The sequence below is a fragment of the Streptococcus sp. HMSC061E03 genome, assembly GCF_001813505.1.
Taxonomy (GTDB): Bacteria; Bacillota; Bacilli; order Lactobacillales; family Streptococcaceae; genus Streptococcus.
The window spans coordinates 772,142-827,725 of sequence record NZ_KV812784.1; the positions used below are offsets into that span (position 1 = coordinate 772,142).

The 55,584-nt window shown below is 42.5% G+C and carries 54 protein-coding genes and 3 tRNA genes; 18 read left to right on the top strand and 39 right to left on the bottom strand.

Annotation, left to right across the window (positions count from 1 at the left end; translation table 11 throughout):
• Positions 1 to 343: 343 nt before the first annotated feature.
• The 7 genes from HMPREF2917_RS03865 to nox all read right to left on the bottom strand — a co-directional run bounded on the left by HMPREF2917_RS03865 (position 344) and on the right by nox (position 8,141).
• Positions 344 to 541: a Sec-independent protein translocase subunit TatA/TatB gene (locus HMPREF2917_RS03865; RefSeq protein ID WP_070589014.1), complete on the bottom strand. Its 198-nt coding sequence runs from the start codon at positions 539 to 541 to the stop codon at positions 344 to 346.
• Positions 541 to 1,260, bottom strand: coding sequence for a twin-arginine translocase subunit TatC (gene tatC / locus HMPREF2917_RS03870; protein ID WP_070589015.1), 720 nt, complete (start codon positions 1,258 to 1,260; stop codon positions 541 to 543). The genes HMPREF2917_RS03865 and tatC overlap by 1 nt, the downstream gene beginning before the upstream one ends.
• Positions 1,247 to 2,932, bottom strand: coding sequence for an FTR1 family iron permease (locus tag HMPREF2917_RS03875; RefSeq protein ID WP_070589017.1), 1,686 nt, complete (start codon positions 2,930 to 2,932; stop codon positions 1,247 to 1,249). Before HMPREF2917_RS03875 ends, tatC begins: the two co-directional genes overlap by 14 nt.
• Positions 2,910 to 4,115: an iron uptake transporter deferrochelatase/peroxidase subunit gene (gene efeB, locus HMPREF2917_RS03880; protein WP_049488783.1), complete on the bottom strand. Its 1,206-nt coding sequence runs from the start codon at positions 4,113 to 4,115 to the stop codon at positions 2,910 to 2,912. Before efeB ends, HMPREF2917_RS03875 begins: the two co-directional genes overlap by 23 nt.
• A gap of 5 nt (positions 4,116 to 4,120) precedes the next feature.
• A complete protein-coding gene (gene efeO, locus HMPREF2917_RS03885) occupies positions 4,121 to 4,993 on the bottom strand; it encodes an iron uptake system protein EfeO (RefSeq protein WP_031576242.1) in 873 nt (290 codons plus the stop codon).
• A gap of 110 nt (positions 4,994 to 5,103) precedes the next feature.
• Entirely contained in the window at positions 5,104 to 6,648 is a 1,545-nt protein-coding gene (locus HMPREF2917_RS03890; RefSeq protein WP_070589019.1) for a ClC family H(+)/Cl(-) exchange transporter, read from the bottom strand.
• 116 nt (positions 6,649 to 6,764) lie between these two features.
• Complete coding sequence (gene nox / locus HMPREF2917_RS03895; protein WP_070589021.1) at positions 6,765 to 8,141, bottom strand: H2O-forming NADH oxidase; 1,377 nt, start codon at positions 8,139 to 8,141, stop codon at positions 6,765 to 6,767.
• A 225-nt stretch (positions 8,142 to 8,366) separates the two neighbouring features.
• Between nox and HMPREF2917_RS03900 the strand changes: the two genes are divergently transcribed.
• From HMPREF2917_RS03900 to HMPREF2917_RS03910, 3 genes are read left to right on the top strand one after another with little or no spacing between them, the layout of a single operon-like run.
• On the top strand, positions 8,367 to 9,290 hold the full coding sequence (locus tag HMPREF2917_RS03900; RefSeq protein WP_305366781.1) for an FAD:protein FMN transferase: 924 nt from the start codon (positions 8,367 to 8,369) through the stop codon (positions 9,288 to 9,290).
• A 25-nt stretch (positions 9,291 to 9,315) separates the two neighbouring features.
• Positions 9,316 to 9,921 carry an NADPH-dependent FMN reductase gene (locus HMPREF2917_RS03905; protein ID WP_070589029.1) on the top strand — a complete coding sequence of 202 codons (606 nt, stop codon included), beginning with the start codon at positions 9,316 to 9,318 and terminating at the stop codon, positions 9,919 to 9,921.
• 17 nt (positions 9,922 to 9,938) lie between these two features.
• A complete protein-coding gene (locus HMPREF2917_RS03910; RefSeq protein ID WP_070589032.1) occupies positions 9,939 to 11,183 on the top strand; it encodes an NAD(P)H-dependent oxidoreductase in 1,245 nt (414 codons plus the stop codon).
• A gap of 36 nt (positions 11,184 to 11,219) precedes the next feature.
• Here HMPREF2917_RS03910 and HMPREF2917_RS03915 read toward each other — a convergent pair whose 3' ends face one another.
• The 3 genes from HMPREF2917_RS03915 to brnQ form a co-directional block, all read right to left on the bottom strand.
• On the bottom strand, positions 11,220 to 11,783 hold the full coding sequence (locus HMPREF2917_RS03915) for a TlpA family protein disulfide reductase (RefSeq protein WP_083307668.1): 564 nt from the start codon (positions 11,781 to 11,783) through the stop codon (positions 11,220 to 11,222).
• Between the two features lie 21 nt (positions 11,784 to 11,804).
• On the bottom strand, positions 11,805 to 12,512 hold the full coding sequence (gene ccdA2 / locus HMPREF2917_RS03920; RefSeq protein ID WP_045759415.1) for a thiol-disulfide oxidoreductase-associated membrane protein CcdA2: 708 nt from the start codon (positions 12,510 to 12,512) through the stop codon (positions 11,805 to 11,807).
• A gap of 154 nt (positions 12,513 to 12,666) precedes the next feature.
• The gene (gene brnQ, locus HMPREF2917_RS03925) at positions 12,667 to 13,983 is read right to left on the bottom strand and encodes a branched-chain amino acid transport system II carrier protein (RefSeq protein ID WP_070589034.1); all 1,317 of its coding nucleotides are present in this window, start codon (positions 13,981 to 13,983) and stop codon (positions 12,667 to 12,669) included.
• A gap of 135 nt (positions 13,984 to 14,118) precedes the next feature.
• On the opposite strand from brnQ, the gene HMPREF2917_RS03930 reads away from it, so the two are divergent.
• Positions 14,119 to 15,147 (top strand): YdcF family protein, encoded by a 1,029-nt coding sequence (locus HMPREF2917_RS03930; RefSeq protein ID WP_070589036.1) that lies wholly within the window; start codon positions 14,119 to 14,121, stop codon positions 15,145 to 15,147.
• Between the two features lie 185 nt (positions 15,148 to 15,332).
• On the opposite strand, the gene HMPREF2917_RS03935 is transcribed toward HMPREF2917_RS03930, so the two are convergent.
• Positions 15,333 to 15,887, bottom strand: a complete 555-nt coding sequence (locus HMPREF2917_RS03935; RefSeq protein ID WP_070589038.1) for a GNAT family N-acetyltransferase — start codon at positions 15,885 to 15,887, stop codon at positions 15,333 to 15,335.
• A 96-nt stretch (positions 15,888 to 15,983) separates the two neighbouring features.
• On the opposite strand from HMPREF2917_RS03935, the gene HMPREF2917_RS03940 reads away from it, so the two are divergent.
• Positions 15,984 to 17,327 carry an MATE family efflux transporter gene (locus tag HMPREF2917_RS03940; RefSeq protein ID WP_070589040.1) on the top strand — a complete coding sequence of 448 codons (1,344 nt, stop codon included), beginning with the start codon at positions 15,984 to 15,986 and terminating at the stop codon, positions 17,325 to 17,327.
• A 68-nt stretch (positions 17,328 to 17,395) separates the two neighbouring features.
• On the opposite strand, the gene HMPREF2917_RS03945 is transcribed toward HMPREF2917_RS03940, so the two are convergent.
• On the bottom strand, positions 17,396 to 19,066 hold the full coding sequence (locus tag HMPREF2917_RS03945; protein WP_070589043.1) for a formate--tetrahydrofolate ligase: 1,671 nt from the start codon (positions 19,064 to 19,066) through the stop codon (positions 17,396 to 17,398).
• A gap of 175 nt (positions 19,067 to 19,241) precedes the next feature.
• Here HMPREF2917_RS03945 and HMPREF2917_RS03950 point away from each other — a divergent pair, with 175 nt between their 5' ends.
• The 5 genes from HMPREF2917_RS03950 to HMPREF2917_RS03970 all read left to right on the top strand — a co-directional run bounded on the left by HMPREF2917_RS03950 (position 19,242) and on the right by HMPREF2917_RS03970 (position 23,496).
• The gene (locus HMPREF2917_RS03950) at positions 19,242 to 19,919 is read left to right on the top strand and encodes a phosphopantothenate--cysteine ligase (RefSeq protein WP_049488762.1); all 678 of its coding nucleotides are present in this window, start codon (positions 19,242 to 19,244) and stop codon (positions 19,917 to 19,919) included.
• A 10-nt stretch (positions 19,920 to 19,929) separates the two neighbouring features.
• The gene (coaC, locus tag HMPREF2917_RS03955) at positions 19,930 to 20,469 is read left to right on the top strand and encodes a phosphopantothenoylcysteine decarboxylase (protein WP_070589045.1); all 540 of its coding nucleotides are present in this window, start codon (positions 19,930 to 19,932) and stop codon (positions 20,467 to 20,469) included.
• Positions 20,466 to 21,026 carry an ECF transporter S component gene (locus tag HMPREF2917_RS03960; RefSeq protein ID WP_070589047.1) on the top strand — a complete coding sequence of 187 codons (561 nt, stop codon included), beginning with the start codon at positions 20,466 to 20,468 and terminating at the stop codon, positions 21,024 to 21,026. The genes coaC and HMPREF2917_RS03960 overlap by 4 nt, the downstream gene beginning before the upstream one ends.
• Before the next feature lie 149 nt (positions 21,027 to 21,175).
• On the top strand, positions 21,176 to 22,891 hold the full coding sequence (locus HMPREF2917_RS03965) for a phospho-sugar mutase (RefSeq protein ID WP_070589048.1): 1,716 nt from the start codon (positions 21,176 to 21,178) through the stop codon (positions 22,889 to 22,891).
• 257 nt (positions 22,892 to 23,148) lie between these two features.
• On the top strand, positions 23,149 to 23,496 hold the full coding sequence (locus tag HMPREF2917_RS03970) for a DUF6568 family protein (RefSeq protein ID WP_070589050.1): 348 nt from the start codon (positions 23,149 to 23,151) through the stop codon (positions 23,494 to 23,496).
• 28 nt (positions 23,497 to 23,524) lie between these two features.
• Here HMPREF2917_RS03970 and mutY read toward each other — a convergent pair whose 3' ends face one another.
• From mutY to HMPREF2917_RS03995, 5 genes are all read right to left on the bottom strand, one after another.
• The gene (gene mutY / locus HMPREF2917_RS03975) at positions 23,525 to 24,679 is read right to left on the bottom strand and encodes an A/G-specific adenine glycosylase (protein WP_070589051.1); all 1,155 of its coding nucleotides are present in this window, start codon (positions 24,677 to 24,679) and stop codon (positions 23,525 to 23,527) included.
• A 246-nt stretch (positions 24,680 to 24,925) separates the two neighbouring features.
• Entirely contained in the window at positions 24,926 to 25,900 is a 975-nt protein-coding gene (gene pta / locus HMPREF2917_RS03980) for a phosphate acetyltransferase (protein ID WP_021153149.1), read from the bottom strand.
• 21 nt (positions 25,901 to 25,921) lie between these two features.
• On the bottom strand, positions 25,922 to 26,815 hold the full coding sequence (locus tag HMPREF2917_RS03985; protein WP_003007192.1) for an RluA family pseudouridine synthase: 894 nt from the start codon (positions 26,813 to 26,815) through the stop codon (positions 25,922 to 25,924).
• Entirely contained in the window at positions 26,812 to 27,630 is an 819-nt protein-coding gene (locus HMPREF2917_RS03990) for an NAD kinase (protein ID WP_305366783.1), read from the bottom strand. Before HMPREF2917_RS03990 ends, HMPREF2917_RS03985 begins: the two co-directional genes overlap by 4 nt.
• Positions 27,614 to 28,285 (bottom strand): GTP diphosphokinase, encoded by a 672-nt coding sequence (locus HMPREF2917_RS03995; RefSeq protein WP_003003504.1) that lies wholly within the window; start codon positions 28,283 to 28,285, stop codon positions 27,614 to 27,616. Before HMPREF2917_RS03995 ends, HMPREF2917_RS03990 begins: the two co-directional genes overlap by 17 nt.
• Positions 28,286 to 28,380: 95 nt before the next feature.
• Here HMPREF2917_RS03995 and HMPREF2917_RS04000 point away from each other — a divergent pair, with 95 nt between their 5' ends.
• From HMPREF2917_RS04000 to HMPREF2917_RS04025, 6 genes are all read left to right on the top strand, one after another.
• A complete protein-coding gene (locus tag HMPREF2917_RS04000) occupies positions 28,381 to 28,938 on the top strand; it encodes a CYTH domain-containing protein (protein ID WP_049472499.1) in 558 nt (185 codons plus the stop codon).
• A 72-nt stretch (positions 28,939 to 29,010) separates the two neighbouring features.
• Positions 29,011 to 29,967, top strand: a complete 957-nt coding sequence (locus tag HMPREF2917_RS04005; protein WP_003007186.1) for a ribose-phosphate diphosphokinase — start codon at positions 29,011 to 29,013, stop codon at positions 29,965 to 29,967.
• Positions 29,968 to 29,976: 9 nt separating this feature from the next.
• Positions 29,977 to 31,089 carry a cysteine desulfurase family protein gene (locus HMPREF2917_RS04010; RefSeq protein ID WP_070589056.1) on the top strand — a complete coding sequence of 371 codons (1,113 nt, stop codon included), beginning with the start codon at positions 29,977 to 29,979 and terminating at the stop codon, positions 31,087 to 31,089.
• Between the two features lie 9 nt (positions 31,090 to 31,098).
• The gene (locus tag HMPREF2917_RS04015; RefSeq protein ID WP_003015156.1) at positions 31,099 to 31,446 is read left to right on the top strand and encodes a DUF1831 domain-containing protein; all 348 of its coding nucleotides are present in this window, start codon (positions 31,099 to 31,101) and stop codon (positions 31,444 to 31,446) included.
• Position 31,447: 1 nt separating this feature from the next.
• Positions 31,448 to 31,663, top strand: a complete 216-nt coding sequence (locus tag HMPREF2917_RS04020; RefSeq protein WP_049490891.1) for a DUF4649 family protein — start codon at positions 31,448 to 31,450, stop codon at positions 31,661 to 31,663.
• Between the two features lie 129 nt (positions 31,664 to 31,792).
• Positions 31,793 to 32,440, top strand: coding sequence for a redox-sensing transcriptional repressor Rex (locus HMPREF2917_RS04025; protein ID WP_049515428.1), 648 nt, complete (start codon positions 31,793 to 31,795; stop codon positions 32,438 to 32,440).
• 202 nt (positions 32,441 to 32,642) lie between these two features.
• On the opposite strand, the gene radC is transcribed toward HMPREF2917_RS04025, so the two are convergent.
• From radC to gyrA, 4 genes are all read right to left on the bottom strand, one after another.
• Positions 32,643 to 33,326: a RadC family protein gene (gene radC, locus HMPREF2917_RS04030; protein WP_070589058.1), complete on the bottom strand. Its 684-nt coding sequence runs from the start codon at positions 33,324 to 33,326 to the stop codon at positions 32,643 to 32,645.
• A gap of 54 nt (positions 33,327 to 33,380) precedes the next feature.
• Positions 33,381 to 33,659, bottom strand: a complete 279-nt coding sequence (locus tag HMPREF2917_RS04035; protein WP_070589062.1) for a porphobilinogen deaminase — start codon at positions 33,657 to 33,659, stop codon at positions 33,381 to 33,383.
• A gap of 169 nt (positions 33,660 to 33,828) precedes the next feature.
• Positions 33,829 to 34,572 (bottom strand): class A sortase, encoded by a 744-nt coding sequence (locus HMPREF2917_RS04040; protein WP_014713268.1) that lies wholly within the window; start codon positions 34,570 to 34,572, stop codon positions 33,829 to 33,831.
• A 13-nt stretch (positions 34,573 to 34,585) separates the two neighbouring features.
• Positions 34,586 to 37,042: a DNA gyrase subunit A gene (gene gyrA / locus HMPREF2917_RS04045; RefSeq protein WP_070589064.1), complete on the bottom strand. Its 2,457-nt coding sequence runs from the start codon at positions 37,040 to 37,042 to the stop codon at positions 34,586 to 34,588.
• A 198-nt stretch (positions 37,043 to 37,240) separates the two neighbouring features.
• Here gyrA and HMPREF2917_RS04050 point away from each other — a divergent pair, with 198 nt between their 5' ends.
• Positions 37,241 to 38,227 carry an L-lactate dehydrogenase gene (locus HMPREF2917_RS04050; protein ID WP_021153137.1) on the top strand — a complete coding sequence of 329 codons (987 nt, stop codon included), beginning with the start codon at positions 37,241 to 37,243 and terminating at the stop codon, positions 38,225 to 38,227.
• A 44-nt stretch (positions 38,228 to 38,271) separates the two neighbouring features.
• On the opposite strand, the gene HMPREF2917_RS04055 is transcribed toward HMPREF2917_RS04050, so the two are convergent.
• From HMPREF2917_RS04055 to parE, 10 genes are all read right to left on the bottom strand, one after another.
• Positions 38,272 to 38,688, bottom strand: coding sequence for an NUDIX hydrolase (locus HMPREF2917_RS04055; RefSeq protein ID WP_070589066.1), 417 nt, complete (start codon positions 38,686 to 38,688; stop codon positions 38,272 to 38,274).
• Between the two features lie 56 nt (positions 38,689 to 38,744).
• Positions 38,745 to 38,816: transfer RNA gene (locus tag HMPREF2917_RS04060), tRNA-Arg, on the bottom strand.
• Positions 38,817 to 38,892: 76 nt separating this feature from the next.
• The gene (gene rpsA / locus HMPREF2917_RS04065) at positions 38,893 to 40,092 is read right to left on the bottom strand and encodes a 30S ribosomal protein S1 (RefSeq protein WP_070589068.1); all 1,200 of its coding nucleotides are present in this window, start codon (positions 40,090 to 40,092) and stop codon (positions 38,893 to 38,895) included.
• 168 nt (positions 40,093 to 40,260) lie between these two features.
• Positions 40,261 to 40,332: transfer RNA gene (locus HMPREF2917_RS04070), tRNA-Gln, on the bottom strand.
• Positions 40,333 to 40,381: 49 nt separating this feature from the next.
• Positions 40,382 to 40,462 (bottom strand) — tRNA-Tyr (locus tag HMPREF2917_RS04075).
• A gap of 52 nt (positions 40,463 to 40,514) precedes the next feature.
• The gene (locus HMPREF2917_RS04080) at positions 40,515 to 40,745 is read right to left on the bottom strand and encodes a DUF2969 domain-containing protein (protein ID WP_003003589.1); all 231 of its coding nucleotides are present in this window, start codon (positions 40,743 to 40,745) and stop codon (positions 40,515 to 40,517) included.
• Between the two features lie 235 nt (positions 40,746 to 40,980).
• Positions 40,981 to 42,003, bottom strand: a complete 1,023-nt coding sequence (locus HMPREF2917_RS04085) for a branched-chain amino acid aminotransferase (protein WP_070589070.1) — start codon at positions 42,001 to 42,003, stop codon at positions 40,981 to 40,983.
• 175 nt (positions 42,004 to 42,178) lie between these two features.
• Entirely contained in the window at positions 42,179 to 44,632 is a 2,454-nt protein-coding gene (gene parC, locus HMPREF2917_RS04090; protein ID WP_070589072.1) for a DNA topoisomerase IV subunit A, read from the bottom strand.
• Between the two features lie 169 nt (positions 44,633 to 44,801).
• Positions 44,802 to 45,623 carry an aminoglycoside 6-adenylyltransferase gene (locus tag HMPREF2917_RS04095; RefSeq protein WP_070589073.1) on the bottom strand — a complete coding sequence of 274 codons (822 nt, stop codon included), beginning with the start codon at positions 45,621 to 45,623 and terminating at the stop codon, positions 44,802 to 44,804.
• A gap of 55 nt (positions 45,624 to 45,678) precedes the next feature.
• A complete protein-coding gene (parE, locus tag HMPREF2917_RS04100; RefSeq protein WP_003007156.1) occupies positions 45,679 to 47,628 on the bottom strand; it encodes a DNA topoisomerase IV subunit B in 1,950 nt (649 codons plus the stop codon).
• 187 nt (positions 47,629 to 47,815) lie between these two features.
• Here parE and plsY point away from each other — a divergent pair, with 187 nt between their 5' ends.
• Positions 47,816 to 48,460, top strand: coding sequence for a glycerol-3-phosphate 1-O-acyltransferase PlsY (gene plsY, locus HMPREF2917_RS04105; protein WP_070589075.1), 645 nt, complete (start codon positions 47,816 to 47,818; stop codon positions 48,458 to 48,460).
• Positions 48,461 to 48,517: 57 nt separating this feature from the next.
• Here the strand turns inward: plsY and HMPREF2917_RS04110 are convergent, their stop codons facing one another.
• The 8 genes from HMPREF2917_RS04110 to HMPREF2917_RS04145 all read right to left on the bottom strand — a co-directional run bounded on the left by HMPREF2917_RS04110 (position 48,518) and on the right by HMPREF2917_RS04145 (position 55,234).
• Positions 48,518 to 48,928: a hypothetical protein gene (locus tag HMPREF2917_RS04110; RefSeq protein WP_070589077.1), complete on the bottom strand. Its 411-nt coding sequence runs from the start codon at positions 48,926 to 48,928 to the stop codon at positions 48,518 to 48,520.
• A gap of 56 nt (positions 48,929 to 48,984) precedes the next feature.
• A complete protein-coding gene (locus HMPREF2917_RS04115) occupies positions 48,985 to 49,350 on the bottom strand; it encodes a hypothetical protein (protein WP_070589078.1) in 366 nt (121 codons plus the stop codon).
• Positions 49,351 to 49,448: 98 nt separating this feature from the next.
• A complete protein-coding gene (locus HMPREF2917_RS04120; RefSeq protein ID WP_070589079.1) occupies positions 49,449 to 50,234 on the bottom strand; it encodes an L-threonylcarbamoyladenylate synthase in 786 nt (261 codons plus the stop codon).
• Positions 50,235 to 50,332: 98 nt separating this feature from the next.
• On the bottom strand, positions 50,333 to 50,923 hold the full coding sequence (leuD, locus tag HMPREF2917_RS04125) for a 3-isopropylmalate dehydratase small subunit (RefSeq protein ID WP_070589080.1): 591 nt from the start codon (positions 50,921 to 50,923) through the stop codon (positions 50,333 to 50,335).
• Between the two features lie 11 nt (positions 50,924 to 50,934).
• Positions 50,935 to 52,317, bottom strand: a complete 1,383-nt coding sequence (leuC, locus tag HMPREF2917_RS04130) for a 3-isopropylmalate dehydratase large subunit (protein WP_070589081.1) — start codon at positions 52,315 to 52,317, stop codon at positions 50,935 to 50,937.
• Positions 52,318 to 52,341: 24 nt separating this feature from the next.
• Positions 52,342 to 52,620: a DUF1294 domain-containing protein gene (locus HMPREF2917_RS04135; RefSeq protein WP_042766154.1), complete on the bottom strand. Its 279-nt coding sequence runs from the start codon at positions 52,618 to 52,620 to the stop codon at positions 52,342 to 52,344.
• A gap of 1 nt (position 52,621) precedes the next feature.
• Positions 52,622 to 53,659, bottom strand: a complete 1,038-nt coding sequence (gene leuB / locus HMPREF2917_RS04140) for a 3-isopropylmalate dehydrogenase (RefSeq protein ID WP_070589083.1) — start codon at positions 53,657 to 53,659, stop codon at positions 52,622 to 52,624.
• Positions 53,660 to 53,671: 12 nt separating this feature from the next.
• Entirely contained in the window at positions 53,672 to 55,234 is a 1,563-nt protein-coding gene (locus tag HMPREF2917_RS04145; RefSeq protein WP_070589085.1) for a 2-isopropylmalate synthase, read from the bottom strand.
• Positions 55,235 to 55,584 lie beyond the last annotated feature (350 nt).

Below are 55,584 nucleotides of genomic sequence, written 5' to 3' on the forward strand. Positions count from 1 at the left end.
GCTGACGTCCGTACTCACTTAAGGAAAGTTTTTTATATGACTTTATCTTCAATCTGAGACCGTTAAAACCTCTTTGTTTGAATCTTTCTAACTGAATTGGACACAAAAAAATCCACTCACTCGGGGTGAAATGGATTGTTTCTTTATTAACGGTTCAACAAGAAATTGAACAATTTTTCGACAATTTTTACGACCAACCAGCATAAGAATCCGATATAGCTGAAATAGAAAATGAGTGACAAAATCGTAATAATCATGGTTTCCTCCTTCGTCGATTGCAAGTACTTGTCTTATTATACCTTTTTATGCAATCGAACTCAATAGAATTTTGAAAATTGTCTGATTATTCTTTTTCTTCTTTAGCTTCTTTGGTGTCTTGATCGGCTTCTTCACTGCCTTTATTGACAGCTGACTTAAATTCAGCAAACATTTTGCCGATAGACTGGCCCAACTCAGGCAGGCGTTTTGGTCCAAAAATCAAGAGGGCGCCCAGGATGATGATGATCAAACCTGGTGCTCCAATATCACGTAAAATTCCCATTAGTTTCTCCTTTTTCTTGAATAGATGACTTTACTGATGGCGACACTGACTTCAAACAAGAGGATCAAAGGGAGTGTCATAGCCAAGTCACTGATAAAGTCTGCAGGGGTTAGCACGACGGCTAAGACCAGCAGGACAAAGTAAGCGTATCGTCGGTAGGTTATTAAAAACTGTGGTGTCAAGAGCCCAATCGAGGTCAGAAAAGCGACCAAAACTGGTAACTCGAACAAGACCCCTAAAGGCAAGGTAGTGTGCCATAAGAAGGTTAAATAATTTTGTGCCGTTAATTGGGTATCAAACAGCCCTTCTCCCAAGCGCATCAAGACCTCTAAAATAGCTGGACTGACAAAGAAATAACCAAATGCAAGCCCCAGCACAAAGCAAATAAAGCTAGCTGGAATGTAGGCAAAGACTGCACGCGCCTCCTTCTCCTTCAAAGCCGGCCTTACAAATTGCCAAATCTGGTAGACAATAAAGGGCAAGGTCAGACTAAAGGCTGTGAGATTGGCCAGCGATACATAGATCCAGAGGATATCATTTGGCCCCAGTACCAGCAGTTTTTGATGGAGGCTAGCCGTCAAGGCTTGGTAGAGCTCTCCTCCAAATACAAAGGCTACGATGAAGACGATAATATAACATAAGACCACTGCGATCAATCGTTTTCGAAATTCGACCAAATGTTCAACAATAGTCATTTCATCTGCTTTACTCTTTGCCATGTTGTCTCACCGTAACGAGTGCGATCAAGGCCACAAAGATACCTTGAGGAAGAAGAACTTCCCAGCTTGGATAGATCCCCGCCCAATCGATGGTTGGAAGTCCATTGACCAAATGGCTAGGTAGGATATTGGTCAACTGCAGGGCGTGAATGCTGACACCGAGCATTTTGAAGGCCAAGGCGTAAATCAACCACGTCAGAATGAAAAAGATTCGATGAGGTTGGATAGCTTGACTGGCCTTGGTCATGGCCACTGCAATGATGATGAGAACGGCTATGGCAAACCCTATTCCCAGTAAGAAATTCGCGGTTGTAATCCGCGGAATGATCCCGACATAGAAGAGAATAGTCTCAGCCCCTTCACGAAAGACTGCTAAGAAACTGAGGGCAAACATCGAGACAAAGCTTCCTGTAGCCGTCACGGTCTTCATTTGACGGTCCATAAAGGCATTCCACTGTTTGACAGAGGACTTGCTGTGGAGCCAAATTCCGATGAGAATCATCATGACCACAGCGAAAATCCCAACGCCACCTTCAATGATTTCCCGGTTAGACCCCGAAGTGACGGCTGGAAAAGCTACTTGCAAAACAAGAGCGATCGCTGCACTGGCAAGAACACCAGCAATAGCTCCACCGTATACCCATTTGAGGCCTTTCCTCATCTTAGTGGCCTTAAGGGTCGTCACAAGCGCCATGACGATCAGAAGGGCTTCTACTCCTTCACGCAGAAGAATCAACATGGCATCAAAGGCGTTGTAAGAAGCTGTCGTATCGATCGCAGACAGATCCCTGATCAAGGCTTGTAATTTCTCTTGATAGGCCTTTTCTTTCCCCTTGACCATAATGACCGGCGATTCGCTCTCTACGCGCGTGTAAAGACTGGGATTGGTCGTGCTGACATCCCCCTCGATAGTTGGCCAGATAGTGATGAACTGCTTCATAGTCGCTGCAGCAGATTTATCGTCGCCGGATTGGAATTGGCTTTGCGCCTTCTCCAAAAGCTTGATCCCATCGTTCAACGTCAAATCCGTACTGGCACTGCTAATGGCTTCTCCTTTTACAAAGGCATCAATCCCATTTTTGAGGTCATCATAAGAGGACTGGATGTTGGTAAAATCAGTAGGCTCTGTTTCAATACTACTGCGCAAGAGCGAAATGGCCGTCTCGATTTTGCCATAATAAGCTGTGCTGTGATCTCTTACCACCGCTTCATTTCGCGTCCAGGTGTTATTGAGATCAGCATAGGTTTGACGGGTTTTATCCAGATCCTTAGCTGTAATGGCCTCTTGTAGGTTCTTAAAATAAGGTGCGAGCCGACTCACGAGTTTGTCTTTTTCCGCCTCTAAATCGACCGGATTTTGCTCTTTCTCAAAAGCGAGCAAGGCTGATGAGATCTTGGTAAGATCGTCTTTGGTTACCTCCCCTTTTATAGCCAGGGCTTGGCTAACTTTTTTTCCTGCCTTGGAATCATGGTGGTCTTTGGATTCAAAATCAGCCTGAATCTCAGCGATCAATTCCTTGGCCTTATCCTGGTCCTTATTTTCTACAGCGGTTGTTGCATCTGTGATCTTGATAAAGAGATCGCTATAAGATTCAGCAGCTACTGGATGAGTCCAGAACAAGGCAAGAAGGCCGAACAAGATCAAGAGTTTATTCAAAGAGTGCTTGACCAAGATACCCTCCTTTCTCAACGCCTGCAAAGCAAGCAAAGAGTCCACTTCCGATATGGGTGATGTACTCGTTCATTTTGTCCACTGCGCCTAAGTTGGTTTGGATTTTGACAAAGCTGTTCGGATCCTTTTGAAAGGCGATAAAGATCAAGCCAGCATCAAATTGCCCAGTCTGTTCATTGATGCCATCCGAATAAGAATAAGAACGCCGTAAAATCGGACGATCGACTTCTTTGGCCAAACGAACATGTGAATCTACTGGTAGCTTAGATAAATCTACTTCATCAAATTCGTTGGTTTTACCAAAGGGAGCACCGGACTCCTTGTAGCGACCAAAGGTATTTTCCTGCTCCTGCAAATTGGTTCGGTCCCAAGTTTCCAAGTGCATTTGCACTAGGCGAAGAGCCATATAGGAACCACCCTTCATCCAATCCTTGCTGTCAGTCCAGACGACCTTATCAAAGTCCTTCTCCGTCGTGACATTTGCTGTTCCATCCTTGAAACCAAAGAGGTTGCGGGGCGTTTCTTTTCGGTCACCAATGGCTGCAAAACCCGATTTGCTCCACTTCATGGTAATGGTATTGCGACCCTTGCGAATCAGATTTCGCACTGCATGAAAGGCTACTTGCTCATCATCTGCACAGGCCTGAATGACGATATCGCCACCTGTGTATTTGTCCTGCAACTGCTCCTTTGGAAATGGAGGCAAATCACGAAAGAGTTTGGGACGTTTGGCCTCCAAGCCCAGTTTCTTTAGAAAGGAAGCCGAAACCCCAAAAGTCAGGCTCAAACGATAGGGGTTGAGTCCCACTGTTTCACCTGTATCTGTTGGTGGCAAGAGGGCATTGGAACCATCTTTTTTGACCAATTCTCCTTCGACTAATTTACTACTGTAATCGGTCCAGTCTTTAAAGAGCTGGATGACTTCTTTTTTGTCCGTCGTGTGAAGATCTAACACAACCAAGTAGCAAGCCTTCTGCATGGCCGTTGTAATCCCTGCTTGGTGCTTGCCATAAAAGGAGATGTCTTCATCCCCATCATAAGCTTTTTTGCTGGAACTGTCTTGATTAGCGAAAAAAGCAGATGCACCAGAGAGACCCAGCGCTAGACCAGCCCCTCCAATACCTGCTTTTTTAAGAAATTCACGACGGTCCATTTTTTTATCTAAAAATTTTTCGTCAGCCATTTTTCTTATTTCCCATCTAAAATCACACCCATTTGAGACAAAGGTTCACCAAGTTTGGTCACAGCTTCTGCCAATTCCTTGGTATCTTCCTTGGATAAATCTGTGTAAGACTTATAGTTTGAATCATCTGTCATGTGTTTGTCCAATAAAGCATTAACATTCTTAAATTCTGATTCCAAGGTTTTAACCAATTTGGCATCTTTTTTCTCAATCAAGGGTTTAAAGAGAGAGAAGATCTTTTCAGCCCCTTCAATGTTGGCACGGAAGTCGTAAAGATCTGTATGAGAGAAGACTTCTTCTTCACCTGTAATCTTTTGCGTTGCCACTTCATTGAGCAAATCGACAGCTCCGGTCAACATGATATCCGGTGTGACTTCTACTGTAGCAATTTTAGCTTTCAACTCCTTGATATCGTTCACCAGTTGGTCAGCGTATTTGTCTGTTCCATCTGTGGTATTGTTTTCCCAAAGAATGCGCTCAATCCGGTGGAAACCTGACCAGCCATCTTCTGATTTATTTTCATCCACATAATCCACCAAGCGGTAGTCGATCTTGACATCCGATTCTCCGAAGGTTTCAGCAATTGGTTCGGAACGTTCATAGGCCATACGGATCAAGGGATATTGCTTTTTAGCTTCTTCCAAATTCCCGTCTTTTAACGTAGCTCGGAATCCTTCTGTATCCTTGAGCAATTGGTCAATTTGCATTTCAACAAAGTCTTTGTATTCAGCTGTCGCATTGTCCAAGGTCTTCTGGTCAGCCTTTGACAACTGCACCGTTGAGCTGGTTTGCGTCTTTTGACTTGACTGTTTGCTAGTAGAATTTGCACACCCTGCTAAAAGAGCAACACTCAATAAGAGTAGACTATATTTTTTCATGAAAGACTTCTCCTCATTTGTTCTTGCCTTTATTTTACCAGATATTTTCTCATTTTTCAATAATTGTCTGAAAATTTAATAATAGAAAAATTTTTCTGAGAATCTGTCTTTTACAAAAGAATATCTTTGACCCGTCCGATTTCGGATTCTTTAACCACTACAAAGATGCTATCACCTAGATACAAGCGGGTCGCACCATTGACCGTATAGCTCTTACCACTTCGCATTTGCGTGGTGATCAAGATATCTTGAGGGAGGTGCAGTTCATGGACTTGCTTTCCTGCGATCTTTTCTGATACAGGGATCTCAATTAAAGTCAACTCTCCTTCTTCTTGCGCCTTATCCGGCAACAATTGCTCGAGCATGGCTTCATAGACTGGCGCTCCATGGAAGAGATCCATAATCATATAAGCCAGCAAGGTCACCATGCCTAGGGGCATTAAACTACGAATATCACCTACCATCTCTGTTACCAAGATCATCGCTGTTAATGGCGCTTTTGAAATAGCCCCAAAATACCCACTCATTCCTAAAATGATGAAAAGAGGCAGCTGGTTTTGAGAGATAAAGCCAATGTTTTGGAGGAAGGTTCCAACGATGGCTCCTAAGAGAGATCCTAATGCTAGTATGGGCAGGAAAATGCCACCTGGCAAGCCACTACCATAGCTCAACATACTCCAGATGAAACGGATCAAAAAATAGAGAAGGATGGTCAGCACTGGATACGGTACTCGAGCCAAATCCAAGACCAATTGATTCCCACCACCAAGAATTTGGGGAAGAAAATAGCCGATTGGAAGAATCAAAACAAAGGCAAATAAAGAAGAATAATGAGAAGGAACATGGAAAATCTTCTCTAGCAAACGATAGAGTCGGCCGATATTGAGAACCACTATTTCGTAGACATAACCCGCTGCCCCTAAAAAGACTCCAAGAAAAAGATAAATCCAGTACTGAGACAGATGGAGAGGTGGAATATTTTGTGGCATATGAAGCACTGGTGTTTGACCAAAGACATTGAGTGAAATAAAATTAGCCGTCAAACTAGCAGCCAAGGTCGAAATCCAAAAGAAACGTGAAAAATGATGGTAGACCTCTTCAACCACAAATAAGAGTCCCGCTATAGGTGCATTAAAGGCAGCCGCAAGACCAGCAGCAGCTCCACTTGCAATCAAAGACCGCTCCTCAACTGGGCTAACCTTCAAATGATGGGCCACTCCTTTTCCACCCATTGCCCCTAATTGAATACTAGGACCTTCACGACCAAGCATCAAGCCACTTCCGATGGCCAAGACACCTAGAATATACTTCTTCCACAAGGTATCCCACCAACTGACCGCTAAGAGCCCCTTTAGCTCTGCTTCGACTTGCGGAATTCCTGATCCCTTGATATCCCGATTGGTGCGAATGAGGCGACCAGCAATCAGTACGATCACCCCATACCCCAACAGCATCGCCAGCAAATAAAATGGTTGACCAGACATCTCCTTGTAGACACCTTGAACAAAATGAAAAATATGTTCGATCAAAAAACGAAAACTCGAGACGATGCATCCCACAACAATCCCAACCAGAACACCTCTGACAATATGGGCTACAATCGAACTAGAGGCAAAATGAAATTCCTTTTTTAAGGCTTCTTCTTTAGCAGACATTCCCTAACTCCTTCAAACTCTTATCCTATTCATTATACCTTATTTCACCGCCTCTGAATACATGGAAAAGCAAAAAAACAAAACTAGCACCGCTAGCTTTGTTTTTCATTTATTCATTATTCAGCAGTTAAAGCTGCCATTGTAATGTAGTTGTAAGGTTTGTTGAAATGTGGCAAGAAGAACAAGTCTGTCAAAGCCAATTTATCAATCGTCACGTGTTCTTGAATCGCAAGTGAGAACATGTGGATGGCCATAGAGATGGAAATATCACGGGATACCATTTGAGCACCAAGAATTTTACGAGTGTCTTTATCATACACAATCTTAATAGCAACTTCATGGTTATCATGTTTAATAAATTCAGGTTTTTGAAGGTCGTTAAAACCAGTTTCTCCAGCATTGAAGCCAGCAGCTTTTGCTTTTTCAAGTGTCAAACCAGTTGAAACCATGTGAAGACCGTAAATCGAAATACCGTTAGAACCCTGAACACCGATTCCTTCCAATTCATGACCAGTCGCATTGTAGGCACCCACAATACCAGAACGAACTGCATTAGATGCAAGAGCGATATAGCTCATTTCATCACGGGCATTGTCATAAATTGTTGCACAGTCACCAACAGCATATACGCCTGGGATTGATGTTTCTTGTTTCTTGTCAACAAGGAAGGCACCGTTGCGGAAGAGTTCGATCTTACCATCAGCAAGAGCTGTATTTGGACGGAAACCAACAGCCAAGATAACCATATCTACATTGAAGGTTTCTTTATCAGTTACAAGGCGTTCTACCTTACCATCTCCTTCAACTGCTTGAACAGTTTGTCCAAGTGCCAAACGGATGTTGTGGTCTTCTAAGTTTTTCGCCATGATGTCTGTGAAGTCTTTGTCGTAGTAACCATTCAAGACAGTGTCCACGATATCCACCAAGACAACGTCTTTACCAAGACGTTGGAAGGCTTCAGCAAGTTCTACACCGATGTAACCACCACCAACTACGGCGATACGGTTCAAGTGTTTGCTGTTATCTTTCAATTTTTCGATGACTTCTTCAGCATTTTGGTACAATTTAACGAATTGAAGATTTTCAAGAGTTGCTTTGAATTCGCGGTTACCAGGAACGATTTCAACTCCTTTAATTGGAGGAATGATTGGCGTTGAACCCGTCGCAAAGATCAATTTATCATATGTTTCTTTGTGTTCTTTACCATCTACTTCTGCTGTTACGACTTTGTTATCATAATCAATCGAAAGGACAGGTGAATTCATGTAAACACGAGCACCTTTTTCTTCCAATTTTTCTTTATCTGAGTAGAAGAGACCTTCAGGACCATCGATTTGCTCACCGATCCAAAGTGCCATACCACATCCTAGGAAAGAAATGTTTGAGTTTTGGTCAAAAACTACAATTTGGTTTTCATTTCCAAAATTATCTAGCATTGTGTTGATACAAGCTGTTCCGGCATGGTTTGCCCCTACAACAACGATTTTACTCATAGAATAAATCCTACCTTTAATTTAATTTACCCCTTGAGTATATCATAAACTTGGTATCGTTTACAATGAATTTGCTCAGTATTTGTGATTTTTTTTTCAAATTTTTGAAACCAAATTTTCACATTCTTCAATAAATGTCAAATAATTTGCTTGAAAAAGGATTGTGAAAACGGTCTCTTTCTGGTATACTATAAGTAAGTGAAAATTGGAAAGGATAGATTTTTAGTGAACCTAAGCAGTCGATCCGAACGTCTGATGGGAACCACCATCACTGTTTCGATCTTTCACCCGCAAGCAGATAAAATTTTGGCACAATGCTTTGAACTTCTCCGCACCTATGAACATCGCTTTAGTGCAAATGATACTAGTTCCGAACTGATGGAGGTCAATCATCAAGCTGGTATTAGACCTGTTCAGGTCCATCCAGAACTTTTTGAACTGATTACATTAGGAACCTTGCATAGTCAAGCTCAGAACAGCCATTTAAACATCGCCATTGGTCCTCTTGTACAGACCTGGCGAATTGGATTTTCAGATGCTAGACGTCCCCAGCAAGGGGAAATTGATCAAGCTCTGGCCAAGATCGATCCTCACCAAATCCAGCTCGACCCAGAAAACCATACGGTCTTTCTGACACGTCCTGGAATGAAGATTGATTTGGGAGCCTTGGCTAAGGGCTATAGTGCGGACTGTATTGCAACCTTTTTAAAGAGTCAGGGAGTAACAGATGCCTTGATCGATCTTGGAGGAAATATCCTCACTGTCGGTCAACACCCTATCAAACAACAGCCTTGGCGGATTGGCATTCAAAATCCAGTCGAAAAAAGGGGTCAGCACCTACTGGTCCTCTCTGTCAAGGATAAATCTATTGTCACCTCTGGCATCTACGAGCGTCATTTAGAAGTGGACGGCCAGTCGTTTCACCACATTTTTGATAGCGCGACGGGCTATCCGGTCGAGACAGACTTAGCCAGTATCACCATCATATCTGATCGATCCGTAGACGGGGAGATATGGACTACCCGCTTGTTCGGGGAATCTCCTACTTCTATCCTCAACACTGTTGAATCACTTCCTGGTATAGATACCTTATTGGTTTTTCAATCAGGCAAGATCGCCTATACAAGTGGGCTTCAATCTTATTTATAATTCTCCTATCAGAAAGGAATATTCCATGATAAAACTTATTGCGATTGTGGGGACTAACTCCAAACGTTCTACAAACCGTCAACTGCTTCAATACATGCAAAAACATTTTGCTGATAAGGCTGAGATCGAATTGGTCGAAATTAAAGATATCCCTGTCTTTAACAAACCAGCCGACAAACAAGTGCCTGAAGCTGTCTTGGATATTGTTGCAAAAATTGAAGAAGCTGATGGGGTCATTATTGGAACTCCAGAATACGACCACTCTATTCCAGCAGTCTTGATGAGTGCACTCGCTTGGCTCTCATACGGAGTCTTCCCATTGTTAAACAAACCAGTTATGATTACTGGCGCTTCATACGGTACTTTAGGATCTTCACGTGCCCAACTGCAACTTCGCCAAATCTTAAACGCTCCAGAAATCAAAGCAACTGTTTTGCCAGATGAATTCTTGCTCTCTCACTCCTTGCAAGCCTTCGACAAAAATGGTGACCTGGTAGATTTAGAAGTCATTCAAAAATTGGATGCTATCTTCGATGACTTCCGTATTTTTGTAAAGATTACAGACAAATTACGTAATGCTCATGAGTTAATTCGCAAATCTGCTGAAAAATTTAACTGGGAAAACTTGTAGGATAGGAGACGATAAGAATGAAATTTGTTGGAATTTTAGGCTCAAACTATGATCAATCATATAACCGTAAACTCTTGGAATTCATGCAACGCCAATTTAAGCTCAAATTTGAATTGGAAATTCTTGAAATTGATGAAGTTCCAATGTTTAATCAAGATGAAAAATGGGACGAAAGTTTCCAATTGCGTCTTTTGTATAATAAAATCACTCGTGCAGATGGTGTGATTATTGCAACACCGGAACACAACCATACCATTTCAGCTGCTCTAAAATCAGTCCTGGAATGGCTCTCTTTTGAGGTGCACCCTTTTGAAAATAAACCAGTCATGGTCGTTGGAGCTTCCTACTATGATCAAGGAACTTCACGAGCTCAGGTTCACCTACGTAAGATCCTCGACGCTCCTGGTGTCAATGCCTATACCCTTCCAGGAAATGAATTCCTTCTTGGGAAAGCCAAAGAAGCTTTTGACGAAGATGGCAATATCAAAAATGAAGGGACTGTGAAATTCCTTGAAACTTGCTTGGATAACTTTATCAAATACGTAGAGGTTGTATCGAAATTGAAAAAACCAAAACCAATTGAACCAGAAGACTTGGATTGCAATCACCCAATCGCAACGACTGTAACTGAGGTTGATCCGGACGATCCAGAATGGGTTGAAAAAGTAGCTGAAATTACCGGTGCTGTATCTGGCGATACATATGTCAAACTAGATCATGGTATCCTAACGGTCAATCAAATCGACATGTTCTTAAAGGCCATGCCATTTGAGTTAACTTATGCGGATGACAACAACCAATTCCTCTACTACAACAATGCCCATCAAGATCCAGATAGTATGTTTGCCAAACGGGTACCACCTCAATCAGGTAGTCGGATGTCGACCGTTCATGGATCCCTTCCACCAGCACGTATGAAAAATGTAGAATGGGTGATTGGGACCCTCCGTAATGGTAACCAAGACTATGTCCGTACGATTGTTCCGGGGTCACCTGAAGGGGTTATCAACACCCACAACTACCAAGCTATGTACTATGAAGATGGTTCATACGCTGGTATCAATGAGATTGTCTTCAACTTCAAACCATGGTTGGACTGGTACCTGCAAACAACAGGACAACGTCTAGTTGGCGGAAGCGGTCCATTTGCTCCTGCTGGTGGACACGGTAGTGCAGATGCAACTTCTGGTGCTTCTGATGCTGGAGGACATGGTGACGGAGGGCACGGAGATGCCGATGCCACTTCTGGTGCAAGCAACTAAGAAACTAAAAAAAATGAAGCTTCGTGCTTCATTTTTTTATTGTAAGTCTTTGATGATCTTCTTAGCCTCTTCGTTTGAAATAGCCCCTAATTGGACATGTCCAATTTTCCCATGACTGTCTATAAAGACTTCTGTAGGAATGGAGCGAACCTGATAATCTGCAAATGCAGAACCATCTGGATTGTACAAGACCGGTACTGACTTGTAATCTTGTTGATCAAACCATTTGACGAATTCTTCTTCTGTTTTTTCACCTTGGAGTCCTGGTGCCATAATGGTCAGAATTTCAAAGTCTCTATCCGTATCCTTGACCAATTTCTCTAATTCGGGCATACTTTGCCGGCAAGGACCACACCAGGTTGCCCAAAATTTCAAATAAACCTTCTTCCCTTTGTAGTCTGAAAGTTTGACCGTATTCCCCTTCATATCCTTTAGTTCAAAGTTACTAGCGTCTTTTCCTACCAAAGGATTCTTATTCGTTGTTGTATTCATTGTTGTCTGATTGTCCATACTAGTCTCACTGGATTGATTCATGGAACAAGCTGACAGCAAAGCTAAAGAGAGAACTGAGAAACAAGCGTATTTAAAACCTTTCATCATGCATTAAACCTCCGATTATTTTTATGAAAAGATAGATGACAAACTGTTCAATTGTCCCAAGAGTAAGAGAATTCCCATCAGAATAATGATGGCTCCGCCGATTTTCTTCAGCAATAACAAATGGGGTTTGAGACGATTAAAGTAAGGTAGGACCAGACTAGATGCTAAGGCTAACAGTAAAAACGGAAGAGCCATTCCCAATGTATATACAAGGAGATAAATAGCTCCCATAAGAGCATCTTGCCCATCTGATGCTGCTAAAGCAAGGACTGATCCTAATACCGGACCAATACAAGGCGTCCAACCAAAACTAAAACCAAGACCAAGGAGAAAAGCTGAAAACAATTCATTCTTCTGTTTGTTGGCTCCAAAATCCATTGTTTTTTGCTTTTCAAGGAAATGAAAATGAAAGACTTCCATTTGATGAAGACCAAGGATAATGATGAGGGCTCCCATCAGATAACGGAACCAATTGGTGTACATGATCTTTCCAAGCAAGCCCGCTCCAAAACCAATGAGGAGGAAAATAACAGAAATACCGGCAATAAAACAAAGGGTTTTCAACAAGCCATGCCAGCGAATTTTTTTCCCGAACAATAGAATAGCCTTTTCCTGATCACTTCCTAGCAAGATTCCAATATATACCGGTAGCAAAGGAAAGACACAGGGAGAAAAGAAAGACAGAATACCCGCAAGAAAAACTGTCAATGAAAAAATGATTGGATTCATAGCTCACTCCGTATATTGATATGCTACATTCAGTATAACATTGACTGACAAAAAATAAAAATTTCTGCTACGTTTTTTTACTAAAGTTTGGATTTAGATACTAGTTTCAAAAGAAAAACCCTAAAGCATGAAACTTTAGAGTTTCTAATATAAGTTATTCTTCTGCCGTTTGTTTATTTGGTAATACGAGCGATAAAAGAATCCCGATGACTACTGGCACTAACCATGGAAGAGATTGAGCCGCAAATGGAAGCAAAGCAATCCCCTTTTCTACTAGTGAAATTTTAAAGGTACTTGCCAGAACACTTGCAACAGAGACCAAGCTGGCCAAGAAAATAGTCAATTGCATCCCTGGTTTTGAAAGAGCCACAAATTTATTCACTATCACAATCAATACAATGGTAATGGTGATTGGGTAAAGAATCATCAAGACTGGCAATGAGAAAGCAATAATGGCATTCAAGCCTAGGTTGGCAATCGCAAAACCAATCAAAGTGAAGACACTTGCATAGACCTTGTAAGAGACCTTAGGGAAGGTGCTATGGAAGAATTCACTGGTAGAGACGATTAAACCAACGGTTGTGGTAAAGCAAGTTACCGTCACCATTCCTGCTAGGAAAATCTGAGCAGTCGGACCAAAGATCGCTTTGGTCGCTTCTGATAATACATACACCCCTTTATTGCTATCAGATGCCATAACAGAAGCCGGAATTGGAAAATGATTCCCCAGATATCCTAAACCGATATACAGCACACTAAAACCAAGCGCTACGACAATCCCAACCAACCAAATGGTCTTGATGTATTCTTTCTTACTTGAAAATCCAAGTTGATTCAGGGTAGTCACTGCGATCACACTAAAGGCAACAGAAGCCAAGGCATCCAAGGTATTGTAGCCCTCTAAAAATCCTTGCCCAAAGGCAGAAGCCTGATACGCTTTGGTGGCCACCATTGAAGCGTGTCCACTGTATTTTAAAGCTCCAAGAACGACCAAAATCAAAATGAGAATAGCAAAGATTGGAGTCAATATACGACCGATCCGATCTAGAATCTTAGATGGATTCAAAGCAATCAGAAAGGCTAGCAAAAAGTAGACCAGGGTAAAAATGAAAAGTGCTAAACTGGCATTCATTCCACCTAATAAGGGGGCTATCCCCACTTCGAAAGATACCGTCGCCGTTCTTGGAATGGCAAAGAAAGGACCAATCGAAAGATAAAGCGCAACTAAGTATACAATCGCGAAAACAGGTGAAATCTTACGAGAAATCTCATCAATATATCCTTTGGGATTAAGTGTACCGATAATCAAGGTCACAATGGCAATTCCCACGCCTGAAAGGACAAACCCAGCAATAGCTGGCCAAAATTGATTACCCGATAAAGCACCAAGAGTCGGTGGGAAAATCAGGTTTCCAGCACCAAAAAAAATACCAAACAGTAATAAACCTGTCAGGGAACCTTTTCGTAACATACGATCTCCTTAAAAAAACGATAATCTTAACTTTATCAAATTCATTTGAAGAATGCAACTTATTTGCATGAACAATCCGCTATTTCTATCAGTCATTATGGTACAATGGATGTAAGATTTTACGAGGTGCAAAACATGTATCTATATCTATTCTGGTTATTTCCAGCTCTTATTTTTTTATTGTTCTTTATGAGTGATCGCAGAAGGCTTTTCAATGCTTATCTCTTTTCGATAAACTTGGGGCTTCTTCTACTGATTTCTGCATTTCTACTAGTCGTTCGAACTGAGCTATGGTTTAATCAACAAATTGCAATTATTGTCTTTGTTGTGATTTCCATCCTCGTTTTTCTCAGCATTATTTTCTCATCTATCTTTCTCCTTTTTAACGGCAGTCAAATGATGCTTTTTGAAGGAAAAAGACTGGCCAACCTCCTCTCGCTGCTCTATGGGCTGTTTATTATCGGAGCTTTGGCACTACATTTTCTACCCTATTTCCCAGGGAATGACATCCTCATTTATCTGACCGACTTCGCCCTGTTTTACATGACTTTTCTCTACCTCTCTTATGTATCCTATGGGACTTTTTGCAATCTCTTTCCAGTTCGCAAAGAGCCAGACGCCATCATCATCCTTGGCTCAGGTTTGATTGGAGAAAAGGTTCCCCCACTCTTGGCCCAGCGTCTTGATAAGGGAAAGGCCGTCTATGAGCAGTTCAAGAAACGACCAAAGTTGATTGTTTCTGGTGGTCAAGGGTCAGATGAGCTGATCGCTGAGGCGGAAGCTATGGCCAGATACTTGATGGAACATGGGGTGCCAGAAGACGCCATTCTCATCGAGAATCGCTCTCGTACTACTTTTGAAAACCTGACCTTTAGCAAGCGTATCCTTGAAGAAGAGGGGCTTGGCAAGAGAGTCCTTGTGGTGACCAATTCGTTTCACGCGCTCCGTGCAGGTGTCTTTATGAGACGATTGAAAATACCCGGTCGAAGTATCGGTTCAAGAACAGCTTTTTACTATCTCCCATCCGCTTGGATTCGAGAAACCGTTGGCTTGGTTTCACTCTATTGGAAATGGCATGTTGCCTTCCTAGCTCTTCTGTTTCTACCTTGGTTCTTTACACAAATCATGAAACTGATTGAGTTCTTAATGCTATATCTAAAATAAAAGAGGCTGGGACAAAAGTCCTAGCCTCTCTATTGTTTTTGGATTGTCAAGCAAGACGCAGTGGTTGAGTGGGCTCTAATACGCTGATTTCATCAGCTTATACAGGCCTACTCAACTGTGCGGAGGTGGAACGACGAAATCGAATTCTAACGAATGACCGATTTCTGTCCCACTCTCTTTCTTGTCTAGTGGTCACTAAATCGTCTATATTTAATGCGGAAATCGAAATAATTTTCTTCCTGCAGTTTACGGAAAATATCGCGATAAGCCTCTTCGTCAAAGTGATCACCCCGATAGAGAATTTCAAAGCTCAGTCCTTCGTATTCTAAAAAGGCATTGGCAGTTTTAAATCCATTTCGCTTATAGAAATCCATCCGAGACTGGCGTTGCTCTAGATTGTCACATTCTTCATCCAATCGTTCCACTTCAAGAATCATGGTTCTTTGGTAAAATTCTACCAATTTTTCAATGATTTCTTGACCATAACCGTGGCTACGTAGGTGGGGCATAATGGCAAAGAAGCTAACATAAAAAACTTTCTGATTATAGATAGAAAAAGCAAATCCTACAAATTCTTCTTCGTTATAAAAAGCAAAAAAATTAGCATCGTCATTGTCCGTGTAACGCAGGAATTCCGACAAAGGGACTCGCTCTTCTTCTGGGAATGCCTCGATATTCAGCCTCTCGACCTTGTCCAGATCTGGGAACGTTTCAGTGATTAATTGGCTGGTTAAGCTCATAAAAGCCTCCTTTTCTGCCCTGATTATACCAAAAAATGTAAGGGGATTCAACTACCGATGCTTGTCGCTGGTTACTGAAGTTGGTATAATGACACTATGAAAAGAATTCAACGTGTAGATCTCATAAATGGTCCTATTTTACCCGCTCTTTTGAGTTTTGCCTTTCCTATTCTTTTATCCAATATCTTCCAACAACTCTACAATACCTCAGATGTCATGATTGTAGGGCGTTTTTTAGGTCAAAAATCTTTGGCCGCGATTGGGGCAACCTCTGCTATTTTTGATTTGATTGTTGGATTTGCTGTCGGTGTTGGCAATGGGATGGGGATTATTATCGCGAGAAATTATGGGGCTAAAAACGAAGACCAATTACGAAAATCAGTCGCCGCAACTGCTATTATTGGTTGCATCCTCAGTCTCTTCGTGATCTTCATTGGCGCTGTCGGACTTTATCCCCTGCTCCAGTTTTTAGGGACCCCATCAGCCATTGTGTCTCAGTCTTATCTCTATATCGCTACCATTGTTAATGGTGTGGCTGTGACCTTTGCCTATAATCTTTGTGCCGGACTTCTTAGAGCGGTTGGCGATAGTCTAGCGGCACTCTACTTCCTGATTATCGCTGCCATTCTCAATATTCTTCTCGATCTTTATTTTATTACCCAACTTCATCTTGGAGTTCAATCTGCTGGGATTGCAACCATTATTGCTCAGGGTATTTCGGCCCTTCTTTGTCTTCTCTATATTCGTAAGAAGGTCCCTTTTCTGCTCCCGCATCGCAAGGATTTTGTTTGGGACAAGGAGCTTTATCAGGATCTGCTAAGTCAGGGCCTTGCCATGGGCCTCATGACTTCCATCGTTTCGATCGGAACGGTTATCCTCCAATCCGCTATTAATCAGCTTGGAACAACCATTATCAGTGCACAGGTCGCAGCCCGTCGCATCATGTCCTTTGCCGTTTTACCGATTACAGCTATCGCCTCAAGTATCACAACTTTTATCTCGCAGAATTTTGGCGCAGAGCAATTCCAGCGGATCAAAAAAGGCGTTACCATTGCCAACCTTCTTTCTTGGGTTTGGTCTGTCTTGGTTGCTGCTCTTCTATTCTTCACAAGTCCGTCTATAACCAGCTTTATTTCCGGCTCGACAAATCCTGATCTCATTGCAAATGCCAGTCTTTATCTCCAGATCAGCTCTTGCTTTTATCCTATTTTGGCGAGTCTCATCATCCTGAGAAATGCCCTACAGGGAATGGGTAAAAAATTAACCCCACTCATATCCAGTTTTATTGAATTGTTTGGAAAAATTTTCTTCGTTCTGTGGATTATTCCTCACACCGGCTACATGGGGGTCATTCTCTGCGAACCCCTTATCTGGATTCCCATGACCCTACAGCTCATCATAATCTATCGAAAAATCAGGTACCAACTCCTTACTGAATAATGATTGATTAACAAGACCAAAACAACTTCTGCTCATTTGAACAGAAGTTGTTTTTAGATATCTAGCTATTAGAACAAACCGATGGCTGTTCCATCAGCAGACACATCCATATTCAAAGCAGCTGGACGTTTTGGTAAACCAGGCATGGTCATGACATCCCCAGTCAAAGCGACAATAAAGCCTGCTCCCAATTTTGGAACCACTTCACGGATAGTGATTTCAAAGTTTTCAGGAGCTCCCAAGGCATTTGGATTATCAGAGAAGCTATATTGTGTTTTGGCCATACAGATTGGCAACTTATCCCAACCATTTTTCACGATTTGGGCAATTTGTGTCTTGGCTTTCTTCTCAAAATTCACCTTAGTACCGCGGTAAATTTCTGTAACAATCTTTTCAATTTTTTCTTCAACAGAAAGGTTGTTATCATACAAGCGTGTGTAGTTAGCTGGACTTGTTTCGATGGTCTGAACCAAGGTTTCAGCAAGGTCAACTCCACCGTCAGCACCATTCGCCCATACACTCGCAAGCTCAACTGGTACATCAATTTCAGCACACAATTCTTTCAAAGCAGCAATTTCTGCTTCTGTATCGGTGATAAATTCATTGATGGCAACCACTGCAGGAATGCCAAACTTACGGATATTTTCAACGTGGCGTTTCAAGTTGGCAAAACCAGCACGAACAGCCTCTACATTCTCTTCAGTCAAAGCATCCTTGGTCACTCCACCGTTCATCTTAAGGGCACGGAGTGTCGCTACGATTACGACTGCATCTGGTGATGTAGGTAAGTTTGGAGTTTTAATATCAAGGAATTTTTCAGCGCCAAGGTCAGCCCCAAAACCAGCTTCTGTAATCGTATAGTCTGCTAAATGAAGAGCTGTCGTCGTTGCTAATACAGAGTTACATCCATGGGCGATATTGGCAAATGGACCACCGTGAACAAAGGCAGGCGTTCCATAGATGGTTTGAACCAAGTTTGGCTTAATCGCATCTTTGAGAATCAAGGCAAGAGCCCCTTCCACTTCCAAATCACGGACATAAACTGGACTACGATCATAACGGTAACCAATAACGATGTTGGCCAAACGACGTTTCAAATCTTCAATATCTGTCGCCAAGCAAAGGATGGCCATGATCTCAGAAGCAACGGTAATATCAAAACCGTCTTCACGCGGAATCCCATTTAAAGGACCGCCAAGACCGACAGAAACATGACGAAGAGCGCGGTCATTCAAGTCCACTACCCGTTTCCAGATAATCCGACGTTGGTCAATACCTAGCTCATTTCCTTGGTGCAAATGATTATCAATCAATGCTGAGAGGGCATTATTAGCCGTTGTGATCGCATGCATATCCCCTGTGAAATGAAGGTTGATGTCTTCCATTGGTAGAACTTGGGCATAGCCACCACCAGCAGCACCACCTTTAATCCCCATAACTGGACCTAAAGAAGGTTCGCGAATGGCAATCATGGTTTTTTTACCGATTTTATTCAAAGCATCTGCTAGACCAATGGTGATGGTTGATTTCCCTTCTCCAGCTGGAGTTGGGTTGATCGCAGTGACTAAGATAAGTTTTCCTACTGGATTTTTCTCAACTTCACGAATCTTATCAAAGCTCAATTTTGCCTTGTATTTTCCATACAATTCAAGATCATCGTCAACCAAACCAATTTTCTTAACAACGTCCACAATCGGTTGGAGTTCAATGCTTTGAGCAATTTCGATATCTGTTTTCATAAGGGACTCCTTTATATTTGATAGATCTATTATACCTAAAATTCGCGAAAATAACATGGTTTTTCCACCTTTTGAATCGAACGTTCGTTTTTTATCTAAATTTTATGGCTATACATAGTTAATCCTAATAGCTTCAGAACTTTACTTACGTATCTTTTTTGTGTAAAATAAGCATATGCATATTTTAATTACATCAGGCGGGACGAGCGAAGCCATTGATAGTGTTCGTTCGATCACCAATCATTCCACCGGGAGCCTAGGGAAAATCCTTGCAGAAACGGCTCTTGCTAAGGGACATCAGGTGACCTTGATCACAACGCCTACCGCTCTTAAACCCGACCCTCACCCACAGCTTCGACTTCTATTGATCGACAATGTTGAGGAACTTCTCTCTCAAATGAAAAAGGAAGTTCCTCGTCACCAGGTATTAATCCATGCTATGGCAGTCTCAGACTATACGCCTGTTTACATGACAGGCCTTGATGAGGTTAAGAATGCTCAGGATCTTCATACCTTTATCCATCGCGAAAATCACGAAACCAAAATCTCTTCGAAAGAAGAATATCAGGTGCTCTTCTTAAAGAAAAATCCGAAGATTATCTCGCTCGTTAAAGAATGGAACCCTGCCATTCAACTGATCGGCTTTAAGCTTTTAGTCGACGTTTCTTCTGAAGAGTTGATCCAGGTAGCGCGTGAAAGCCTGGTTAAAAATCATGCCAGCATGATCGTTGCCAATGATCTGACCAAGATTCAGAACGGTCAGCATCAAGCCTATCTAGTAACAGATGATCACGTTCTAGAAGCTTCTACGAAAACAGAAATCGCAGAGGCTATCCTACGTTATATCAAATAAAAAGGTACATATGACACACATTACTTTAGCGGTTACCGGTAGTATTTCCGCCTATAAGGCTGCTGATATTACCAGCCAACTAACCAAATTGGGATTTGAAGTGAAGGTCCTCATGACTCCTTCAGCCCAAAAATTTATCACCCCTTTAACCTTGCAAGTTCTTTCAAAAAATCCAGTAGGCCTAGAGGTTATGGTGGAAGACGATCCACAGCGGATCGAGCACATCGACATTGGGAAAGAAACTGACCTCTTTCTTGTAGCGCCGGCCAGTGCCAACACCATTGCTAAATTGGCCATGGGGCTTGCAGATAATATGGTCACAAGCACAGCTCTAGCCTTGCCTCAAGGAACTAAAAAATTACTAGCCCCCGCTATGAATACGAAAATGCTGGAACACCCAGCAACTCAACGAAATCTAAAACTCTTACAAGACTATGGTTACCAGATTATCCAACCTCGTGAAGCTACTCTTGCTTGTGGGGACAAAGGTGCTGGAGCTTTAGCAACTGTAGAAACTATTGTAGAAACTGTTAAGGAGAATTGTTTATGAGAAAATCATCTTCTATTTCACGAATTGCCATCTTTTTTGCGGTGATGATCACCATTCACTTTGTGACATCCTTCATTCTGCAATTCGTTCCATCAGGCATTCAACCAACCTTGGTTCATATTCCTGTCGTGATCGCATCTATCATATACGGTCCTCGAACAGGTGCTATTTTGGGACTGCTCATGGGACTCTTTAGCCTCACCATGAATACCTTGGTTTTAACACCAGCCAGCTATCTCTTTAGTCCCTTTGTCCCTCACGGGAACCTCTATTCGCTTCTCATTGCCATAGTCCCTCGGATTCTCATCGGGGTAACCCCTTACTTCGTCTATCGTTGGATTCGCAATCGTACAGGACTTGTTATTGCTGGAATTGTCGGCTCCATGACCAATACTGTTTTCGTTTTAAGCGGAATTTACTTCTTCTTTGGTAACAGTTTTGGAGGGGGAATTCAAAATTTCCTTGGCTTGATTGTGTCTACTAACTCACTCATCGAAGTCATTGCGACAGTCCTCATTACTAGTGCAGTCGTTCCATCTCTTGAAAAATTAAAATAATCTTCCAAGCCAAGACAGATCTGTCTTGGTTTTTTTGATGGTTGAATTCCTCTATTTTTTTGAAAAGATTTACAATTATAGCTAGAATTTTCTGAAAAAATCTGCTATAATGAAAGCGATTAAATATAACACAAAAAGGAGACGCTTGCATGACCTATCAAGAAAACTACCAAAAATGGCTCGACTTTGCTGAATTACCAGCTTACCTTCGTGATGAGTTGGTCGCAATGGATGAAAAAACAAAAGAAGATGCTTTCTACACTAACCTTGAATTCGGTACAGCTGGTATGCGTGGATTAATCGGTGCTGGTACTAACCGTATTAATATCTATGTTGTTCGCCAAGCAACTGAAGGATTGGCCCAATTGATCGACTCAAAAGGGGAAGAAGCTAAAAAACGTGGAGTTGCCATTGCTTATGACAGCCGTCACTTCTCTCCTGAGTTCGCTTTTGAATCTGCTCAAGTTTTGGCTGCCCATGGTATCAAATCTTATGTATTTGAAAGCCTTCGTCCAACACCTGAATTGTCATTTGCTGTTCGTCACCTCCACACATTTGCTGGGATCATGGTAACAGCTAGCCACAACCCTGCTCCATTTAATGGATACAAGGTATACGGTGAAGACGGTGGACAAATGCCACCTGCAGATGCGGATGCATTGACAGATTACATCCGTGCGATCGAAAATCCATTCACTGTTCAATTGGCTGATCTTGAAGAAAGCAAAGCTAACGGCTTGATTGAAGTTATCGGTGAAAACGTCGATGCTGAATATTTGAAAGAAGTAAAAGGCGTTAACATCAACCAAGACTTGATCAATGAATACGGTCGCGACATGAAGATTGTCTACACTCCACTTCATGGTACTGGTGAAATGTTGGCTCGTCGTGCTCTTGCGCAAGCTGGATTTGAAGCAGTTCAAGTTGTTGAAGCTCAAGCTGTTCCAGATGCTGACTTCTCAACTGTTAAATCTCCAAACCCTGAAAACCAAGCTGCTTTTGCTCTTGCTGAAGAACTTGGCCGCGAAGTGGATGCTGACGTCTTGGTTGCAACGGACCCAGATGCTGACCGTCTTGGTGTTGAAATCCGCCAACCAGACGGTTCTTACCTCAACCTTTCTGGTAACCAAATCGGAGCGATCATTGCTAAATATATTCTTGAAGCTCACAAAACAGCTGGTACGCTTCCTGAAAATGCTGCCCTCTGTAAATCAATCGTATCAACTGAGTTGGTAACTAAGATTGCAGAAAGCTACGGCGCGACCATGTTTAACGTTTTGACTGGTTTCAAATTTATCGGTGAAAAAATTCATGAATTTGAAACACAACACAACCACACTTACATGCTTGGTTTCGAAGAAAGCTTCGGTTACCTCATCAAACCATTCGTACGTGACAAAGACGCTATCCAAGCTGTTCTTATCGTTGCTGAAATCGCAGCTTACTACCGCTCACGTGGTATGACTTTGGCAGATGGTATCGAAGAAATCTATAAACAATATGGTTACTTCGCAGAAAAGACTATCTCTGTTACCCTTTCAGGTGTGGATGGAGCTGCTGAAATTAAGAAAATCATGGATAAATTCCGTGGCAATGCTCCTAAACAATTCAATAACACAGACATTGCTAAGACAGAAGACTTCTTGGAACAAACTGCTACTACTGCTGACGGCGTTGAAAAATTAACAACTCCTCCAAGTAACGTATTGAAATACATCTTGGCTGACGATTCATGGTTTGCTGTTCGTCCTTCAGGTACCGAACCAAAAATCAAATTCTACATTGCTACAGTTGGTGAATCTGAAGCAGATGCCAAAGAAAAAATTGCAAATATCGAAGCAGAAATCAATGCTTTTGTAGGCTAAAACACGAGGCTGGGACAAAAGTCCTAGCCTCTCAATTGTTTTTGGATTGTCGAGCAAGACGCAGTGGTTGAGTGGGCTCTACTACGCTGATTTTATCAGCTTTTACAGGCCTACTCAACTGTGCGGAGGTGGAACGACGAAATCGAATTCTAACGAATGACCGATTTCTGTCCCACTCTCTCTTTTTTTCGTAGCAAATACCAGCGATTTTTTAGAAAATATGGCATACTAGATTTAGAAGAAAGCGAGGTAATCTCATGGAACAATTTTTAGAAGATATTAAAGATCTTGAAGTCACAACTGCCGCGCGTGCGCAAGAAGCGATCGACAAAAAAGAAACAGCGACATTCTTTATTGGACGCAAGACTTGCCCTTACTGCCGGAAGTTCGCTGCTAAATTAGCAACTGTCGTAACTGAAACAAAAGCTCATATCTATTTTATTAATAGTGAAGAACCAAGTCAGCTAGACGCATTGCAAGCCTTCCGCTCAACTTACGGTATTCCAACTGTCCCTGGATTTTTACATGTTGAATCCGGCGAAGTCACTGTTCGTTGCGACTCTTCCATGTCTGAAGAAGAAATCAAAGCCTTTGCTCATTTATAAGAAAAAATAGCTAGAGATGATTCTCTAGCTATTTTTCGTTTTCCGAAAAAGTCGTCCAAATCTTTTGCTGGGGTTTAGCAAAAGGATAGTCCGAAAATTCTTCTGGTGTTAACCAAACAGTCGATTCACTTGCTGGTTGCTCTCCTTCTTTTACTAGGCCGTAACGAAGTTGAACCTGCCACTTGCGATGCGAAAAGATATGCTGGACGATAGGATACGATCTGTCCTGCCATTCAATGGCCAAGTCATAGTCCTGTTCAAAAGAAAGAATTTCTGGGTTACTCTCTGCATCCCCCTTCCCATCCAATAGAGATAATTGACCTAGGTTCTCAGATAGGCTGTCCACTTCGATCAAGGGGAAATGCCAGAAGCCTGACAAGAGTCCTTCTCGCTCATTTTTCTCCAGCAAGTAGCGTCCTTGACTATCCTTGATAATAAAGGCTGTTAGATAGACAGGTACCGGTTTCTTTTTAGGAGCCTTAATGGGATAACGATCCATGGTCCCATGTTGGTAGGCCGCGCTAAATTCCTTAACAGGACTCTCTTCCGGCCGTGGATTGACTGGCGATTCAATATCGGACCCCAAATCCATCAAAGCCTGATTGAAATCACCCGGACGGGCCGGATCGATCAAGATTTCCATCATGGCTTGAAAAATCTTGCGATTAGTTGGAACTCCGATATCGTAGTCCACCTCAAACAAGCGGGCTAGAACACGCATGACATTGCCATCTACTGCTGGCTCTGGTAATCCAAAGGCAATACTAGCGATAGCACCAGCTGTATAAGGCCCAATTCCCTTGAGTTTAGATATTTCCTCATAGCTTGATGGAAACACTCCTCCGTGATTTTCCATTATCTGCTGGGCAGCTTTCTGCATATTGCGGACACGTGAGTAATACCCCAAGCCTTCCCAAGCTTTTAAGAGTTTTTCTTCAGGAGCTTGAGCCAAATCAGCGACCGTCGGAAACCAGTCTAAAAAACGCTCATAATAAGGAATCACCGTATCGACACGTGTCTGCTGGAGCATAATTTCTGAGATCCAAATTTTATAAGGATCCTGGGTCCTTCTCCAGGGAAGATCCCGTTTATGGGCATCATACCAGACTAATAACTTTTTTCGGAAGGAAGCAATTTTCTCCTCCTCCCACATGGTAATCCCGTAATCTTTTAAATCTAACATATTCCTAGTATACCATAGAATGAGTTAGAGTTTAGAAATTCTGATTTTATAAAGAAAAAGAGGCTGGGACAAAAGTCCTAGCCTATCAATTATTTTTGGATTGTCGAGCAAGACGCAGTTGTTGAGTGGGCTCTAATACGCTGATTTCATCAGCTTATACAGGCCTACTCAACTGTGCGTAGGTGGGACGACGAAATCGAATTCTAACGAATGACCGATTTCTGTCCCACTCTCTAAATGTATTTCTTATTGCTCCACAGCTTGAGCAGCTGTAATCAAGGTCAATTTGTAAACGTCATCTGCATTACATCCACGAGAAAGGTCGTTGACTGGTTTATTCAACCCTTGCAATACTGGACCTACCGCTGCAAAGCCTCCGAGACGTTCAGCCATCTTGTACCCAATGTTACCTGCTTCAATACCAGGGAAGATAAAGACATTGGCTTGACCTGCTACCTTGCTTCCAGGAGCCTTCAAGGCTGCAGTTGCAGGGACAAAGGCTGCGTCAAATTGCAATTCCCCGTCAATTTCAAGGTCTGGACGAAGTTCATGGGCAAGCTTAGTCGCTTCGACAACCTTATCAACACTTTCACCGAAACCAGATCCTTTTGTTGAATAGCTCAACATAGCAATTTTTGGATCAATACCAAACATCTTGGCTGTGATAGCTGAGTTGATGGCAATTTCGGCTAATCCTTCAGCATCTGGATTGATGTTGATGGCACAGTCCCCAAACAAGTAGCGTTCAGATCCACGAACCATAAGGAAAGCCCCTGAAGTACGTTTTACATTTGGACGAGTTTTGATAATTTGAAGAGCTGGACGAACAGTTGCGGCTGTTGAGTGAATCGCACCAGAAACCATCCCATCAACAATTCCCATGTGTACCAACATGACACCAAAATAGTTAACGTCGTCTTTCAAGACTTGACGCGCTTCTTCTTCTGTCATTTTGCCCTTACGACGTTCTACTAAGGAAGCTACCATTTCTTCAAAACCTGGATAAGAATGAGGATCGATGACTTCATATCCATCCAAAACCCCTTCGATTTCAAGATAAATCCGAATTTTATCCGGATTACCAAGCAAGACAGGGGTTACTTCTGTCTCGTTCACAATGCGTTTTGTCGCTTGGAGGATACGAGGCTCTTCACCTTCTGGTAATACAATACGCGCATTCTTACCAACGAGGTTGGCTTTGAGATTTTCAAAAACTTCCATGAGTTTTACTCCTTTTAATAATTAATAACTTGTTTGAAGCTGTGTTAATACAGCTTGGAAATCTGGAGGTAGTGGACTTTCTATGACCAACTCTTCCTCTAGAAATGGATGATAATAGGATAGACGATGACAATGAAGGGCTTGGCGCTCAATGCCGTCTTCTAAACTGCCGCCATAGAGATCATCTCCCAAGAGCGGAAAACCAATATGGGAAAAATGAACGCGGATCTGGTGGGTTCGACCTGTGTGTAACTGAATATCCACTAGGTGAATATCACCAAAAGATTGAACAACCTGGTAGCTAGTATGAGCATACTTGCCACCTTTAGCTACCTTGCGGGTGATAATTGAATCTTCATCACGCGCAATCGGAGCAATAATCTCTCCGACAGGGTCAAGCTTCCCAGATCCCTTGACCAAGGCATAATAGCGTTTTTGAATCGTTTTAGACTGCAATTGCTTATCTAATCGAGCATGAGCATAACCATGTTTGGCAAAGAGCATGACGCCACTAGTATCCTTATCCAAGCGAGTGACAATGTGAACCTGCTGGTTCTCGTAGCCCTGCTTCACATAGTAGCCTTTTACAAAATTTGCTAAGGTATTGGAATGAATCGCACTTGGAATAGAAGCAATCCCAAAGGGTTTGTTTAAGACCAAAAAATGATCATCTTCAAACAAAATATCCAAAGGCCGATCCATGGGTTTTAGGGTTTCAAACCCTTCTTCTGCCGGAATATCAATGACCAAGCGATCCCCAATATCCAACAAATAAATCGCATTCTCCGGACGTCCATTGACAAGGATCTGGCCACCACGAAACTTAATCTTTGCTAAGAGACCCTTAGAAACCTCATGCTTTTTCAGGAAGGTCTTGACCTTGACATGCTCATCGACAATGAATTCAAATCTCATTCTCTATCATCTCCGATAAAGGCATCCTTGACCCGATTCCAGAAACTGGTGTGACTGGAGCTTGCCACAAAATTAATCTTATGGTTGTCAATCTGATATTCTACTTTTGCAATATTGCGGTAAGAATAGGTTGAATTATCAACAGAGATAATGTGAAAGCCAGGTCTCGTCGGTGTAATCTCAATCTTATCCTTTTTAGGGACAATGACAGAAGAACCCAAGGTACGATAAACGCGGTTGTTGAGACTGGCGATCTCAGCAATCTGTAGCGCCTCAATAGTCGGGTGAAGGACTGCTCCTCCTAAGGATTTGTTGTAAGCCGTACTTCCTGTCGGAGTCGAAACGGTAATCCCGTCTCCTCTGAAGCGCTCAAAATCCACTCCATTAATCGTGAGATCGGCAACCATGGTCCGGTCGCTTCTCTTAATCGTTGCTTCGTTCAACGCTCTCATGGTACGGGTTTCCCCATTTTCGAAAGTAATCTTGACATTCAAAATAGGGTAAGAAACCTTAGCGCCTGTATCATATTTTAAATTCTCAATTAGCTTATCGATTTCACTGTCTAAGTAATCCGTATAGAATCCTAAGTGTCCGGTATGGACGCCAACAAATCGCACTCGATCCAACTGGTGTTCATACTTGTGAAAGGCCGATAGCAACATCCCATCGCCACCAATTGAAATCACAATATCCGGATGCTTCTCCGTCAAAATAAAATTATTTTTCCGAAGTTTGTAGCGCAATTGCTGAAAAACCTCTTCGCTTTGACGCTTGCGATTGCGAATAATGGATACTTTTTTACCTGTAGTCTTCATCTGTGTCATCACTATTTCCAACGCCATCATTTAACTTACGATGAAGTGGATCAAACAGGGCTTGAGCCTCCTGAATCGCATCCCGAATTGCCCCCATCTCTTCATCCAAGAGATAGGCCAGGTTTGCTGTCGTCTCTAAGCGTTTTTTGATCTCGTCTGGAAAGTCTCCTTTATATTTATAATTGAGCGAGTGTTCAATGGTTGCCCAAAAATTCATGGACAAGGTCCGAATTTGAATCTCTGCTAAGATCGTTTCATTTCCATCAATGGTATCGACCGGATACTCGACCACGACGTGGTAACTCCGGTAGCCACTTGATTTTTTGTGGCGGATGTAGTCTCGCTCTTGAACCACGCGCATATCCTGCCGTTGTCTCAGAACCTCTAGGATCTCATCCACATCGTCCACAAACTGGACCATGATGCGAAGGCCAGCAATATCTTGCATATCCTGAGCCAGATTTTCTTCAGAAATATTTCTTCGGATCATCTTTTCACGGATGCTCTCAATCGGCTTGACCCGACCTGTGACAAACTCAATTGGAGAATGCTTTTGCTGCTTACGATATTGCTTACGAATCCCACGCAGTTTGATTTTTAATTCCCCAACTGCTTGGATATATGGATCTAAGAAGTTTTCCCAATCAATTGCCATCCTACCACCTTGTAATCTGAACCATTTTTGTATACAATAAACACATCTCTTATTATATCATGAATCGCTTTCGAAAAAAAGCAAAGGACTACAAAATGAACCATTTAGAAATTGAATACAAAACCTTGCTAGACAAGGAGGAATACCAATCCCTCCTTCCACTTTTTGCTGATACAGAATTGGTTGTCCAAACCAATCACTATATCGATACCCCCGACCAGCTCATCCGTAAGGAAAAAATGGCCTTGCGGGTGCGTACTTTCACAGATCAAGCTGAGTTGACTCTCAAAGTCCCTGAAGCAGTTGGCCATTTTGAGTACAATCAAAACCTCAGCCCAGAAGAAACCGAGGCGATCCTTCAACACCAACAGTTTCCTGACGGAGAAATCAAAAACCTCTTAATCTCTAAAGAAATCTCTGTTGAGCAACTCGCTGTCTGGGGAAGCCTTACAACAGAACGATTCGAAAAAGAAACAGCTGCAGGATTGGTGGCACTAGACCACAGTCTCTATCTAGACACTGAAGATTATGAATTAGAAATCGAGGTCGAAACCGCTGAGCAGGAAGAAAATTTCCATCAGTTCATCAAAGAGCATGGAATCGTCTACAAAGCAGCAAAAAATAAAATCGCCAGATTGGCTGAAAGATTGTAAAATAGCTGAAATTATCGCAAATTTTTGCTAAAATAGTGCTAAGATCAAAAATCTAAATGAGGTTGGAATCACATGTCAGATAAAAAAAATATGAAGCTCTTCTCTCTCAATTCAAATCCAGAGATTGCGCAAAAAATCGCGGATCATGCTGGGGTTCCACTTGGGAAAATTTCATCCCGTCAATTCTCAGATGGTGAAATCCAAGTCAATATTGAGGAAAGTGTTCGTGGATATGATATTTATATCATTCAATCAACCAGTTTCCCTGTCAACAATCACTTGATGGAACTCTTAATTATGGTGGATGCTTGCCAACGGGCCAGCGCAAATACTGTCAATGTGGTCATGCCTTACTTCGGTTATGCTCGCCAAGACCGGACTGCTGCTCCTCGCGAACCAATTACTGCTAAGCTTGTCGCAAACATGTTGGTCAAAGCTGGGGTGGATCGCGTCGTCACACTGGATCTCCACGCTGTTCAGGTCCAAGGTTTCTTCGATATTGCCGTGGATAACCTCTTTACCATTCCACTCTTTGCAGAACACTACATTAATAAAGGTCTAACTGGTCCTGATGTTGTAGTCGTCAGTCCTAAAAACTCAGGTGTCAAACGGGCTCGTAGTTTAGCGGAATATCTTGATGCACCGATTGCCATCATTGATTACGAACAAGATGATGCAAACCGTGATTATGGCTATATTATCGGGGATGTCAAAGATAAGAAAGCAATCTTGATTGACGATATCCTCAATACCGGTAAGACATTCTCAGAAGCTGCGAAAATCGTCGAACGCGAAGGTGCTACTGAAATTTATGCTGTTTCAAGCCATGGTTTATTTGTAAAAGGCGCTGTTGAATTATTAGACCAAGCTCCGATCAAAGAAATCTTGGTAACCGATTCTGTTGCTCCAAATGGACCAACACCAAAAAATATTAACTATCTGACAGCTAGCGAACTGATCGCTGAAGCTATTGTTCGCATTCAAGAAAGAAAACCTGTTAGTCCTCTATTTGCCTACCACAAGAAATAAGGTCTTAATGTGATATATTTTGATAATGCCGCAACAACTCCCCTTCTACCTGAAGTCATTGATAAAATGTCTGCAACTATGAAGACCACTTTTGGAAATCCATCGAGCCTTCATGCTCATGGACGGATGGCTAGTAAACTCCTCCGAGAATCTCGCGAGCAGATTGCTCAGTCTCTCCATACTCTTCCAAATCGTATTTTCTTCACTTCAGGTGGATCAGAAAGTAATAATACCGTTATAAAAGGCTACTGCTTGAAACATCAAGCAGATGGCAAACACATCATTACGACCGCTTTGGAACACCATGCGGTTCTAGAACCCATCGAATATCTTGTAGAACGTTTCGGATTTGAAGTGACGATCGTCCAACCAAGAGATGGACGCATTCAGGCTCGTGATATCAAGGCGGCACTTAGACCGGATACCATTCTTGTCTCTACCATGTTTGCCAATAACGAGACAGGCGATCTTCTACCGATTAAAGAAATCGGAGAACTCTTAAAAGATCATCCAGCTGCCTTTCATGTTGATGCTGTACAAGCAATTGGAAAGGTCCCTGTCTATCCCGAAGAGTTGGGAATTGATTTTCTCAGTGCTTCTGCCCACAAATTCCACGGACCAAAGGGCGTCGGCTTCCTTTATGCGGCCACCCCAGATTTTGATAATCTCTTACATGGTGGGGATCAGGAAAATAAGATGAGAGCCAGCACGGAAAATCTTATTTCTATTGTCGGGATGGCAACCGCGCTTCAGCAAGCTACACTTCATCAAGAAGAAAATTTCCACCAGGTTCAAAAACTCGGCCAAGAGCTAGTCAATGGTTTAGCAGCCTACGACTACTACGTAAATGCGAATGAGGATCATCTTCCATTTGTTTGGAACCTTGGCTTTCCGGGTGTCCAAAATGACGTTTTACTGATGCGACTCGATCTTGCTGGAATTTCTGTCTCTACAGGTTCTGCTTGTACCGCTGGTACAGTTCAACCCAGCCATGTCCTTGAGGCGCTCTATGGAAAAGATAGCTCACGTCTAAAAGAATCCCTTCGAATTAGTTTTTCAGAACTCAATACCGTAGAGGAGGTTCAAGACTTCCTCTCAAAACTTAAAGAAATTTTATCATAGGAGAACAATATGGCTTTTGAAACAAGTGTTTCATTGAAAGACTGCAAATATACCTATAGTCTACACCCAAATGTAAAAAAATATACCTTACGTGATAATACATTTGCTGTTACAAAAGTTGGAAATTACGAGTTAAATCGTTTGCTCGAAGCCGTTCCAAATAGCGGCGAAGGCTTCTTACTTAAAATCATTTTCAATAAAGATTTGACAGGTTTTAAGATCAATATTACTGACAAGTCTGGACTTCGCCTGGTTAATATCTTTAAAAATCCAGAGAATGATATCATCCAACAAAAATTCTATTTCCTAATGGATAGTCTTGTCGAAAGAGAAATTTTCAACAAAACAGAGGTCTAATATGGTAACCTTAACTTATATCGACGCTTACCAAGTAGAACGAACGACTACTTATCCCGACCTTGCAGCCTGCATCCTAGCTTTTTCAGGCTGTGTAACCTTGCCTGACTCTTACTCAATCGTATCCATTGAATACAAGGGGGAAAAGCTCCCCTATACAGGGCGAGTCGATGGACTTTATGCTTTTTTGAAAAAGGTAGAACAAGCTGAAAACTAAGCTGATGCTGATGGAACTCTCCATCGCCATCAGCTTTTTCTTTAGACAAAAATATTTTTTAAAAACCGCTCTAGATAGTTGATTTTTTCACAATCTTCCTATACAATAAGAGGGAAAGGTTGTGATATTGTGAAACATGATAAAAATACTCCAATTCCACGCGCAACAGCAAAACGCTTATCGCTCTACTACCGAATTTTTAAACGCTTTAACTCTGAAAAAATAGAGCGCGCAAATTCCAAGCAAATTGCTGATGCAATTGGGATTGACTCTGCTACTGTTCGCCGAGATTTTTCTTATTTTGGTGAATTAGGAAGACGGGGATTTGGTTATGACGTAAATAAACTGATGAACTTCTTTGCCGATCTGTTAAATGACAATGCTATTACCAATGTCGCTATTGTGGGGATCGGAAATATGGGAAGTGCGCTTCTCAACTATCGCTTCCATGAACGCAATAAGATGAAAATTGTCATGGCGTTTGATCTAGACGATCATGAGCTGATCAATACCAAAAGTAAGGACGGAATTCCCATTTACGGTATTTCCACCATCAAAGAAAAGCTCAAACAAGAAGGCATTCAAACAGCCATCCTAACTGTTCCAAGCGTCAAAGCTCAAGAAGTGGCTAGCCTTTTGGTAGACGCTGGTGTCAAGGGAATTCTCAGTTTCTCACCAGTGCATCTGACAGTCCCTAAAGATGTCGTCGTCCAATATGTCGATCTCACCAGTGAATTGCAAACACTCCTTTATTTCATGCGAAAAAACGAAGAATAAAGACTTATACATTAACAAGAAAAGAGGCTGGGACAAAAGTCCTAGCCTCTCTATTGTTTTTGGATTGTCGAGCAAGACGCAGTTGTTGAGTGGGCTCTAATACGCTGATTTCATCAGCTTATACAGGCCTACTCAACTGTGCGGAGGTGGAACGACGAAATCGAATTCTAACGAATGACCGATTTCTGTCCCACTCTCTTTTTTATGCCAAATAATCGGTTTCTTCACGGTAACTATAATAGTTTTCTTCAGATACAATCAAGTGATCCAATAGGGTTAAGCCCATCACTTCACAGGCCTCTAAAACTCGATGCGTTACTTCATCATCGTTTTTACTGGGAAATACGGCACCAGATGGATGATTGTGCGCCAAGATGATAGAGGTTGCCATGTGCTTTAGTGCATAATGCAGGATTTCACGTGGCTCCGCAATACTTCGATTCACGGTTCCAATAAAAATGGTCTGCTGATGAATAATTTCATTCTGCGTATTTAAATAGAGGGCAACCAGGTGCTCCTGTTTCTTATGGCCGATTTCCTGTTGAATTTTATGGGCCAATTTCTGACTGCTCATGATCTGTTCAGAACTCATCAATTCATCTTTATGAATCCTTCGTCCAAACTCAATCACAGCCTGAAGTTCGATGGCCTTCACCCGGCCAATACCTGAGATTTCCTGTAGCTCCTCTAGGGTTAATTGACTTAACTCCTTTAAACTATTAACCGAACTCAAAAGAACTTGTGCAATCTCATAAACGCTTTTTTTCTTATTGCCTGTCCGTAAGAGAATGGATAGCAATTCTTGATGACTCAGCTTATCTACCCCTTCAGAAACCAAACGTTCTCTAGGAAGCAAAGATGGTTCAATAAATGATATGTCGTACATAATTTCCTCCTCACTTATTAATTCGTAATAAATAGAGAAAACGACGACCTTGCATTATTTACAGGTGATTTCTTCCTTCAAATCATCTAAAACTAAGACTTCATCTTTATTAAAGCGGATCTGGTAACCTGTTTGAACTTGTTCAAGCTCTTTTAAAAACTGTTGAATTTCACAGCGAATCAAGTACTCCTGGCTCTGAGGAATGGCCTCTAAAGCTTGGTAGACCTGCTCTACTTCGTAGATTCCTTTCGTAATTAAACCATTTCGTGGAAAATCATTTACTAAGAGATTGTAGAAATGATGTAAGAGATGATAAATTCGCTCTTTTGTCACTATTCTACCTCCTTATCATACTCTTTCTCCTCTATTATATACTGATTTTCCCTTAATATTATGACAAGTTCCTTACATTATATTACCAATCTCTTACAATTTTACAAGAATTTCTCCTAGCTTCCTACATAGAAAAAGCCCAGACATTTCTGTCTCGGGCTTTATTTTCTTATAGTTGCATTTGATTATAAGACTTGCTGAATGAATCCAGGATGTCTTTTGGAGCCTTGTCATAGTCAACAGAGGTTTCCAAATTTCCTTTTACAATCGTACGGTAAGTCGCTGCAGCATCCTCACAGGTCACCAAGGTGATCTCATTAACGCCTTCACGATCTTGAATGACATCTACACGGTCTGGAGTCACTGTCTCAACAGACGAGATGACATAAGTATAGATTTTTTCTTTGTCCGTGATGTAGATCTTCATACCCGCCTTGGCTTTCTCTAATGGTGAGAATAACATGGCATTAGCTCCAGTTAGGCCAAATACGTGGTGACTAGCAAGAGAATAATTGCCTTGTCCCATGACTTGGTTTTCCTTCATGGTCCCTGCTCCGTAGTAGAGGGCTACATTTTCAAGCCCCTTAAAGATCGGAAGGTTCATGTTTAATTCAGGAATCGAAATTCCCCCAATTACTGGTAGTTTTTGAGCTTGCCATTGGGCATTGATGACGGCTTCCGTCGAAAGTGACTGGACATGTTGGAAATCAAAGCTCGTCTTCACTTCTTTATTCTTATCAATGGTTTTTTTATCGACCTTGCTAACCTGATATTGGTTGGTATGCCAAACCATAATCATGTTTCGGATCGGAGCATTGAAAATCAAGAGAAGCGAGAGAATAATCAAAAGTGTTGCAACGATGTTGATAAGAGTATTGCGTAAACTCTTTTTCTTTTTTCTTTTGCGTGACATGCTGTCCCCTTATCTATTCGTTTTCTTCCACTACTTCTTCATCTTTTTCATCGGGTTGGACTGTTGTAAAGGTCACAATTTTCGCATCCTGATCCAGTCTCATGACTTTCACACCCTGAGTTGAACGACCCGTTTGAGAGATATTCCCAACACTTGTGCGGATCATGACACCGGTATCGGTAATGATCATCAGATCTTCATCACCTTTAATGGTTAAAAGACCAGCCAATGGACCATTTTTCTCTGTAATATTGGCAGTTTTAATCCCTTTACCGCCACGGCCCTTAGTTGGGTACTCGCTAGCCATTGTGCGCTTACCATAGCCTTTTTCAGTAATAATCAATACTTCATCTTGATCGGTAACGACACTAGCTCCAACAACCTTGTCTCCTTCACGGAGATTCACACCACGTACACCAGTGGCAGAACGTCCCATATTGCGGACTACAGCCTCATTAAAGCGGACAGAATAACCGTACTTGGTACCGATAATAACATCAGCATTACCATCTGTAAGGAAAACATTGATCAATTCATCCTCATCACGCAGATTCAGAGCTTTGAGACCGTTCTGTCGAATATTTGAAAATTCAGCTACATTGGTCCTCTTGACCAATCCTTGTCGCGTCGTAAAGAAGAGATAAGCTTCGTCACTGCGGTCTTGCTCCACATTGATGATGGTCTGAATCGATTCACCTTCGTCTAATTTTAAGAGATTGACGATTGGCAATCCTTTGGCTGTCCGACCATATTCTGGAATCTCATAGCCTTTTAGACGGTAAACACGCCCCTTATTGGTAAAGAAGAGCAAATGATCATGAGTGCTCGTAGATACCAGTTCACGGACAAAATCATCATCTTTCACACCAGTTCCTTGAACCCCACGTCCACCACGTTTTTGCACAGTAAATTCTGCTTGGTCCAAACGTTTGATGTAGCCTTTGTTAGAAAGGGTGATCAAGACATCTGTTTCTTCAATCAAGTCCTCATCTTCAAGAGAAAGGACTTCACCAACCATCAACTCAGTCCGACGAGCATCTCCAAACTTGCGCTTGACTTCTTCCAATTCTTCCTTGATAATAGTAGCTACACGCTCTGGTTTCGCTAAAATATCAGCTAAATCAGCAATCAAGGCAACCAAATCATCGTATTCACTTTGGATCTTGTCTCGTTCCAAACCGGTCAAACGACGAAGACGCATGTCCAAAATGGCTTGACTTTGACGTTCAGAAAGCTTGAACTTCGCCATCAATTCAGCCTGTGCTTCAGCATCTGTCTGGCTATTGCGGATGATCCGGATCACTTCATCGATGTGATCCAAAGCAATGAGCAAACCTTCTAAAATATGGGCACGTGCTTCCGCTTTTTCTTTATCAAAGATGGTCCGGCGAGTCACCACTTCTTTCTGGTGCTCAATATAAGCCCCTAAAATTTGGCGAAGAGAAAGAATCTTTGGAACACCACTTTGGATCGCCAACATATTGAATCCAAAATTGGTTTGCATTTGCGTCATCTTAAAGAGGTTGTTCAAAATAACGTTAGCCGAAGCATCTCGGCGGACCTCAATGACAAAACGAACCCCTTCACGGTTTGATTCATCACGTACAGCTGTAATCCCTTCGATCCGTTTTTCTTGCACCAAGCGAACGATGTGCTCGTGAACCTTGGTTTTATTGACCATATAAGGGAACTCAGTGACAACAATCCGTTCACGGCCACTCTTGGTCACTTCAATCTCTGTACGAGAACGAAGAACGATCGAGCCTTTCCCTGTTTCATAGGCTTTGTGAATACCTGATTTCCCCATGACCAAAGCACCTGTCGGGAAATCTGGACCAGGAAGAACTTCCATAAGTTCACGGGTCGTCACCTCAGGATTATCCATCATCAGCTTCACTGCGTCAATGGTTTCTCCCAGATTGTGAGGAGGAATATTTGTAGCCATCCCAACAGCAATCCCAGTAGCACCATTGACGAGAAGGTTAGGGAAACGTGCAGGTAAGACCAAAGGTTCGCGCTCACTGGCATCATAGTTATCAACGAAATCAACTGTATTTTTATTGATATCCCGCAACATTTCAAGAGCAATCTTACTCATACGGGCTTCTGTATACCGTTGTGCAGCGGCACCATCACCGTCCATAGAACCAAAGTTCCCATGGCCGTCCACTAGCATATAGCGATAGCTCCACCATTGCGCCATCCGAACCATGGCTTCATAAATAGAGGAATCCCCGTGTGGGTGGTATTTACCCATAACATCCCCTGTGATACGGGCTGACTTCTTATGTGGTTTATCTGGCGTAACACCCAATTCATTCATACCATACAAAATACGACGGTGAACGGGTTTTAAACCATCCCGAACATCAGGTAGGGCACGAGCTACGATAACACTCATGGCATAATCGATAAAACTCGTCTTCATTTCTGATGTTAAATTCACATCAATTAGATTATTATCCTGCATTCAAAAAATGCCTCTCTTTACTTAATTCACCATACTATTATAACACATTTTAACCTATTTTTCTTCTTAGGAACACAAACGTAAAAACGTTTACATCAAGGATTCATACTGTTTCAGATGACAAAGACTTTCAAAAGTGGTAGAATGAAGTCGTATGAGAATCTATCTCAAAAAAAAATGAAGGAGACGTTTAGACTCATGGATTTGACTAAACAACACAAAAAAGTTATCCTTGTCGGTGACGGTGCCGTAGGTTCATCTTATGCATTTGCACTTGTCAACCAAGGAATTGCACAAGAGCTTGGAATTATCGAAATTCCTCAATTGCACGAAAAAGCTGTCGGAGATGCGCTTGACCTTAGCCACGCCCTTGCCTTCACTTCACCTAAGAAGATCTATGCGGCTGAGTACGCTGACTGTGCGGATGCTGACCTTGTTGTAATTACTGCAGGTGCTCCTCAAAAACCAGGTGAAACTCGCCTTGATCTTGTTGGTAAAAACCTTGCCATTAACAAATCAATCGTAACACAAGTTATTGAATCAGGATTTAACGGTATCTTCCTTGTAGCTGCTAACCCAGTTGACGTTTTGACATACTCTACATGGAAATTCTCAGGATTCCCTAAAGAACGCGTTATCGGTTCTGGTACTTCTCTTGACTCAGCTCGTTTCCGTCAAGCACTTGCTGAAAAATTGGACGTTGATGCTCGTTCAGTGCACGCCTACATCATGGGTGAACATGGAGACTCAGAATTCGCTGTATGGTCACACGCTAACATCGCTGGTGTAAACCTTGAAGAATTCCTTAAAGACACTCAAAACGTTCAAGAAACTGAATTGATCGAATTGTTCGAAGGTGTTCGTGATGCTGCTTACACCATCATCAATAAAAAAGGTGCTACATACTACGGTATCGCTGTTGCCCTTGCTCGTATCACTAAAGCAATCCTTGATGATGAAAATGCAGTACTTCCACTTTCTGTATTCCAAGAAGGTCAATATGGTGTTAGCAACGTCTTTATCGGTCAACCTGCCATCGTAGGTGCACACGGTATTGTACGTCCAGTGAACATCCCATTGAACGATGCAGAACAACAAAAAATGAAAGCTTCTGCTGATGAATTGCAAGCAATCATTGATGAAGCATGGAAAAACCCTGAATTCCAAGAAGCTTCTAAAAACTAAGAAAAAAACATCTCCTTATTAAAAGGGGATGTTTTTTAGCTGCTTTATTTGGATTTGTCAGCAAGGATTTCAAGCAAATAAGGCACAACGAGATTGCTCTCTATGTCTTTCAAAGAAGAAATCCATTTAAAGTCTGTATGCTCTTCTGGATCTAATATAAAATCACGCTCTTCCAAAATCTCGCCAGCATAAACTAGGCGTGTAAAGACAGTATCTTTGCTGGCATCAAATTGACTATCTTCGTGGACAATCTTATTAATCCGAAGCTTTTGATTAACCTCCTCAATAGCCTCACGTAGAGCAGCCTCTCTGGGCAATTCATTCTCTTCTACACTTCCACCTGGAATATCCCAATAAGATGGATAGACATTAGGGAGACCTCGCTTTATTTTCGAGCGTTTGATAAGCAGATACTTCCCGTCTTTCTCAATCAAGGTATGGGCGATTAATTTTACTGTCATTGCATGTTCCTCCAAGAAAGAGCAAAAAAGACTCCGAGGAGCCTCGTTATGAATTATCCACCCTGAGGGAATCGAACCCCCATCTCAAGAACCGGAATCTTACGTGATATCCATTACACTAAGGGTGGCAACTGTTATAGTATATCAAATTCTCGAGAATTTTACAAGTAAAAAAAGCTTACCGAGAGGTAAGCTTTTTGAATATTACAATTCGATATCGCCAAACAAGTCAGCCATTGAGAATCCAGTTTGAGTTTCTGGAAGATCAAAGTCGCGTTTTTCTTGTTTTGGACGACGTGGGCGAGATTGACGTTTTTCTTGTTTTTCGCCTTCTTCTTGAGCTGGACGTTCTTCAAGAGCTTTGATAGAAAGTGATACACGTTCATCTGCAGCATTTACTTCAAGAACTTTAACAGTTACTTCTTGTCCAACTTTAAGAACATCTTTTGGATTTTCAACACGTTTGTGTGAAATTTGTGAGATGTGTACAAGTCCGTCGATACCTGGCAATACTTCAACGAATGCACCGAAGTCAGTCAAACGTTTAACAATTCCTTCGATCACATCACCAGCAGCCAATTTTTGTTCTACGCCATCCCAAGGTCCAGGTGTTGTAGCTTTCAATGAAAGTGATACACGACCTTCTTCTTCGTTCAAGTCAAGAACTTTCACTTGGATTTCTTCACCAACAGTTACAACTGATTTAGGTGATACGTTGCGTTCGTGTGACAATTCTGTCAAGTGAACCAATCCATCAACACCACCAAGGTCGATGAAAGCACCGAAGCTTGTGATACGTGCAACTTTACCAGTTACGACATCACCAACGTTCAATTTACCAAATACTTCTGCGCGTGCTGCAGCTGATTCAGCTTCAACAACTTCACGACGTGAAAGGATAAAGCGGTTTTCTTTTGGATCTACTTCTTTGATTTTAGCATCAAATTCTTGACCTACGAAACGTTCAGTGTTACGTACAAAACGAGTATCAAGCATTGAAGCTGGAATAAATCCACGAAGTCCTTCAAATTCTACTGAAAGTCCGCCCTTAACAGCGCGAGTTCCTTTAACAGTAACAACTTCTTCTTCACGTCCGACCAATTTGTCCCATGCTTTGCGAGCTTCCAAACGTTTTTTAGATACAAGGTAAGTTACTGTATCAGTATCTTTACCAACTACTTGACGAAGAACAAGCAATTCAAGTGTTTCACCTGGTTTTACCAAGTCGTTGATGTCAGCATCACGATCGTTTGTCAATTCGCGAAGAGTCAAGACACCTTCGACACCAGTTCCAGCGATTGCAACGTTAGCTTGGTTCGCGTCAACTGTCAATACTTCAGCAGTAACAACGTCACCTGGTTCAACTTGGCTAACACTGTTTAGCAAATCTTCAAATTCATTCATCTAAAAAATCCTCCAACAATCAAGTTTTCTAAAACTTGACATACTTATAATTATTTTTCCTAAGCAAGCACTCGCAATGAGATCAACTACAATCTTTAACGACTCATCCTATAAAGAAATAAAATACCTGGATAGATATTTTATCACTTATCTGATATTACCTAAGAACTGGGGTAGCTGGATTCGAACCAACGCATGAGGGAGTCAAAGTCCCTTGCCTTACCGCTTGGCTATACCCCAAAAAGAGCGCTGACATCAGTCACTTTATCATCGTCACAATGAACGCTAATGGAGAGAGAGGGATTCGAACCCCCGAACCCGAAGGAGCGGATTTACAGTCCGCCGCGTTTAGCCTCTTCGCTATCTCTCCATATAAATCAACAGGATCTATTATACCATTGATTTATTATGATTGCAAGCCCTTATTTATTCAAATTATAATTTTCTATTAAAATTTCAACGGCTTTTTCAAGTTTTTTGTAAAGAGAATCCACATTGCCATTTTTGATAATGGCAAATTGCCCAGCCATGTCTGCAATTTCACCAATCGTTTTCTTTCCAATGGACAAAGTGAATCCATCAAAAGTGTCTTTTCCGACGGTTACTTTACTATCAACGATTTGAATCTCAATTTTCTTATCTTTTTTACTCATTTCAACCCTCTTTTCACTTTTTCTATTTTACAAAAATTCTCTTGATGACGCAAGAGAAAAGGGAGTGGGTCAGAAAGAATTTAGTTAGAAATTCCTTCTTTAGCCCACCCCCGCAAGAGTCATTCGTCACCCTTCTATTCCTAAAAACGAATGAAGAGAAACATTAGCTACTACGTCCTTCGTTAAGACTCGTTCTCATTGAAGCCTGGACACTTTTATCTCAGATGCTTTCGGTTTAATCGACTTTGAAAATCCATCCTTCTGGTGCTTCGACATCACCAAATTGGATACCGGTCAACTCGTCATAAAGCTTCCGTGTGACAGGACCTACTTCTGTTTCAGAATAGAAGACATGGAAGTCATCACCGTGTTGAACGCCTCCGATCGGAGAGATGACAGCTGCGGTACCACAAGCTCCTGCTTCTACAAAGCGATCCAAATCATTGATAAAGACATCCCCTTCAATTGGTGTCATACCAAGACGGTGTTCTGCCAAGTAAAGCAAAGAGTACTTGGTGATCGATGGCAAAATAGAAGGACTCAATGGCGTCACAAATTCGTTATTAGCAGTGATACCAAAGAAGTTTGCAGAACCAACTTCTTCAATCTTGGTGTGAGTCGCTGGATCGAGGTAAATCACGTCAGAGAAGTTACGATCATGCGCAATCTTACCTGGCAACATACTAGCTGCGTAGTTCCCACCAACTTTAGCAGCCCCTGTACCATGTGGTGCAGCACGGTCATACTCATCTTGAATCAAGAAGTTCGTTGGAACCAAACCACCTTTAAAGTAGTTACCGACAGGCATTGCAAAGATAGTAAAGATATACTCATCTGCTGGTTTTACGCCAATAATATCTCCAATACCGATCAAAAGAGGACGAAGGTAAAGGGTAGCTCCTGTACCATACGGTGGAACATACTCTTCATTGGCTTTTACCACTGCCTTACAAGCATCCACAAACATATCCGTTGGAACTTGAGGCATCAACAACCGATCTGCCGTGCGTTGCAAACGTTTAGCATTTTGATCTGGACGGAACAATTGGACGCTTCCATCTTTTGTACGGTAAGCTTTCAACCCTTCAAAGGCTTGCTGACCGTAATGCAAACTTGGAGAAGATTCGGACAAATGCAAGGTCGCATCTTCTGTCAATTCTCCTTTTTCCCAAGCTCCATTGCGATAATGTGCCAAATAACGATAGGGTAATTTCATATATGAAAAGCCAAGGTTTTCCCAATCAAGTGATACTGTCATGATAGTGCTCCTTTTAATTTTTTCTATTCCTTGTCGATCTGATGCAGGTCGATTCAGTTTCTCAATCTATGTACACTATTGTACACCATTTCATGAGAATTTCAAGCGAAATTTTCAATTTTCAGAAAATTTATTTTCAAAGAAAGTCAGTCCTAGAATGGACCGACGCTTTCTTTTATTTGATGGTAGCTGAAAAAACTTCTTGATCCGAAATGGTATCGTTGACAAAGGATCCATTGCTTGTTCTTTCAGAAATGCTTAATTGTGTTAAATCAATTTCTGTTACCTGACCTGTTGTAGAAATGATCTGAAGAATTTGATCTTGTTCTGCCACTTCTTCTTGGCTCGTAAAGAGATCAAAATCTCCCTGGTCAGTGAAGACTGGACCTGCCTTGAAGACACGATGTGGTTTATTTTTCAACTCACGCAAAACCTGTAGTCCCCGTTTAGCCCGACTGGTCACAGGAATATCGTCTTGTAACATCCGTTTGAGACTGCCTCGTTGAGTCAAAATGTACATGCTTGGAGTTGTCGACTTAAAGGCGGCAGCAACTTGATCTCCGTCTTTGAGGTTAATGGCTTTGACCCCTGCTGCTTTGGCTCCTACGACAGGGACCTCCTCAACATTGAAGCGCAACCCATACCCATTTTTAGTAATGATCATGATATCTTCAAGAACAACTGGCGCAACTGCTACGATACGGTCGTCTTGGTCTTTTAGCTTAGCATATTTAGTCGATTTAGAACGATAAGTCCGCCATGGGCTTAATTCCTTGCGTTCAAAGCGCTTGATTTGTCCTTGTTGAGTTGCTGCAAAGTAGGTTACTCCCTCAAACTGATCCACAATCTCCGCAAAGAGAATTTCTTCCTCTTGCTCGAAATTGGTCAAGGTCTGACTGAGGTGCTCTCCGATATCCTTCCACTTGGTATCTGTCAATTCATGAATTGGTCGATAAATGGCATTCCCCAAGTTGGTAAAGAGTAAGAGATGCTGAGTGGTCTTAGCAGGCTCTACGAAAATCAACTCGTCATCGTCTCGCTTACCGACTTCTTCCAATGTTGAGGCATTGAAAGAACGAGGCGAGGTCCGTTTGATATATCCAGCACGGGTTACGCTGACAAAGGTTTCCTCTTCAACAATGAGACTGGCTGTATCGATCTCGATCGTTTTAGCCGTGTCTTGCAATTCACTGCGACGCGGATTCCCAAAGAGCTTCTTGACTTCACGCAACTCCTTCTTCATGAGGTTGAACATGGTCCGTTCATCCCCAATGATGGCAGCCAAGGTCGCGATTTGCTCCTTGAGACTGGCATGCTCTTCTTCCAAGGTGACGATATCCGTATTGGTCAAACGATACAATTGCAAGGTCACAATAGCTTCTGCTTGTTCTTCCGTGAAATCGTAGCTGACCTTGAGGTTTTCCTTAGCATCTGCCTTATTATCAGAAGCACGGATCAAAGCGATAACTTCATCGAGGATGGAAATGACGCGGATCAAACCCTCTACGATGTGGAGCCGTCGTTCTGCCTTTTCCTTATCAAAGCGCGAGCGAGCGACAATGATATCCCGACGGTGAGCAATGTAGCTAGAGAGAATCGGTACAATCCCCACTTGACGTGGTGTGTAGTTATCAATCGCCACCATATTGAAGTTATAGTTGACCTGCAAGTCTGTATACTTGAACAAGTAGTTCAAGATCAAATCTGCATTGGCATCTTTTTTGAGCTCAATGGCAATACGAAGACCATCTCGGTCAGACTCATCCCGGACTTCTGCGATACCGGCAACCTTGTTGCTAACACGAACATCGTCAATCTTCTTGACCAAGACAGCTTTATTGATCTCATAAGGGATCTCGGTAACCACGATTTGCTGCTTACCGCCTTTTAGCTGCTCGATCTCAGTTTTAGAGCGGACAACCACCCGGCCCTTACCTGTTTCATAGGCTTTCTTGATCTCATCCCGGCCTTGGATAATGGCACCAGTCGGGAAATCAGGTCCAGGTAAAAACTCCATGAGTTTGTCTACCTTGGCAGATGGATGGTCGATCATATAGACCACGGCATCAATGACTTCAGCAAGGTTGTGTGGCGGAATATCTGTCGCGTAACCAGCTGAAATTCCTGTAGCTCCATTGACCAAGAGATTTGGAAAAGCGGCAGGTAAAACAGTTGGCTCTTTTTCTGTATCATCAAAGTTCCAGGCAAATGGCACTGTGTTCTTTTCGATATCTTGAAGAAGATAACCCGCAATTTCAGACAAACGTGCTTCAGTATAACGCATGGCTGCCGGTGGATCCCCATCCATGGAACCATTGTTCCCGTGCATTTCTACAAGGATCTCGCGGTTCTTCCAGTCCTGAGACATGCGGACCATGGCATCATAGATAGAAGAATCCCCATGAGGGTGGAAATTCCCCATGATATTTCCGACAGACTTGGCAGACTTGCGGTAGCCCTTGTCATGGGTATTGCCATCCTTATTCATAGAATAAAGAATCCGTCGTTGAACTGGTTTCAAGCCATCCCGAATATCAGGAAGAGCCCGTTCTTGAATAATGTATTTGGAGTAGCGACCAAAGCGCTCCCCCATGATGTCCTCTAAAGACATATTTTGAATATTACTCATATAGGGTACAACACCCGAAAGATGCAAAGGAAAATAGAAAATTTATCTATTTCACACAGCACTTAGGGCGTGTTCAACTCCTTTCAAAGAATGTTGAGTAGATTTTTTAGAAAAAGGAATTCAGTCACACCAAGTAACCAAAGGATCCTTTTTTTAGTTTAAAATAGATTCAATAATGATTAGAAAGTTTCTCTTTAGCATAAGAAATCATTTTCTCTGCAACTTCCATATCGTAAGTAACCCCCATCTTTTGAGCCAGAATTTGAGCTTCTCGATTGAATAGCCCCATGGTAGCAAATAAAGACTGAGTGATTTTATCGAAACTAGATAAATCAAGCAAAGCTGAGAACTCCTTCTCTTTCTCAGCTGGTAGATACTGGAAGAGGTACTTGTAGTTCTTTCCGATATCAATTGCTCCCCTATCGCTTGTCACCTGCCAAGCTAAGACCTTGAGGTATTCTTGCTGACAAATGCCATAGAGGTGGTCGGTCGCATAGATAAGCTGATTTCTTCGAATGGCCTTTACGACATATGCCGATACCCACCAAAATTCATTGCAGGCGGCTGCAAATCCCTCTTCAGTAGGCGGAGCGGTCCAATAGCGCTTCGGACTAGAAATGTAAGAGTCAAACAAACCTTTGTCATCTTTTATAACTTCAAAATTTGCTTCGCTGTCCACCCACTCTTGGATATACTCCTTGGGACAGAGGGTCAAATCGATACGATTGCCGTCTTCAAAGAGCATGAGATACAGACGACGATGTCCCAGTTGGTTGTGCTGTTCGATGAGTCGGTTTCCGTACTGATCCAACCAGGATAAATCTGAAATCAGGTCTTCTAGATCATCAACGATATAGACCACATCATAATCTTGAAACTCGTCTTTGGGTGCCCGAGGATTGGCTCGTGAACCGGATAAGGCCACTGCTTCCACTTGCAAGGACTCAGCTATCTGCAAAATCAGATTCATCAGTTCATTTTCAGTTCTCATGTCGATTCCTTACCATTTCTACATCCCAGCTTATTTACTTTATACTAGAAAGTGATTAAAATACTGTATTTTCTTCTAAGGTAAACTTAACGTTATCTTCAATCCATTGGCGACGTGGTGCAGCCTTATCGCCCATAAGGACGGAAACACGGCGTTCTGCACGCGCTAAATCATCAATGGTGACACGGATCAGGGTGCGGGTTTCTGGGTTCATGGTGGTTTCCCAAAGCTGGTCCGCATTCATCTCCCCCAACCCTTTGTAACGTTGGAGGGTTGCTCCACGACCAAAGGTCCGACGCAACTCTTCTAATTCGCTATCTGTCCATGCATAGGCTACTTCTTCTTTCTTGCCTTTGCCCTTAGACATCTTATAAAGAGGAGGAAGGGCAATGTAGACATGTCCTGCTTCTACCAAAGGGCGCATATAGCGATAGAAGAAAGTTAAGAGGAGGGTTTGAATGTGGGCCCCATCCGTATCCGCATCGGTCATGATGATGATCTTATCATAGTTAGCATCTTCCACTGAGAAATCTGCCCCAACACCAGCACCGATGGTGTAAATCATGGTGTTGATTTCCTCGTTCTTGAGGATATCACTCATATTGGCCTTCTCAGTATTAAGAACCTTCCCACGAAGTGGAAGAATCGCTTGGAACTTCCGGTCCCGTCCTTGTTTGGCAGAACCGCCGGCTGAGTCTCCTTCGACTAGATAGAGTTCGTTTTTCTTAGGATTTTTAGACTGGGCAGGTGTCAATTTACCAGACAAAAGTCCCTTGTCCTTTTTGCTCTTCTTGCCATTTCGACTTTCATCCCGCGCTTTTCGAGCGGCTTCACGCGCATCCCGGGCCTTTATAGCCTTACGAATCAGATTAGAAGCCAACTCCCCATTTTCCATGAGGAAGAAGGTCAATTTATCAGAAACAATGCTATCGACAACTGGACGAGCCAAGGGACTTCCTAATTTGTCTTTGGTTTGCCCTTCGAATTGCAAATGGGCTTCTGGAACCAAGATCGAAAGAACAGCAGACAAACCTTCGCGGTAGTCTGATCCCTCTAGGTTCTTGTCTTTTTCTTTGAGAAGACCCGTCTTTCTTGCATAGTCGTTCATGGCCTTGGTAATGGCTGTCTTAAGACCTGTCTCATGGGTTCCCCCATCTTTGGTACGGACATTATTAACGAAGGACAAGATATTATCTGAGTAACCATCATTGTATTGCATGGCCACTTCTACCTGAAAACCATCTGATTCGCCACTAAAGTAGAGAACAGGTGTCAAAGTTTCCTTATCTTCGTTCAAGTACTCTACAAAATCTTGGACACCATTTTCATAATGAAAGGCCACATGGTTGTCTTCTTCCTTGCGGAGGTCGGTCAGCGTCAGCGTCACGTCCTTAAGCAAGAAGGCTGATTCTTTGATCCGCTCAGCAATGGTATTAAATTTGAAATCCGTCGTTGAAAAGATGGTTGGATCTGGCATGAAGGTGACCTTGGTCCCTGTCTTAGACTTGGGAGCAGAGCCAATCTTTTCGAGGGTTGTAACTGGTTTTCCCCCATCTTCAAAACGTTGCTTGTAGACAGCTCCATCACGCGTAATTTCTACCTCTAGCCAGCTAGAAAGGGCATTGACGACAGAAGATCCCACTCCATGAAGACCTCCAGATGTCTTATAGCCTCCTTGGCCAAACTTCCCTCCGGCGTGGAGGACCGTAAAGATCACCTCAACGGTTGGTTTGCCCATAGCATGCATCCCGGTCGGCATTCCACGTCCCTGGTCTTCTACCGATAGAGAACCATCTTTATTAATCGTTACATCGATTTGTGATCCAAAGCCAGACAAGGCTTCATCGACCGCATTATCCACGATCTCCCAGACCATGTGATGTAAGCCATTTCCGTCGGTCGATCCGATATACATCCCTGGACGTTTACGGACCGCATCCAACCCTTCTAGTACCTGAATGGCATCGTCATTATAATTATTAATATTGATTTCCTTTTTTGCCACAAGGAACCTCCTGTTTGTTCATCTTTTCTATATTACAGTTTTTTAGGAAATTTTGCAAAATTTTTTCTCTTTATATGGTGATTTCTATATCTCAGTATAAAATACTGGCTGAGCACTTTCTTCAGATGTCACACTTGAACTCCAAAAATTGCTTTTTCTATTGATGGCTTTTTGTTATAATGAAAGTATGATAAAAGAAATAAGTGTTTTAATTTTAGCCTATCTATTAGGCTCCATTCCTTCAGGATTATGGATTGGGAAAATCTTTTTCCATATTAATATACGGGAACATGGCTCGGGCAATACAGGAACGACTAATACCTTTCGGATTTTAGGGAAGAAAGCTGGGATCATCGTCTTTGCGATTGATTTCTTAAAAGGGACTTTAGCAGTTCTCCTTCCGACTTTCTTTGGAATTCAAGGGATCTCACCGATGGTCTTTGGTCTCTTAGCTGTTTTAGGTCACACTTTTCCAATTTTTGCTGGATTCAAGGGGGGAAAAGCAGTGGCGACAAGTGCTGGTGTCTTACTCGGCTTCTCGCCTATCCTACTACTAATTTTAGCTGTGTATTTTGTAGCCAGCCTGTATTTAACCAGTATGATCTCGTTTTCGAGTGTTACCGTTGCGCTACTCGCCATTCTATCTGTCCTCCTTCTCCCTTTGACTGGATGGATCTTGCACGGTTATGATCCGCTTTTTACAGTCATTGTCTTGGCCTTAGCGACCTTGATCATTCTTCGCCACAAGGACAATATCCAACGGATCAAAGAGAAAAAAGAAAATCTTATCCCTTGGGGGAAAAACATCACCCACCAACAACCAAAAAACTAGAGCGCATACTCTAGTTTTTTTGATTGGATCCCCCTTATACTTTTGAACAGATCCTCATTATAAAGCATCGACTAGGTCCATCAGTATTTCCATTGGTGTTTTTTTCCTACGACCATTAACCGTTTCGATAAGATGATAAACTTTTAAACGATTGTCATTGCTAAAGACAAACTCAAAGCGGAACTCCCGTCCGTTGGGTGCCACTGTATCAAATTTCGTTTTATATTTATCATGAACGGGGCTAACTGGAAATTTATTGAAGAGTAATCGTCGTTTCTCCCCTGCTTCTTTCAAACAGTTTTCTAGCTCCTGACAATAGTTATAAAACAGCTGATAGAGGTCTTCTTCTGAAATTCTTCTTCTCCGAACTAATGATGTAAAATCCGAAAAATTTCTGCGCGGGATTTCAATGCTAAATGAGAATCCCTCTTGGTTGATTCTTTCTAAAAATGCATCTCTTGAAATCATAGAACTACTCTTTCTTTTATCAATTTGTAGTGAACCCTTATTGTTTCTATACACAGTCAATCCATTATGTAATCAAGCAGATCCATCAAGGTTAGTTTCTTGCGACCATTGACGGTCTCAAATAAATTATAAACTCTTAGTTCTTGGTTCTTTTTAAAAGCAAACTCAAAGCGGAACTCCCGACCATTGCATGCGACTACATAAAATCCGGTCTGATACTTCCTCTTATCCTCTACAGCTTGCATTTGCCGTTCTTCTACCTCTCTACAAAGCAAAAGAAAGATCTGATAGAGTTGCTCCTCAGAGAGCCTTTTTCTCCAAACCAATGACTTGAAGTTATTGTACTGCCACCATGGGATCTGGATGTTGAAAGAAAAACCTTCCTGATTGGCTTTATCGATAAACGCTTTTCTGGAGACCATACTAACTCCTCTTCTATTGGAACATCGTTTGCCTCTATTATACCATCTTTTATCCTTCCACAAAAAAAGCATCCCAAATGGAATGCTTTTTCTGTTTCTTAATAGTATTCCCCTTGGCGGTAGTTCCAAGAGTTGAAATGATCGGATAAGTGCATCATGATCTTATCAATATCCAATCCCTTACGGATCACGACTGGACAAGTGTTGACAGAACGGCTGCCTGTTCCTTGTTCTGGGATGAGTTTTCCTTCCGCGTCAACCATAGAGACCATCACACCTTGTTCATAGCGCGTTTCAATTGTTTTGTCTGGTTGGATAGAAGCTACATAATTGTCGGCTTCGATGACCAAGTCCACAGCACCTTCGATGCGCTCACCGATTCCTTCGACTTTCCCGCGGTTTCCCTTCCCTGAAGGGTTTGCGGATGAAGCATAGACCATCTTGCCTTCTTTTTCCCACATTTCTTTGGCGATTTGCTCACCAGCTTTACCAAATTTGATGACAAAGCATGAAGTTCCACGAACGTCTGTCATGAGTTCTTCACGTCCATCTCCGAAAGCTTGCAATTTTGCATAGGCATCTTCACGCCAAGGAAGGATACAACCAAGCAAGATATCTTCATCCCAATGTTTTTGGTAGAAGGCCTCGATTTCAGAATTCAATTGAGCAAGGGCACGCAGTTCATCCATGCTCCCGCAGAGAACCACACCTGGTTTGTTGCGGTTGCGTTCTTTGGCTTCGAACTTCCGTTCCAAGCCAGCCTTGTCACTGGTCATGATGATGTAGCCAACTTTGGTAGGGCAGACGATACAGCCACCCTCTCCTTTAAGAATACCAAATCCTTCTTGTGAAAGTTGTCCGTCCCATTGAATGTGTTTTGTCATAAGTCTCTTTCCTTTTCTATTCTTTTTAGTATTGTATCAAAAAATAGTCTCAAATTCAATATATTTTCAGAAAATTCTTAATTAAGTATACAATTTTATCATTGCCAGTAAGCTGGCCGGTTCTTCTCATAAGACGCGATCAAGTCTTCGTACTGAAGCGTAATCCCGATATCATCCAAGCCGTTGAGCAATTTGTGTTTCCAATCTTGATCGATCTCAAAGCGAAACTCTCCAACAGGCGAGATAATCTTCTGCTCTTCCAAATCTACTGTCACTGGATCTGTCGGCTTCAAACTTGCCAATTGTTGACGAACCTCTAAAGGCTGGACTATTGGTAGCATCCCATTATTAAGCTCATTATTGTAATGGATATCTCCAAAGGATCCAGCGATAACGACTTTAAAGCCATAGTCAGCTAAAGCCCAGGCTGCGTGCTCCCGAGAGGAACCAGCCCCAAAATTGTCACCAGTGATCAAAATGGTTGCCTTGCGGTATTCTGGCTTGTTAAAGATAAAATCTGGATCCTCGGTATACTGGTCATCCAAATAGCGCCAAGCATACATGAGGTATTTCCCAAATCCTTTTTTATCAATCAACTTTAAGAATTGCTTGGGGAGGATTTGGTCGGTATCAATATTATCGTTCATCAAAGGAACCGTAGTTCCTTTATAAATGGTAAATTTCTCCATGCTTCCTCCTTTTACTCAACTTCTGGCATTTGGCGCACGTCGACAAAGCGACCAGCTATTGCTGCTGCAGCGGCCATAGCGGGGCTACAGAGATGGGTCTTAGCCCCAAATCCTTGGCGGTCTTCAAAGTTCCGGTTGCTAGTTGACGCACAGTGGACCCCATCTGGAACCTTGTCTGGGTTCATTCCTAGACACATGGAGCATCCTGGATCACGCCATTCAAAGCCCGCATCCATGAAGATCTTATCTAAGCCTAATTTTTCGGCAGCTTGCTTAACCGGACGAGAGCCAGGTACCACAATAGCAGTTAAGTTTGGCGCAATTTTTTTGCCTTTCACAAACTTGGCTGCCAACTCCAAATCGCTGAGACGCGCATTGGTACAAGAACCGATAAAGATATAGCCTAATTCAATGTCTGCTGGTTTTTGGCCAGGTTCAAGATCCATATAATGATAAGCCCGTTCATCATTCATGTCCCGAATCTCTGGAAATGGAGTCTCAAAGTCCACTCCCATTGAAGGATTGGTCCCCCAAGTCACCATCGGAGCAAGATCAGATACATCCATACGGATGACCTTATCATAAACGGCATCGTCATCACTAACCAGAGTCTTCCAATCAGCTACTGCGGCCTCAAAATCATGTGGCACACATTCGCGTCCCCGGAGGTAGTCAAAGGTCGTCTCATCTGGATTCATGATCCCCATTTTGGACCCAAACTCGATCGACATGTTACAGATGGTCATGCGTTCTTCCATGGTCAAGCGATCAATTGCTTCTCCCCGATACTCTACGACATAGCCAACTCCACAAGCAACACCGTAGCGCGCTATCAAAGCTAGGATGTAATCCTTTGAATAGATCCCTTTTTGTGGGGTTCCGGTGAATTCAACCAACATTTTCTTTGGTTTGACTTGCCAGATGGTTTGGGTAGCAAAGACATGCTCCACTTCACTGGTTCCAATCCCAAAGGCGATGGCACCGAAGGCTCCGTGGGTGGCGGTATGGCTGTCTCCACAGACAATAAATTTTCCAGGCTGGGTCCGACCAGTTTCAGGGCCCACCATATGAACGATTCCTTGCTTAGCAGAACCATGGCCAGCATGATCAATACCAAAGTCCACTACATTCTCAGCTAATTTATCAATCTGGGCTTTTGAAATCACATCTCGAATATCAAAAATATTGACCGTTGGAACATTGTGATCAAAGGTTCCAAAGGTTAAATCGGGTCGTCGAACCTTGCGTCCTGCATCCCGTAATCCTTGAAAGGCTTGCGGACTCGTCACTTCGTGGATGTAGTGTTGATCCACATACATGAGTTGGGGTTGTCCTTCCACTCCTGTAATCACGTGGCGGTCCCAAAGATTATCAAAGATAGATTTTCCACTCATCGTCTTTCTCCATTTATCTTGTTGTTAGGAAATCCATTGAAGGATTAGAAAGAGGGCACCTGCTAAAAGAAGGCTACTGCCCCACCAGGTGGCTTGAAAATACCATTTCCGCACCTTGTGGTGAAAGAGATATCCACTTAGTAGAGCTCCGAATCCACCAAGCACCCAGCTCTCGAGTAACAGGACCTTTTCAGGAATCCGCCACCTGTTTTGGATAGCTTTTCGTTTATCTAAACCATAGGTCAGAAATACGATACTATTCCAAATTGCGATTAGCACTAAACAGCGATCTCTCCAAGTCATCTTAGAGATTCCCAATAATGGCTGCAGTCATCTCTGCAGTAGAAGCCTGACCACCTAGATCCCGTGTCAAGATTCCTTGATTCAAGGTTTGATTGACGGCTTCTTCGATCATTTCTGCACCTGCTGTTTCTCCAAAACTGTCTCGGAGCATCATGGCAACGGACAAGATCATGGAAATCGGATTGGCAATGCCTTGACCAGCAATGTCAGGTGCTGAACCATGAATCGGTTCGTACATACTTGGTCCTTGGTCGGAATGACTGGCAGATGGCATCACGCCTAGTGTTCCAGGAAGGACGCTGGATTCGTCAGATAAGATATCTCCGAATAGATTCTCTGTCACTACGACATCAAAGCGGGCTGGATTGGTAATCATGATCATGGCCGCACTATCGACAAGCTGGTGCTCCAAGGTCACATCTGGAAATTCTTTGGCAACTTCTTCTGCCACTTGGCGCCACAATTTAGAGGTTGCCAGAACATTTTGCTTATCGATACTGGTCACTTTCTTGCTACGTCCTTGCGCGATCTTGAAGGCTTGGCGAATAATCCGACGGATTTCTTCTGCACTGTAATCATTGATATCACGCGCTGTATCTTCTTTCAAGATATGCTCTCCAAAGTAAATCCCACCTGTCAATTCACGCACGACCACGAAGTCGACCCCCTCAATACGCTCTGGCTTCAAAGGAGACAAGTGTTTCAAGGCGTCGAAAACCCGTACAGGACGAATATTGGCAAAAAGGTTTAATTCCTTACGAATAGCGAGCAGGCCTTGTTCTGGACGAACAGGAGCATTGTCATACTCAGGACTCCCGATGGCTGCGAGAAGAATAGCATCCGCTCCTTTAGCTGCTTTTAGAGTATCTTGGGGAAGTGGGTGGCCAGAGGCATCAATTCCAGCACCCCCAAAAGGTTTGTCTTCTAGACTATAATCAAAGCCAATTTTGGGAGCGACGGCTGCGAGGACCTCTAGTCCAGCTGTCATGATCTCAGGGCCAATCCCATCTCCTGCAAGTGTTACAATTTTCTTTGTCATGTTCATTTCCTCTTAGGCTTGCGGAAGATCACGGTAGGAGACAGCTCGTCCCATCTCACCCGCATTCTCTTTTTGAACCAGCGTGTTGGCATTGATATAAGCGATGGCAGAGGCTTTTAATACATCGAAGTCCAAACCAGAGGCATTGAAGATCGTATCTGTATCAACATTTTCCACCGATACCAAGACACGGGCTTGGGCATCGATCCCATCTGTCACTGCATCGATATTGTATGAGGTCAAGCGAACGGTTTGGTTGAAGAATTTATCAATCGCATTAAAGATCGCTTCAACTGACCCTTGACCATTGGCAAGGAATTCAAGTACTTCCCCTTCTTCATTGCTGAGGCTAACCGCTGCTGTAATCGTTTCGTCTGCATTAGTGGTTAAGCGGAGATCGTTAAATTGGAATCCTTCTGGATTTTCCACTGCTGTACCGGCAACAAGGGCGCGGATATCGGCATCTGTGATCTCGTGTTTTTTGTCTGCCAGAGATTTAAACTTAGCAAACAATGGCTTGATGTCTTCTTCTGTAAATTCCAGTCCCAACTCATGCAGTTTTTCGACAAAGGCATGGCGACCAGACAATTTTCCAAGAGGGAGGCTATTGCTCTTAACACCCACCAACTCAGGTGTGATGATTTCATAGGTAAGAGGATTTTTAAGAACTCCGTCTTGGTGAATCCCAGACTCGTGTGAGAAGGCATTGCCACCAACAACCGCCTTGTTTTTAGGAATTGGAATACCAGAGTAACGAGAAACCAACTCAGAAGTGTTGATGGTTTCATTGAGGACAATCGGACTCTCCACTTGGAAATAGTCTTCGCGAATATTGAGAGCAACCGCTACTTCTTCAAGTGCCGCATTGCCGGCCCGCTCCCCGATTCCATTAATGGTTCCTTCGACACGACGGGCACCATTTTTAACAGCAGCGAGGCTATTAGCCACCGCCATTCCTAGGTCATCATGGCAATGAGGTGAATAGATAATCTCGCGATCTGTCTTGACATGGTCAATCAAGTATTTGAAAATGGCACCGTACTCCGCTGGTGTCGTGAAACCGACTGTATCAGGAATGTTGATATAGCTAGCACCAGCATCGACTGCAGTCTGTACGACTTGCAAGAGGAAATCCAATTCTGTCCGAGTCGCATCTTCTGGCGAGAATTCCACAATCTCAAATTTTGAGCGAGCGTAAGAAACGTGCTCTTTGATCGTTTCAAGGATTTCTTCCTTTGTCTTGTTGAGTTTAAACTCCCGGTGAATCGGACTGGTTGCGATAAAGACGTGAATTTGTGGATACTTAGCATCCTTCAAGGCTTCATAACAAGCATCAATATCTGATTTGACAGAACGGGCCAAACCTGTCACGGCTGTCTTGGTCAAGACCTTGGCAATCTCTTGAACAGCTGTGAAGGAATCAGGACTAGCTGCAGGAAAACCTGCTTCAATAGCAGAAATGCCCCACTTTTCCAATTGTTTAGCAATGGCAATCTTTTCTTTGATAGAGAAATTAACTCCTGGAGTCTGTTCGCCATCCCGAAGGCTGGTATCTAAAAATTCAACTTTACGCATAGGGTCTCCTCATTTCTATGTAGTGGATATAAAGAAAAACATCTCACTCGGTTAACCAAGCGAGATGTTTTTGCCCGCTTGGTAAGCCAAACAGGACTAATGCTTCTGCACTAGCCCTTATACCTCAACAACAAAGCAAATTGAATAAACTTAACTGTTTTCATGTTTGACTTTCTCCTTTGTTCAATGTCTTGTTTAGTATTTTAGCATAGGGAAAAAGCAATGTCAAGAATTTTCTACAATATTCTGAATTTTTTGAATAGAAACAAAATAGAGCTTTCAGTTCTAGTTAGATTGAAGATAAAGTCATCTTAGAATCTTTCCTTAGGTGAAGACGGACGTCAGCGAAC

Coding starts and splice junctions, on each gene's coding strand:
- HMPREF2917_RS03865 (WP_070589014.1), bottom strand. CDS start 541: ATGGGAATTTTACGTGATATTGGAGCACCAGGTTTGATCATCATCATC.
- tatC (WP_070589015.1), bottom strand. CDS start 1,260: ATGGCAAAGAGTAAAGCAGATGAAATGACTATTGTTGAACATTTGGTC.
- efeB (WP_049488783.1), bottom strand. CDS start 4,115: ATGGCTGACGAAAAATTTTTAGATAAAAAAATGGACCGTCGTGAATTT.
- efeO (WP_031576242.1), bottom strand. CDS start 4,993: ATGAAAAAATATAGTCTACTCTTATTGAGTGTTGCTCTTTTAGCAGGG.
- HMPREF2917_RS03890 (WP_070589019.1), bottom strand. CDS start 6,648: ATGTCTGCTAAAGAAGAAGCCTTAAAAAAGGAATTTCATTTTGCCTCT.
- nox (WP_070589021.1), bottom strand. CDS start 8,141: ATGAGTAAAATCGTTGTTGTAGGGGCAAACCATGCCGGAACAGCTTGT.
- HMPREF2917_RS03905 (WP_070589029.1), top strand. CDS start 9,316: ATGATAAAACTTATTGCGATTGTGGGGACTAACTCCAAACGTTCTACA.
- HMPREF2917_RS03910 (WP_070589032.1), top strand. CDS start 9,939: ATGAAATTTGTTGGAATTTTAGGCTCAAACTATGATCAATCATATAAC.
- HMPREF2917_RS03915 (WP_083307668.1), bottom strand. CDS start 11,783: ATGATGAAAGGTTTTAAATACGCTTGTTTCTCAGTTCTCTCTTTAGCT.
- ccdA2 (WP_045759415.1), bottom strand. CDS start 12,512: ATGAATCCAATCATTTTTTCATTGACAGTTTTTCTTGCGGGTATTCTG.
- brnQ (WP_070589034.1), bottom strand. CDS start 13,983: ATGTTACGAAAAGGTTCCCTGACAGGTTTATTACTGTTTGGTATTTTT.
- HMPREF2917_RS03930 (WP_070589036.1), top strand. CDS start 14,119: ATGTATCTATATCTATTCTGGTTATTTCCAGCTCTTATTTTTTTATTG.
- HMPREF2917_RS03935 (WP_070589038.1), bottom strand. CDS start 15,887: ATGAGCTTAACCAGCCAATTAATCACTGAAACGTTCCCAGATCTGGAC.
- HMPREF2917_RS03940 (WP_070589040.1), top strand. CDS start 15,984: ATGAAAAGAATTCAACGTGTAGATCTCATAAATGGTCCTATTTTACCC.
- HMPREF2917_RS03945 (WP_070589043.1), bottom strand. CDS start 19,066: ATGAAAACAGATATCGAAATTGCTCAAAGCATTGAACTCCAACCGATT.
- HMPREF2917_RS03950 (WP_049488762.1), top strand. CDS start 19,242: ATGCATATTTTAATTACATCAGGCGGGACGAGCGAAGCCATTGATAGT.
- coaC (WP_070589045.1), top strand. CDS start 19,930: ATGACACACATTACTTTAGCGGTTACCGGTAGTATTTCCGCCTATAAG.
- HMPREF2917_RS03960 (WP_070589047.1), top strand. CDS start 20,466: ATGAGAAAATCATCTTCTATTTCACGAATTGCCATCTTTTTTGCGGTG.
- HMPREF2917_RS03965 (WP_070589048.1), top strand. CDS start 21,176: ATGACCTATCAAGAAAACTACCAAAAATGGCTCGACTTTGCTGAATTA.
- HMPREF2917_RS03970 (WP_070589050.1), top strand. CDS start 23,149: ATGGAACAATTTTTAGAAGATATTAAAGATCTTGAAGTCACAACTGCC.
- mutY (WP_070589051.1), bottom strand. CDS start 24,679: ATGTTAGATTTAAAAGATTACGGGATTACCATGTGGGAGGAGGAGAAA.
- pta (WP_021153149.1), bottom strand. CDS start 25,900: ATGGAAGTTTTTGAAAATCTCAAAGCCAACCTCGTTGGTAAGAATGCG.
- HMPREF2917_RS03985 (WP_003007192.1), bottom strand. CDS start 26,815: ATGAGATTTGAATTCATTGTCGATGAGCATGTCAAGGTCAAGACCTTC.
- HMPREF2917_RS03990 (WP_305366783.1), bottom strand. CDS start 27,630: ATGAAGACTACAGGTAAAAAAGTATCCATTATTCGCAATCGCAAGCGT.
- HMPREF2917_RS03995 (WP_003003504.1), bottom strand. CDS start 28,285: ATGGCAATTGATTGGGAAAACTTCTTAGATCCATATATCCAAGCAGTT.
- HMPREF2917_RS04000 (WP_049472499.1), top strand. CDS start 28,381: ATGAACCATTTAGAAATTGAATACAAAACCTTGCTAGACAAGGAGGAA.
- HMPREF2917_RS04005 (WP_003007186.1), top strand. CDS start 29,011: ATGTCAGATAAAAAAAATATGAAGCTCTTCTCTCTCAATTCAAATCCA.
- HMPREF2917_RS04015 (WP_003015156.1), top strand. CDS start 31,099: ATGGCTTTTGAAACAAGTGTTTCATTGAAAGACTGCAAATATACCTAT.
- HMPREF2917_RS04020 (WP_049490891.1), top strand. CDS start 31,448: ATGGTAACCTTAACTTATATCGACGCTTACCAAGTAGAACGAACGACT.
- radC (WP_070589058.1), bottom strand. CDS start 33,326: ATGTACGACATATCATTTATTGAACCATCTTTGCTTCCTAGAGAACGT.
- HMPREF2917_RS04040 (WP_014713268.1), bottom strand. CDS start 34,572: ATGTCACGCAAAAGAAAAAAGAAAAAGAGTTTACGCAATACTCTTATC.
- gyrA (WP_070589064.1), bottom strand. CDS start 37,042: ATGCAGGATAATAATCTAATTGATGTGAATTTAACATCAGAAATGAAG.
- HMPREF2917_RS04050 (WP_021153137.1), top strand. CDS start 37,241: ATGGATTTGACTAAACAACACAAAAAAGTTATCCTTGTCGGTGACGGT.
- HMPREF2917_RS04055 (WP_070589066.1), bottom strand. CDS start 38,688: ATGACAGTAAAATTAATCGCCCATACCTTGATTGAGAAAGACGGGAAG.
- rpsA (WP_070589068.1), bottom strand. CDS start 40,092: ATGAATGAATTTGAAGATTTGCTAAACAGTGTTAGCCAAGTTGAACCA.
- HMPREF2917_RS04080 (WP_003003589.1), bottom strand. CDS start 40,745: ATGAGTAAAAAAGATAAGAAAATTGAGATTCAAATCGTTGATAGTAAA.
- HMPREF2917_RS04085 (WP_070589070.1), bottom strand. CDS start 42,003: ATGACAGTATCACTTGATTGGGAAAACCTTGGCTTTTCATATATGAAA.
- parC (WP_070589072.1), bottom strand. CDS start 44,632: ATGAGTAATATTCAAAATATGTCTTTAGAGGACATCATGGGGGAGCGC.
- HMPREF2917_RS04095 (WP_070589073.1), bottom strand. CDS start 45,623: ATGAGAACTGAAAATGAACTGATGAATCTGATTTTGCAGATAGCTGAG.
- plsY (WP_070589075.1), top strand. CDS start 47,816: ATGATAAAAGAAATAAGTGTTTTAATTTTAGCCTATCTATTAGGCTCC.
- HMPREF2917_RS04110 (WP_070589077.1), bottom strand. CDS start 48,928: ATGATTTCAAGAGATGCATTTTTAGAAAGAATCAACCAAGAGGGATTC.
- HMPREF2917_RS04115 (WP_070589078.1), bottom strand. CDS start 49,350: ATGGTCTCCAGAAAAGCGTTTATCGATAAAGCCAATCAGGAAGGTTTT.
- HMPREF2917_RS04120 (WP_070589079.1), bottom strand. CDS start 50,234: ATGACAAAACACATTCAATGGGACGGACAACTTTCACAAGAAGGATTT.
- leuD (WP_070589080.1), bottom strand. CDS start 50,923: ATGGAGAAATTTACCATTTATAAAGGAACTACGGTTCCTTTGATGAAC.
- leuC (WP_070589081.1), bottom strand. CDS start 52,317: ATGAGTGGAAAATCTATCTTTGATAATCTTTGGGACCGCCACGTGATT.
- HMPREF2917_RS04135 (WP_042766154.1), bottom strand. CDS start 52,620: ATGACTTGGAGAGATCGCTGTTTAGTGCTAATCGCAATTTGGAATAGT.
- leuB (WP_070589083.1), bottom strand. CDS start 53,659: ATGACAAAGAAAATTGTAACACTTGCAGGAGATGGGATTGGCCCTGAG.
- HMPREF2917_RS04145 (WP_070589085.1), bottom strand. CDS start 55,234: ATGCGTAAAGTTGAATTTTTAGATACCAGCCTTCGGGATGGCGAACAG.